This is a genomic window from Brevibacillus sp. HB2.2 (assembly GCF_013284275.1).
GTDB lineage: Bacteria > Bacillota > Bacilli > Brevibacillales > Brevibacillaceae > Brevibacillus > Brevibacillus brevis_D.
Genome location: NZ_JABSUV010000019.1, coordinates 1 through 57,671 on the forward strand (window position 1 = coordinate 1; position 57,671 = coordinate 57,671).

The 57,671-nt window shown below is 47.5% G+C and carries 53 protein-coding genes (1 of these 53 running past the window's edge); 8 read left to right on the forward strand and 45 right to left on the reverse strand.

Going from position 1 to position 57,671, the window contains the following annotated elements; translation table 11 throughout:
• Positions 1-167: 167 nt before the first annotated feature.
• The 14 genes from hisIE to uvrB form a co-directional block, all read right to left on the reverse strand.
• Positions 168-812, reverse strand: a complete 645-nt coding sequence (gene hisIE / locus HP401_RS15085) for a bifunctional phosphoribosyl-AMP cyclohydrolase/phosphoribosyl-ATP diphosphatase HisIE (protein WP_173605578.1) — start codon at positions 810-812, stop codon at positions 168-170.
• Entirely contained in the window at positions 809-1,567 is a 759-nt protein-coding gene (gene hisF / locus HP401_RS15090) for an imidazole glycerol phosphate synthase subunit HisF (RefSeq protein WP_173605579.1), read from the reverse strand. The genes hisIE and hisF overlap by 4 nt, the downstream gene beginning before the upstream one ends.
• Complete coding sequence (gene hisA, locus HP401_RS15095; RefSeq protein ID WP_173605580.1) at positions 1,557-2,306, reverse strand: 1-(5-phosphoribosyl)-5-[(5-phosphoribosylamino)methylideneamino]imidazole-4-carboxamide isomerase; 750 nt, start codon at positions 2,304-2,306, stop codon at positions 1,557-1,559. Before hisA ends, hisF begins: the two co-directional genes overlap by 11 nt.
• On the reverse strand, positions 2,303-2,917 hold the full coding sequence (gene hisH, locus HP401_RS15100; protein ID WP_173605581.1) for an imidazole glycerol phosphate synthase subunit HisH: 615 nt from the start codon (positions 2,915-2,917) through the stop codon (positions 2,303-2,305). Before hisH ends, hisA begins: the two co-directional genes overlap by 4 nt.
• A gap of 1 nt (position 2,918) precedes the next feature.
• On the reverse strand, positions 2,919-3,518 hold the full coding sequence (gene hisB / locus HP401_RS15105) for an imidazoleglycerol-phosphate dehydratase HisB (protein WP_173605582.1): 600 nt from the start codon (positions 3,516-3,518) through the stop codon (positions 2,919-2,921).
• A complete protein-coding gene (gene hisD, locus HP401_RS15110) occupies positions 3,515-4,813 on the reverse strand; it encodes a histidinol dehydrogenase (RefSeq protein WP_173605583.1) in 1,299 nt (432 codons plus the stop codon). The genes hisB and hisD overlap by 4 nt, the downstream gene beginning before the upstream one ends.
• Positions 4,814-4,832: 19 nt before the next feature.
• Positions 4,833-5,480 carry an ATP phosphoribosyltransferase gene (gene hisG / locus HP401_RS15115; protein ID WP_007718296.1) on the reverse strand — a complete coding sequence of 216 codons (648 nt, stop codon included), beginning with the start codon at positions 5,478-5,480 and terminating at the stop codon, positions 4,833-4,835.
• A 3-nt stretch (positions 5,481-5,483) separates the two neighbouring features.
• Positions 5,484-6,659 carry an ATP phosphoribosyltransferase regulatory subunit gene (locus HP401_RS15120; protein ID WP_173605584.1) on the reverse strand — a complete coding sequence of 392 codons (1,176 nt, stop codon included), beginning with the start codon at positions 6,657-6,659 and terminating at the stop codon, positions 5,484-5,486.
• A gap of 181 nt (positions 6,660-6,840) precedes the next feature.
• Positions 6,841-7,344 (reverse strand): acyltransferase, encoded by a 504-nt coding sequence (locus HP401_RS15125; protein WP_015893499.1) that lies wholly within the window; start codon positions 7,342-7,344, stop codon positions 6,841-6,843.
• Positions 7,345-7,359: 15 nt separating this feature from the next.
• On the reverse strand, positions 7,360-8,295 hold the full coding sequence (hprK, locus tag HP401_RS15130; RefSeq protein WP_015893500.1) for an HPr(Ser) kinase/phosphatase: 936 nt from the start codon (positions 8,293-8,295) through the stop codon (positions 7,360-7,362).
• Between the two features lie 155 nt (positions 8,296-8,450).
• Positions 8,451-8,819 carry a phage holin family protein gene (locus tag HP401_RS15135; protein WP_064200491.1) on the reverse strand — a complete coding sequence of 123 codons (369 nt, stop codon included), beginning with the start codon at positions 8,817-8,819 and terminating at the stop codon, positions 8,451-8,453.
• 39 nt (positions 8,820-8,858) lie between these two features.
• Entirely contained in the window at positions 8,859-9,488 is a 630-nt protein-coding gene (locus HP401_RS15140) for an HD domain-containing protein (protein WP_173605585.1), read from the reverse strand.
• Between the two features lie 65 nt (positions 9,489-9,553).
• Positions 9,554-12,421 (reverse strand): excinuclease ABC subunit UvrA, encoded by a 2,868-nt coding sequence (gene uvrA / locus HP401_RS15145; protein WP_173605586.1) that lies wholly within the window; start codon positions 12,419-12,421, stop codon positions 9,554-9,556.
• Positions 12,422-12,437: 16 nt separating this feature from the next.
• Entirely contained in the window at positions 12,438-14,414 is a 1,977-nt protein-coding gene (gene uvrB / locus HP401_RS15150; protein ID WP_173605587.1) for an excinuclease ABC subunit UvrB, read from the reverse strand.
• Between the two features lie 180 nt (positions 14,415-14,594).
• Between uvrB and HP401_RS15155 the strand changes: the two genes are divergently transcribed.
• Positions 14,595-15,527, forward strand: a complete 933-nt coding sequence (locus HP401_RS15155; RefSeq protein WP_173605588.1) for a flagellar hook assembly protein FlgD — start codon at positions 14,595-14,597, stop codon at positions 15,525-15,527.
• Between the two features lie 63 nt (positions 15,528-15,590).
• Here the strand turns inward: HP401_RS15155 and HP401_RS15160 are convergent, their stop codons facing one another.
• The 6 genes from HP401_RS15160 to ftsE form a co-directional block, all read right to left on the reverse strand.
• The gene (locus HP401_RS15160; protein WP_309145129.1) at positions 15,591-17,291 is read right to left on the reverse strand and encodes a hypothetical protein; all 1,701 of its coding nucleotides are present in this window, start codon (positions 17,289-17,291) and stop codon (positions 15,591-15,593) included.
• Positions 17,292-17,420: 129 nt separating this feature from the next.
• Complete coding sequence (locus tag HP401_RS15165; RefSeq protein WP_041749678.1) at positions 17,421-18,782, reverse strand: PDZ domain-containing protein; 1,362 nt, start codon at positions 18,780-18,782, stop codon at positions 17,421-17,423.
• A 15-nt stretch (positions 18,783-18,797) separates the two neighbouring features.
• Positions 18,798-20,267: a S41 family peptidase gene (locus HP401_RS15170; protein WP_173605590.1), complete on the reverse strand. Its 1,470-nt coding sequence runs from the start codon at positions 20,265-20,267 to the stop codon at positions 18,798-18,800.
• A 92-nt stretch (positions 20,268-20,359) separates the two neighbouring features.
• The gene (locus HP401_RS15175) at positions 20,360-21,562 is read right to left on the reverse strand and encodes a murein hydrolase activator EnvC family protein (protein WP_173605591.1); all 1,203 of its coding nucleotides are present in this window, start codon (positions 21,560-21,562) and stop codon (positions 20,360-20,362) included.
• A 27-nt stretch (positions 21,563-21,589) separates the two neighbouring features.
• On the reverse strand, positions 21,590-22,486 hold the full coding sequence (gene ftsX / locus HP401_RS15180) for a permease-like cell division protein FtsX (RefSeq protein WP_173605592.1): 897 nt from the start codon (positions 22,484-22,486) through the stop codon (positions 21,590-21,592).
• Positions 22,476-23,162 carry a cell division ATP-binding protein FtsE gene (gene ftsE / locus HP401_RS15185; protein ID WP_015893511.1) on the reverse strand — a complete coding sequence of 229 codons (687 nt, stop codon included), beginning with the start codon at positions 23,160-23,162 and terminating at the stop codon, positions 22,476-22,478. Before ftsE ends, ftsX begins: the two co-directional genes overlap by 11 nt.
• A gap of 335 nt (positions 23,163-23,497) precedes the next feature.
• Here ftsE and HP401_RS15190 point away from each other — a divergent pair, with 335 nt between their 5' ends.
• The gene (locus HP401_RS15190; protein WP_173605593.1) at positions 23,498-24,655 is read left to right on the forward strand and encodes an iron-containing alcohol dehydrogenase; all 1,158 of its coding nucleotides are present in this window, start codon (positions 23,498-23,500) and stop codon (positions 24,653-24,655) included.
• A gap of 43 nt (positions 24,656-24,698) precedes the next feature.
• On the opposite strand, the gene HP401_RS15195 is transcribed toward HP401_RS15190, so the two are convergent.
• The gene (locus tag HP401_RS15195) at positions 24,699-25,787 is read right to left on the reverse strand and encodes a GerAB/ArcD/ProY family transporter (protein WP_173605594.1); all 1,089 of its coding nucleotides are present in this window, start codon (positions 25,785-25,787) and stop codon (positions 24,699-24,701) included.
• Between the two features lie 132 nt (positions 25,788-25,919).
• On the opposite strand from HP401_RS15195, the gene HP401_RS15200 reads away from it, so the two are divergent.
• On the forward strand, positions 25,920-26,831 hold the full coding sequence (locus HP401_RS15200) for an acetamidase/formamidase family protein (protein WP_173605595.1): 912 nt from the start codon (positions 25,920-25,922) through the stop codon (positions 26,829-26,831).
• 60 nt (positions 26,832-26,891) lie between these two features.
• Here the strand turns inward: HP401_RS15200 and argH are convergent, their stop codons facing one another.
• Both argH and HP401_RS15210 read right to left on the reverse strand, forming a co-directional pair.
• Complete coding sequence (gene argH, locus HP401_RS15205; RefSeq protein ID WP_173605596.1) at positions 26,892-28,337, reverse strand: argininosuccinate lyase; 1,446 nt, start codon at positions 28,335-28,337, stop codon at positions 26,892-26,894.
• Complete coding sequence (locus HP401_RS15210) at positions 28,334-29,593, reverse strand: argininosuccinate synthase (protein WP_087341596.1); 1,260 nt, start codon at positions 29,591-29,593, stop codon at positions 28,334-28,336. The genes argH and HP401_RS15210 overlap by 4 nt, the downstream gene beginning before the upstream one ends.
• Positions 29,594-29,870: 277 nt before the next feature.
• On the opposite strand from HP401_RS15210, the gene HP401_RS15215 reads away from it, so the two are divergent.
• Positions 29,871-30,410, forward strand: a complete 540-nt coding sequence (locus tag HP401_RS15215; protein WP_173605597.1) for a histidine phosphatase family protein — start codon at positions 29,871-29,873, stop codon at positions 30,408-30,410.
• A 28-nt stretch (positions 30,411-30,438) separates the two neighbouring features.
• Here the strand turns inward: HP401_RS15215 and HP401_RS15220 are convergent, their stop codons facing one another.
• The 11 genes from HP401_RS15220 to HP401_RS15270 all read right to left on the reverse strand — a co-directional run bounded on the left by HP401_RS15220 (position 30,439) and on the right by HP401_RS15270 (position 42,116).
• Positions 30,439-31,776: an HD-GYP domain-containing protein gene (locus HP401_RS15220; RefSeq protein ID WP_015893521.1), complete on the reverse strand. Its 1,338-nt coding sequence runs from the start codon at positions 31,774-31,776 to the stop codon at positions 30,439-30,441.
• A complete protein-coding gene (locus HP401_RS15225) occupies positions 31,760-32,311 on the reverse strand; it encodes a DUF5317 domain-containing protein (protein WP_015893522.1) in 552 nt (183 codons plus the stop codon). Before HP401_RS15225 ends, HP401_RS15220 begins: the two co-directional genes overlap by 17 nt.
• A 70-nt stretch (positions 32,312-32,381) precedes the next feature.
• Positions 32,382-32,600: a hypothetical protein gene (locus HP401_RS15230; protein ID WP_173605598.1), complete on the reverse strand. Its 219-nt coding sequence runs from the start codon at positions 32,598-32,600 to the stop codon at positions 32,382-32,384.
• 143 nt (positions 32,601-32,743) lie between these two features.
• Positions 32,744-33,715 carry an ornithine carbamoyltransferase gene (argF, locus tag HP401_RS15235; protein WP_041749681.1) on the reverse strand — a complete coding sequence of 324 codons (972 nt, stop codon included), beginning with the start codon at positions 33,713-33,715 and terminating at the stop codon, positions 32,744-32,746.
• Positions 33,660-36,902 carry a carbamoyl-phosphate synthase (glutamine-hydrolyzing) large subunit gene (gene carB, locus HP401_RS15240; RefSeq protein WP_173605599.1) on the reverse strand — a complete coding sequence of 1,081 codons (3,243 nt, stop codon included), beginning with the start codon at positions 36,900-36,902 and terminating at the stop codon, positions 33,660-33,662. Before carB ends, argF begins: the two co-directional genes overlap by 56 nt.
• Entirely contained in the window at positions 36,895-38,001 is a 1,107-nt protein-coding gene (locus HP401_RS15245; RefSeq protein ID WP_064200472.1) for a carbamoyl phosphate synthase small subunit, read from the reverse strand. Before HP401_RS15245 ends, carB begins: the two co-directional genes overlap by 8 nt.
• 148 nt (positions 38,002-38,149) lie before the next feature.
• Positions 38,150-39,331, reverse strand: coding sequence for an aspartate aminotransferase family protein (locus tag HP401_RS15250; RefSeq protein WP_173605600.1), 1,182 nt, complete (start codon positions 39,329-39,331; stop codon positions 38,150-38,152).
• Between the two features lie 19 nt (positions 39,332-39,350).
• A complete protein-coding gene (gene argB, locus HP401_RS15255; RefSeq protein WP_173605601.1) occupies positions 39,351-40,148 on the reverse strand; it encodes an acetylglutamate kinase in 798 nt (265 codons plus the stop codon).
• Positions 40,149-40,161: 13 nt separating this feature from the next.
• Positions 40,162-41,202 (reverse strand): N-acetyl-gamma-glutamyl-phosphate reductase, encoded by a 1,041-nt coding sequence (argC, locus tag HP401_RS15260; protein WP_173605602.1) that lies wholly within the window; start codon positions 41,200-41,202, stop codon positions 40,162-40,164.
• A gap of 136 nt (positions 41,203-41,338) precedes the next feature.
• Complete coding sequence (locus HP401_RS15265; protein ID WP_173605603.1) at positions 41,339-41,770, reverse strand: c-type cytochrome; 432 nt, start codon at positions 41,768-41,770, stop codon at positions 41,339-41,341.
• A 76-nt stretch (positions 41,771-41,846) separates the two neighbouring features.
• Complete coding sequence (locus tag HP401_RS15270; RefSeq protein WP_173605604.1) at positions 41,847-42,116, reverse strand: YciI family protein; 270 nt, start codon at positions 42,114-42,116, stop codon at positions 41,847-41,849.
• A 142-nt stretch (positions 42,117-42,258) separates the two neighbouring features.
• Here HP401_RS15270 and HP401_RS15275 point away from each other — a divergent pair, with 142 nt between their 5' ends.
• Positions 42,259-43,695 (forward strand): PAS domain-containing sensor histidine kinase, encoded by a 1,437-nt coding sequence (locus tag HP401_RS15275; protein ID WP_173605605.1) that lies wholly within the window; start codon positions 42,259-42,261, stop codon positions 43,693-43,695.
• On the opposite strand, the gene prfB is transcribed toward HP401_RS15275, so the two are convergent.
• The 4 genes from prfB to hpf all read right to left on the reverse strand — a co-directional run bounded on the left by prfB (position 43,685) and on the right by hpf (position 48,900).
• Positions 43,685-44,798 (reverse strand): peptide chain release factor 2 gene (gene prfB / locus HP401_RS15280; RefSeq protein ID WP_015893533.1). Its coding sequence is split into 2 segments (ribosomal slippage): positions 43,685-44,716 and positions 44,718-44,798, totalling 1,113 coding nucleotides; the frame shifts between segments, so codons are not numbered across the junction. The two genes, HP401_RS15275 and prfB, sit on opposite strands and share 11 nt — an antisense overlap.
• A 113-nt stretch (positions 44,799-44,911) precedes the next feature.
• The gene (locus tag HP401_RS15285) at positions 44,912-45,373 is read right to left on the reverse strand and encodes a hypothetical protein (RefSeq protein ID WP_173605606.1); all 462 of its coding nucleotides are present in this window, start codon (positions 45,371-45,373) and stop codon (positions 44,912-44,914) included.
• A 245-nt stretch (positions 45,374-45,618) separates the two neighbouring features.
• A complete protein-coding gene (secA, locus tag HP401_RS15290) occupies positions 45,619-48,138 on the reverse strand; it encodes a preprotein translocase subunit SecA (protein WP_015893535.1) in 2,520 nt (839 codons plus the stop codon).
• Positions 48,139-48,336: 198 nt separating this feature from the next.
• Entirely contained in the window at positions 48,337-48,900 is a 564-nt protein-coding gene (hpf, locus tag HP401_RS15295; RefSeq protein WP_007718201.1) for a ribosome hibernation-promoting factor, HPF/YfiA family, read from the reverse strand.
• 209 nt (positions 48,901-49,109) lie between these two features.
• On the opposite strand from hpf, the gene HP401_RS15300 reads away from it, so the two are divergent.
• Positions 49,110-50,162, forward strand: a complete 1,053-nt coding sequence (locus HP401_RS15300) for an HD-GYP domain-containing protein (RefSeq protein WP_173605607.1) — start codon at positions 49,110-49,112, stop codon at positions 50,160-50,162.
• A gap of 82 nt (positions 50,163-50,244) precedes the next feature.
• On the opposite strand, the gene HP401_RS15305 is transcribed toward HP401_RS15300, so the two are convergent.
• The 4 genes from HP401_RS15305 to HP401_RS15320 form a co-directional block, all read right to left on the reverse strand.
• Positions 50,245-50,919, reverse strand: a complete 675-nt coding sequence (locus tag HP401_RS15305; RefSeq protein ID WP_064200463.1) for an amino acid ABC transporter permease — start codon at positions 50,917-50,919, stop codon at positions 50,245-50,247.
• 87 nt (positions 50,920-51,006) lie between these two features.
• The gene (locus HP401_RS15310) at positions 51,007-51,810 is read right to left on the reverse strand and encodes a basic amino acid ABC transporter substrate-binding protein (protein ID WP_173605608.1); all 804 of its coding nucleotides are present in this window, start codon (positions 51,808-51,810) and stop codon (positions 51,007-51,009) included.
• 289 nt (positions 51,811-52,099) lie between these two features.
• Complete coding sequence (locus HP401_RS15315; RefSeq protein WP_173605609.1) at positions 52,100-52,885, reverse strand: OmpA/MotB family protein; 786 nt, start codon at positions 52,883-52,885, stop codon at positions 52,100-52,102.
• Positions 52,878-53,687, reverse strand: coding sequence for a motility protein A (locus HP401_RS15320; protein WP_015893541.1), 810 nt, complete (start codon positions 53,685-53,687; stop codon positions 52,878-52,880). The genes HP401_RS15315 and HP401_RS15320 overlap by 8 nt, the downstream gene beginning before the upstream one ends.
• Before the next feature lie 158 nt (positions 53,688-53,845).
• On the opposite strand from HP401_RS15320, the gene HP401_RS15325 reads away from it, so the two are divergent.
• Positions 53,846-54,022, forward strand: coding sequence for a putative motility protein (locus HP401_RS15325; RefSeq protein ID WP_143276643.1), 177 nt, complete (start codon positions 53,846-53,848; stop codon positions 54,020-54,022).
• Positions 54,023-54,070: 48 nt separating this feature from the next.
• Positions 54,071-55,168: a DUF2920 family protein gene (locus HP401_RS15330; RefSeq protein WP_309145130.1), complete on the forward strand. Its 1,098-nt coding sequence runs from the start codon at positions 54,071-54,073 to the stop codon at positions 55,166-55,168.
• Positions 55,169-55,346: 178 nt separating this feature from the next.
• On the opposite strand, the gene HP401_RS15335 is transcribed toward HP401_RS15330, so the two are convergent.
• The 3 genes in view from HP401_RS15335 to HP401_RS15345 are tightly spaced (at most 16 nt apart) and all read right to left on the reverse strand, a layout consistent with a single transcriptional unit that may run on beyond the window.
• Positions 55,347-56,099 carry a TylF/MycF/NovP-related O-methyltransferase gene (locus tag HP401_RS15335; protein ID WP_173605611.1) on the reverse strand — a complete coding sequence of 251 codons (753 nt, stop codon included), beginning with the start codon at positions 56,097-56,099 and terminating at the stop codon, positions 55,347-55,349.
• A 15-nt stretch (positions 56,100-56,114) separates the two neighbouring features.
• Positions 56,115-57,041, reverse strand: coding sequence for a polysaccharide deacetylase family protein (locus HP401_RS15340; RefSeq protein ID WP_173605612.1), 927 nt, complete (start codon positions 57,039-57,041; stop codon positions 56,115-56,117).
• Between the two features lie 16 nt (positions 57,042-57,057).
• Positions 57,058-57,671, reverse strand: partial view of a GNAT family N-acetyltransferase gene (locus HP401_RS15345; RefSeq protein WP_173605613.1) — the 3' portion only. Its footprint extends 541 nt past the window's final position; the window shows 614 of its 1,155 coding nt (coding positions 542-1,155); its start codon lies beyond the right edge, outside the window; it ends in the stop codon at positions 57,058-57,060.

Sequence of the window (57,671 nt, forward strand, 5' to 3'; positions counted from 1 at the left end):
GAATAATCTATCACATATAAAATCCTAAATCAAGAGTATTTTTAAAAGTTTTTTTATCAAAAAACGAGAAATAGCTAAAATATCGCGATACGAAAGGAAAAAGAGCGAGAAAAACATCCCGCTCTTTCTATCAAATATCTCTACTATATTCATGCTTGGGCTATCTTTTAACGACGCCTCTGAAGCTCCGTCAGTACTTCATCCAGTGGCAGCTTTTGCTCGCGTAACAAAACCATCAAGTGGAAGATCAGATCAGATGCCTCGTACCGCAGTTCCTCACGACTTCGATTTTTTGCTGCAATAATGACCTCGGCAGCCTCTTCCCCGACCTTTTTCAGGATTTTATCTACGCCTTTCTCGAACAAGTAGGTGGTGTAAGAGCCTTCCGGGCGCTCTGCCTCCCGCGCAGCAATTAGTTCCTCCAGCTCACTTAAGATGGCAAACCGATCTACTTGTACTGGCTCGTCATCTGTATCGGTGAGAACCTCCTGCGAGAAACAGCTATACGCTCCCGTATGACATGCGGGCCCATTCGGTTCGACCATCACAACCAGTGCATCTCCGTCGCAATCATACCGCATAGAGACGATCCGCTGTGTATGACCCGAGGTCTCGCCCTTGTGCCACAATTGTTGTCGGGAACGGCTCCAAAACCATGTTTCTTTGGTCGCCAATGACTTTTGTAACGATTCTTCATTCATATAGGCAAGCGTCAAGACCGTCTTGCTTCCGGCATCCTGCACGATGACAGGGATCAAACCCTTTTCGTCAAAACGCAATTTTTCCACGGCAAACGCTTCTGCTCCTGTCATGGTCGTACGACAACTCCTTTGGTTTGCAAATACTCTTTGACTGATTGAATCGACGTCTCGTCATAGTGAAAAATAGAAGCGGCGAGGGCGGCGTCTGCCTTTCCTTGCGTCAGCACATCGTAAAAATGCTCCCTCAAGCCCGCTCCACCAGAAGCAATGACCGGAATTCCAACCTCCTCTGATACCCGCTTGGTCAATTCGAGGCCAAAGCCTTTCTTTTCCCCATCGTCGTCCATGCTGGTCAAAAGAATTTCACCCGCTCCCAGCGCTTCTGCCTCCTGTGCCCAGCGGATGACGTCCGTACCCGTCGCATTCCGTCCACCGTGGGTATACACTTCCCAGCGATCTTCCCCGACACGTCTCGCATCGATCGCCACGACGATACATTGTGAGCCAAAGACTGTCGCTCCCTCGCGGATCAATTCCGGGCGCAAAACAGCCGCTGTATTCAACGAGATTTTATCCGCACCCGCACGCAAAATCCTTTTCATATCGTCGACACTATTAATGCCACCGCCAACCGTGAAAGGAATCGTAATGTTTGCGGCCGTTTTTTCGATGACATCCACCATTGTCTTGCGTCCTTCATGGGACGCAGAAATATCGAGAAAGATCAGCTCGTCTGCTCTCTCGTCGCTATACTTTTTTGCCAGTTCAACCGGGTCTCCTGCATCGCGAAGTCCGACGAACTGCACGCCTTTTACCACCCGTCCGTCTTTTACATCGAGACACGGGATGATTCGTTTAGCCAGCATAGGATTCACGCCCCTCCATACGCTGGAGCGCTTCTTCCAATGTAAAAGCGTCCGTGTAGAGTGCTTTGCCAACAATGGCGCCAGAGACTCCGTCCGAAGCATGGGTAGCCAGCGTCAACAAGTCGTCCAGTTGGCTGACACCTCCCGAAGCTATCACCGATTTTCCTGTAGCCATCGCCAAGGCTGCAATTTCTTCTACATTCGGTCCTGTCATCGTGCCATCACGGGCGATATCGGTATAAATAAACGTCTCCGCGCCATACGTAACCAACCGCTTGGCAAGCTCTGTCGCTTGCACATCTGTCGTGGTCAACCAACCTCTGGTAGCCACCAGTCCATTCCGGCAGTCCAGACCAATCGCAATCTTGTCTCCATCGTTTTGAAGAATTCGCTTCGTAAAAGGCTCGTCTTCGATAGCAGCAGTACCGACTATCACTCGGGCGACGCCCGCCTCCAAATAGTCCGCGATCTGCTCTTCTGTCCGAATGCCGCCCCCAACCTGCACGGGTACAGGGATCGAGCGCGCTATCTCCTTGATGATCGCTGCATTTACAGGCTTGCCTTCCTTTGCTCCGTCCAAATCTACGAGATGAACCCAGGACGCACCTTGCTCTACCCAGCGTTTCGCCATCGCGAGCGGTGAATCAGCGTACACTGTCTCTTGCCCGTAATCTCCTTGGAAAAGTCGAACACACTTGCCCCCGCGAATATCGATCGCCGGATAAACAATAAAGCTCATGTCAAAACCCCCTCGCATTGAACGGCAAAGTTGCGCAGCAGCAGCATTCCTGTCTCTCCGCTCTTTTCCGGATGAAACTGCATACCGTATACGTTGTCACGATTTACAATGGCTGTGACCTCCTGGTGATAGTCACTCGTCGCAAGCAAGACATCAGGCTCGCACAAGACATGATACGAGTGGACAAAATAGACGTAATCGCCATCCTGCACACCGTTTAGTAACGGTTGCTTTTGCTTGATCATCAGTTGGTTCCAGCCCATGTGCGGTACCTTGTAATCCCCGCGAAAACGAACAACCTCACCACCGAGCAACCCCAAGCCCGTATGCTCGCCATGCTCCGCACTTTGCTCAAATAAAAGCTGCATGCCGAGACAAATGCCCAAGATCGGACGACCTATTGCTGCGTATCCTTTGATTGCTTGCTCTAATCCAAGCTCACGTATATTGGCGATAGCATCTCCGAACGCCCCAACCCCCGGCAAAATCAACCCGCTATATTCTTGCAGACGCTCTGCTTGAGAGACGAATTCATACGAATAGCCCAATCTTTCCAGCGCCTTGCTCAAGCTGTACAGATTCCCCATGCCGTAATCGATGATACCGATCATGTTACAAAACCCCTTTTGTTGACGGGACCCCTTTTACACGCGGATCGATCGTCGTCGCTTCATCCAATGCACGGCCCAGCGCTTTGAAAATCGCCTCGATCATGTGGTGCGTATTGTGACCGTAGTGCAGGACCACATGAAGATTGATCCGCGCCTCCAGTGCGAGTTTCCATAAAAATTCGTGCACCAGCTCCGTCGGAAACTGACCAACCATATTCGTCGGGTACGTAGCCCGATATTCCAGATGAGGACGGTTACTGATATCAATGACGACCTGTGCGAGCGCGTCATCCATCGGGACAAACGCATTTCCATAGCGCTTGATGCCTCTTTTGTCTCCCAACGCTTCCCGCAGAGCTTGCCCAAGACAAATCCCGATATCCTCTACCGTGTGGTGATAATCGATTTCGATATCTCCCTTTGCCTTTACAGTCAGGTCGAAATGTCCATGTCGGGTAAACAGGTCTAGCATATGATCCAAAAATGGTACACCTGAGTTTTGCTTGCTCTCACCCGCACCGTCTACAGCAAAGGAAAGCGCGATCTGCGTCTCATTCGTATTGCGTTCGATCTGTGCTGCACGTTGTTTCCCTTCACTCATCTCTTTTCACTCTCCTGCTCTTCGGTCTCAAAATCTCGCAAACGCGCAAGGATCGCTCGACCGTGCCCAGACAATCCTTCCTGCTCTGCCAGCGCCACAATTTTATGTCCATTTTCCCGCAAATCTCGCTTGCTGTAGGAAACAACACTCGACTTCTTGATAAAATCATCGACGGATAATGGCGAGGAAAATCGCGCCGTTCCATTCGTAGGAATCACATGATTGGTACCAGCAAAATAATCGCCGACTGGCTCTGAACTGTATGGGCCGAGGAAAATCGCACCTGCATTTTCCACTTTTCCGAGATGCTCAAACGGCTCCGCCACCATGATTTCCAAATGCTCGGGTGCGATACGATTAATGACAGCAAAACCTTCTTCTAAATCGGCGACGAGTAAAATAGCCCCGTAGTCGCGTATTGCCGCTTCTGCAATCGATTTGCGTGGAAGATCGGCAAGCTGTCGCTCTACTTCCTGTGACACCTGCTCCGCCAACGTTTGCGATGTCGTAACCAATACAGCGGCTGACATCGGATCATGCTCGGCTTGAGACAGCAGGTCTGCCGCGACGTAACGCGGGTTGGCTGTCTCATCTGCGATCACCGCAATTTCGCTAGGCCCTGCCACCATGTCGATACTGACCAATCCGAATACTTCTCGCTTTGCCAGTGCTACGAAAATATTACCGGGGCCAACGATTTTATCGACTGACTTGATTTGTTCCGTCCCGTAGGTCAATGCTGCAATCGCCTGAGCCCCGCCTACCTTGTATATCTCAGTCACACCTGCAATTTGAGCTGCAACGAGTATCGCCGGATTGATTTTCCCATCCGCTCCTGGAGGTGTTGTAATGACGACTTCAGGAACACCTGCAATTTTGACAGGGATGGCATTCATCAATACGCTGGATGGATAAGCTGCCGTTCCGCCTGGAACATACAACCCTACGCGCTGCAATGGACGTATTAGTTGGCCCAGCAATGTGCCGCTTTCTTTGGTAGTAAACCAGGACTGGCGCACTTGTCGCTCATGGAACGTCCGAATGTTTTCGGCTGCTTCTTCCAATGCCGCTTTGACTTGTGAAGAAACGAGCTCACTTGCTTCTGCAAATTCTCCTTCGCTCACACGGAAGTTTTGTAGAAGCACACGATCAAATCGCTCTGTGTAATAGCGCAACGCCTCGTCACCTTGCTGGCGAACCGAGGTGAGGATTGCCTTCACCGCTTCTTGCTGTTCTCTCGTTCCAGCGTCTACCGATCGTTTCCCTTCATACTGGCTGGCTGACATGATACGCATAGCTGTCTCCCCTTCTTCTCTAGTTCCCGCGAGGAATGACCTCTAAAAACTTTCCGGCGATCTCATCCACCGCTTCACTTTTCATCCGATAGCTGGCTCGATTGGCAATGAGCCTCGTCGTAATTTCACAGATGCTCTCCAGTTCGACCAAGCCATTTTCCCGCAATGTCCTCCCTGTCGAAACAATATCCACTATACGGTCAGCCAGGCCAATCATCGGCGCAAGCTCCACTGAACCATTTAGCTTGATTACCTCAACCTGCTGTCCCTGCTCACGAAAATAACGTGACGCAATCTTCGGATATTTCGTCGCAACACGCAGGGCTTCCGTCGGTTTCCAATCTGGCAGACCCGCTACCATCATGCGACAATAGCCGATATGCAAATCCAACAGCTCGTAAACATCTCGTTCTTCTTCCAATAACACATCCTTGCCGACCACGCCAACGTCAGCCACCCCATACTCGACATAAGTAGGAACATCGGTAGGCTTCGCCATAATGAATTCGAGCTTGGCATTTTCCACAGGGATAATCAGTTTGCGCGAATCTTGTAGATCCGCAGTGACCTGCAAGCCAGCCTGCTGGAGAAAGTGAACGGCCTCTTCAAAAATCCGCCCTTTTGGCATGGCGATCGTCAGTTTTTGGTCGTTTTTCGTGAGTGCCATCTCCTACTCCTCCTGTTGTGTCATGCAAATGACCTTGGTAAATCCCGCTTCTTGTCCAACCTGTTTCTCATCTATCTTGGAGACGAGACGTGTCACTACTATGATCCCGTCTTTACGTAATAGCTGTGCCTCTGCCAAAGCGGTGCCTCGGCAATCCTCCGTGTAAACAAGCAAAACGCGCGCAGGTGCTTGCCTTTTTACGGAAGGAGTGACCTGAAGCAGCCGATCCATCTTGATCGCAAAGCCTGTAGCGGATGCAGCCCGCCCAAATTGGGAGAGCAATTGATCGTAGCGTCCTCCGCCCAATAGCGGGGAGCCCAAGTCAGCAGCGTATCCTTCAAAAACGACGCCTGTATAGTAGTTCAAATTAATGATCAGATTGAAATCGATCAACAAATCTTCTGTCACCCCATAGGCTTCTAACGACTCCCACAAGGATGCAATCGTCTCGACTGCCCTCCCTGCCTTTCCGTTGCCAGCCAGTTTGCGGGCGACCTCGATTTTCCCTTTTCCCCCTTGCAACCGTAACAAGGCTTCCAATCGGCTTTTTGCCTCTGTCGAAATGTCTACTGTCGCGAGTAGCTGCCGGAAGCCAACGAAGTCTCGCTCGTACAAAAACTGGCGAAATTGATTGCGAATAGGCTCATCCTCAATCTCTTCCTCCAAAAGACCGTCTACAAAATCGACATGTCCAATGGCAATCCGAAACGTTTCCACACCAGCTGCCCGCAAGCAAACCACCGCAAGCGCAATGGCTTCCGCATCCGCATCGACAGACGCATCTCCGATCAGCTCGATCCCGGTTTGAGAAAACTCCGCATTCCGTCCCGCTTCCTTTTCTTGTGCCCGAAACACATTTGCCTGATAATACAACCGAATCGGCAATGGTATATCTTTATAAAGGGAGGAAACAACCCGCGCAATTGGCGTCGTCATGTCCGGCCGCAGGACTACGGTGTGACCTTGTTTATCCAGGAGGCGAAACATCCGATCTGTCAGCGTCGCACTTGCGGCTCCTACCGTATCGAAGTATTCCAGAGAGGGTGTGGATATTTCGTCATAGCCCCATCTCTCGATACACTGCCGCAGTTCCCGCTCCAAGTGCCGTTGCTTCGCCAGTGATTCCGGCAGTATGTCCCGCATCCCGAGCGGCTTTTCAAATCCCAACGGCTTTGCCATCTTTGTTCCCTCCATCACATTCGCTTTACTATGCTAATATGGTAACAAACTAAAGTGTTATGAAGAAGATTACCACGTCGAGAATCTTAGGTCAACCAAGATAAGAATAGTCGGAAAATTTAACACAAAACAAAAAACCGCCAGGATAAGCCCCTGACGGCTGAACATAATGGAAGTGACACTACAAGACTTCTTCCTCTGAAGCTTTCATTCGAATGAGCTGCATGGGATTCCCACCTACAAAGGCACCAGGCGGGACATCTTTATGAACAACCGTTCCCGCTGCGACAATGGCCCCTTTTCCAATCGTTACCCCAGGCAAAATGGTAGTGTTGGCCCCCACCAGGACAGCATCCTCAATAATCACTTCTCCCAAACGGTATTCATCTATTAAATATTCATGGGCGAGTATGGTCGTATTGTAACCGATCACGCAATTACGACCGATCTTGATTTTCTCGGGAAACATGATATCCATCATCACCATCAACGCAACCGCACTATGCTGCCCTACTTCCATACGCAAAAATGTGCGAAACATCCAGTTCTTCCATGAAACAATCGGCGTATATCTAGAGAGTTGGATGACGATAAAATTTTTCATGACTTTCCAGAAGCTTACCGTTCGATACATGTGCCAAAGCGGGTTTACCCCATTTACGGGATAACGTGTGGTCTTCCTCATATGCGTCTCTTTCTCCTACAAGTCAGAATCGGCATCTTCTAAAATGGCATTCGACTGTTTCCGTGTGAAGTGCATCGCTGCGTTATAACCCATCCGTTTCAGACGGAAGTTCATCGCTGCAACCTCAATGATGACTGCCAAGTTTCGTCCTGGTCGAACAGGAACGGTAATAATCGGAATTTCCGTATCCATGATCTTCAATGTTTCCTCATCGAGCCCCAACCGCTCGTACATTTTATGTGGCTCCCACAACTCTAGCTGGACAACCATCTCGATGTTTTTCACATTGCGCACAGCACCTGCACCAAACATCGTCATAATGTTGATAATCCCCACACCGCGGATTTCCAAGAGATGCTGAATCAGCTCAGGAGCGCTACCGCTTAGCTGCCCCCCCTGTGTCTGCTTAATCTCCACTGCGTCATCTGCTACGAGTCGGTGCCCGCGCTTTACAAGCTCAAGTGCAGCTTCACTCTTCCCGATTCCGCTCGATCCCATAATCAAAACACCGACGCCGTAAATGTCTGTGAGTACCCCATGAATCGTCGTCGTTGGTGCAAGACGATTCTCCAGGAAGTTGGTTACTTTCCCGACCAACGTCGTAGTTGCCAGAGGGGACTGAAGTACAGGTACCCCCAACCGATTGGAAACGTCAATCATCTCTTCAGGCACCATCTGATTACGGGTCACACAGAAGCAAGGAACCTGACTTTGCATGAGAAAATTCATCCGTTCCAGCCGTTCCTCTGGAGTCAGCGTTTGAAAAAAGTTGATTTCCGTCAAACCGAACAATTGAATCCGCTCTTCCGCAAAGTACGAATAGTAACCGGCTAACTGCAGTCCCGGACGACTCAAATCCGTTACGGTAATCTCACGACCCAAGCCCTCTTCCCCGCTCAAAATCGTCATATTGAAATGATCCACTAAATGGCTCACATTCGTCTTACGCATGAAGCTTCCCCCTCACATGGGATTTTCCGTCCCTATGGTTGTGTCTCTATTGTAACGAAACCTTTGTGCTTACGACAACCTCATAAGACCGAGCATCCTGATTAGCCAAAAACCCCGCTACTCGTTTGAGAGAATACGGGGCTTTTTCAAACATACTACCTCTTTTCTTTTCTCGTCCCTACCACAACTTCAATGAGGTAGCCAAAAATACTCATCAGTGCTGCTGCCACGATGACCGTGCCAATGTTATCAGGCCATGGTCCCACTTCAAATCCATCAATAAAGTAGGCAGTCAATGCAAACGTCACGGCATTAATGACAAACCAGAACAAACCGATCGTCAATACTTGCAAGGGAAAAGTAAAAAACAGCAGAATCGGCCGAATCACTGTGTTGACCATCCCCAGAATCAATATAGCCCATAGTGCTACTGTGAAATTCGCGACATAAATGGAATGGAACCAATTGCTGATCAAAAGCAGCGCGGCCCCATTTAAAAGCATTTTGATTATCCAGCGGCTCATGGTGTATTCCCCCTATACAGTCTGGCCTTCGCGCAACAATTAGCGAATCCCTTTTACTTCCCATTCCCATTGTTCAAAAAACGTTGTCATGAATCGATGTCTGTCTTCGGCGACTTTCTGCGCAGTCTTGGTGAAAAGCATGTCTTTGATGCGCTGCAGCTTCCACGTGTATTCCTTATAAGGCGTATGCTGATTGGGGTCATCCGATTGTATGGGTTGCCTAATAACCCCAGTATAAGCAAAAACCCGCGCTACTCCAATAGCCCCAATCGAATCCAGCTTGTCGGCATCAAACAAGACCTTTTCTTCTAGGGTATGTGGAGGTCGTTCTTTGCGAAAACGATGGGCAAGAATCGCAGACTGCACACGTGAGATGAAGGCTTCCGTCATACTGCGTTCGGCGAGCCATTCCCCTGCTAGTCTTGCGCTGATTTCGGCATGGCACTCTCCTGTTTGCCGTTCTTCTGCTCTCCCGATGTCATGCAGCAAAGCAGCGAGGCGCAGCACTTCCATATCTGCCCCTTCCTCGTTGCCAATCCGCTCACACATTGCCATCACACGCAAATTATGCTGCCAATCGTGTGCAGGATCTTGTCCATCAAAGCGCTTCTGTGCTTCTGCCACCAGCTCGGCAGGTAGTGCGGCAATAGAATCCTTCACGTAATCCATCTTTTCTCCCCCTTTGCGTTCACCTAGAAAAGATGCCCCCCTGAATCAGGGAGGCAGTCTCTCGATTACTTTGAAACGAATTGCTCTAGCTTGGCATTCGTCCGTTCTTTATCGCGTTCCAAAATTGGCTTCAAATAGATACCCGTGTAGGAGCCCTCCATTTTTGCCACTTCCTCTGGTGTACCCGTTCCGACAATTTCTCCGCCACGGGTACCACCCTCTGGTCCCAAATCCACGATGTAATCCACCGTTTTGATGACATCCAGATTGTGCTCGATGACCAGCACCGTGTCTCCGTTTTCCACCAATCGCTGCAGTACTTTCAGCAAACGATCGATATCGTCTGTATGCAGACCGGTTGTCGGCTCATCCAAAATGTACAGAGTACGTCCTGTGCTGCGTCGATACAGCTCAGAGGCTAGCTTCACGCGTTGTGCTTCCCCGCCAGAGAGGGTGGTAGCAGGCTGCCCAAGCTTCATATATCCTAATCCTACGTCTACGATGGTCTGCAGCTTGCGCTCAATCTTCGGCAGATTGCGGAAAAACTCTACACCATCCTCGATCGTCATTTCCAAAACATCAGCAATGCTCTTGCCTTTGTACTTCACATCGAGCGTCTCGCGGTTGTAGCGCTTGCCATGGCAAACTTCGCAAGGCACATACACATCCGGCAAAAAGTGCATCTCAATTTTAATGATCCCGTCACCACTGCACGCTTCACAACGGCCACCCTTGACGTTAAAGCTAAAGCGACCTTTTTTATAGCCGCGCACTTTGGCTTCGTTGGTAGAAGCAAACAAGTCGCGAATATCGTCAAAGACACCTGTATATGTCGCCGGATTGGAACGTGGTGTACGTCCAATTGGAGATTGGTCGATGTCGATCACCTTGTCCAGATGCTCCAGTCCCAGGATGCGCCGATGCTCACCTGGCTTCACCTTTGCCCTATTCAAATCGCGAGCCAGTGTCTTTTGCAAGATTTCATTGATCAGCGTACTTTTTCCTGAGCCAGATACACCTGTTACGGCAACAAAAACGCCAAGAGGAAGCTTCGCAGTGACGTTTTTCAGGTTGTTTTCCTTCGCGCCCTCAATCTTGATCCATTTGTCCGAAGGCTTGCGACGCTCCATAGGAACAGGGATGAATTTGCGCCCACTCAAATAGGCACCCGTCAAGGAATTAGGGTCCTTCATGACTTCATCCGGAGTTCCTGCCGCTACGATTTGACCGCCATGTATGCCAGCGCCCGGGCCAATATCGATAATGTAATCGCAGGCCATCATCGTATCTTCGTCATGCTCGACGACGATCAATGTATTCCCCAGCTTGGTCATATGCTCCAACGTCTTGATCAGACGCGCGTTATCCCGCTGATGCAATCCAATACTCGGCTCATCCAAAATGTAGAGAACGCCCATCAGACTAGAACCGATCTGCGTAGCCAGTCGAATCCGCTGCGCTTCTCCCCCGGACAGTGTTCCCGCCGCACGGCTCAGCGTCAAGTAATCCAGTCCGACATCAATCAAGAAGTTCAGTCTTGCCTTGATTTCTTTTACGATCAGGTTCGCAATCTTTGTTTCCCGCTCTGTCAGTTCCAGGCCATCGACAAACTGATGTGCATCGAGAATCGACAGCGTAGTCAGCTCGGAAATGCTACGCTCCCCGATCTTAACCGCCAAGCTCTCCTGACGCAAACGTTGGCCTTTGCAGACAGGACACGCCTTTTGGCTCATAAATCCTTCAATTTGCTCGCGGATGTAATCCGAGCTGGTCTCCAGATGACGTCGTTGCAGATTGATGACGACACCCTCGAACGGAACGACTGCCTCGCGTACTTGCCCGAATTCGTTCTCATAGCGGAAGTGAATTTTTTCGCCTTCACTACCGTACATCAAGATTTGTCGGTGCGCTGCCGTAAGCTCCTCATATGGCACATCCATTCGAATGTTAAAGTGGCGGCAAGCTGATTCCAACAATTGTTGATAGTACGTCGAAGTCTTCGGCTCCCATGCGCCAATCGCCCCGTCATCGAGCGTCTTCGTCGCATCCGGAACGACCATATCCGGGTCGACCTCCAGTTTGACACCTAATCCGTCGCACTCTGAGCAAGCACCAAATGGGCTGTTAAAGGAGAAAATCCGCGGCTCCAGGTCTCCAATGGAGAATCCGCATACCGGACAAGCATGCTTTTCACTGAACAGCAGCTCTTCTTGCTCCATCACATCGACGATGACCTTGCCATCTGCTAAACGAAGTGCCGTTTCCAAGGAATCTGCGAGACGCGCCTGTACATCCGGCTTCACGACGATCCGGTCAACGACAACCTCAATGTTATGCTTCTTGTTCTTTTCCAGCTTGATGTCTTCGGACAAATCGGTAATTTCACCATTGACCCGCACGCGGACAAAGCCTTGCTTGCGGATGTCCTCCAGCAGCTTGACATGCTCTCCCTTGCGTCCTTGCACCATAGGAGCTAGAATCTGCATTTTCGTGCGCTCAGGATACTCCAATAGTCGATCGACCATTTGTTCAATAGTCTGGGATTGGATCTCGATGCCATGCTCCGGGCAAACCGCTCTACCGACACGCGCATACAAAAGGCGCAAATAGTCGTAGATTTCCGTAACCGTTCCTACTGTAGAGCGAGGGTTGCGGCTGGTCGTTTTCTGGTCAATCGAGATTGCAGGGGAAAGTCCCTCAATCGAATCCACGTCCGGCTTGTCCATTTGCCCGAGAAATTGGCGGGCGTATGCAGACAAAGACTCGACATAGCGTCGTTGTCCCTCTGCGTAAATTGTGTCAAAAGCAAGCGAAGACTTACCCGAGCCGGACAAACCCGTCAGAACGACGAATTTGTCCCTCGGAATGACTACATCAACATTTTTCAAATTGTGGGCACGTGCACCCTTTACGACAATATGTTCTAATGGCATGAAAAAAAACCTCTCCTTAGAGTTCCGCCTTCAGCTCAAGAATCAAATCACGCAATTCGGCCGCACGCTCGAACATGAGGTTGCGTGCCGCTTCTTTCATTTCTTCTTCCATACGTTCTATGACAGCCACGCGATCCTTCTTCGGCATTTTTTTGAAGTCTGCATGTGGTAAGTAATCCGCTTTTTCCTCCGCTACCTTGGTAGCCTCGATTACTTCGCGGACGGACTTTTTCACTGTTTGCGGCGTGATGCCGTGCTCCTCATTGTATGCCATCTGAATGGATCGACGACGTTCTGTCTCTCGAATCGCAGAGGCCATCGAATCTGTCATTTTGTCCGCGTACATGATAACGCGTCCCTCAGCGTTCCGCGCAGCCCGACCGATTGTCTGAATCAACGAGCGCTCATTGCGAAGGAAGCCTTCCTTGTCTGCATCCAAAATCGCCACGAGTGATACTTCCGGCAAGTCCAGACCTTCCCGCAAGAGGTTGATCCCGACCAGTACATCAAACTCACCTAAACGCAATGAGCGTAAAATCTGCATCCGCTCAATCGTTTTAATATCCGAGTGAAGATAGCGGACCTTGATTCCGATTTCTTTCAGATAGTCCGTCAAATCCTCAGACATTTTCTTCGTCAGAGTCGTGACGAGAACTCGCTCATTTTTCGCAATCGTGGCTTGAATTTCGCCAATCAAATCATCAATCTGTCCTTTGATCGGACGTACCGTAACCGTTGGATCAATCAAGCCTGTCGGACGAATCACCTGCTGCACCATTTCCGGACTGTGCTCCAGCTCATAAAGACCAGGTGTAGCCGAAATGTAGATCGCTTGTTTTAGCTTTGCTTCAAACTCCTCGAACTTGAGTGGGCGGTTATCGCGTGCAGAGGGCAGACGGAATCCATGTTCGACCAGTACATCCTTCCGTGCGCGGTCACCGTTATACATCCCTCGCACCTGTGGCAAGGTCATATGCGACTCATCCATCATGACGATAAAATCTTCTGGGAAGTAATCCAGCAAGGTATACGGAGCATGCCCGGCAGGCAGTCCCGTCAGATGGCGCGAGTAGTTTTCGATTCCGGAGCAAAAGCCCATCTCCATCATCATCTCAATATCGTACCGTGTGCGTTGCTCCAGTCGCTGTGCTTCTAGGAGCTTGCCCGCATCACGGAATTCTTTCAGTCTTTCTTCCAGCTCGGCCTCAATGCTTTGGACAGCCAGCTTCATTTTCTCCTCGCGTGTCACATAGTGAGATTTAGGGAAGATGGCAATGTGATCACGCTGTCCCAAAATTTCGCCGGTCAGCACGTCAATCGAAGTAATCCGCTCAATTTCATCTCCAAAAAACTCAACGCGAATCGCCTGCTCACTCTCTGAGGCAGGGAAAATCTCCACGACGTCACCCCGCACACGGAACGTACCGCGCGTGAAGTTGATGTCGTTGCGTGTGTACTGGATATCGACCAGACGATGCAATATCTCGTCCCGTCCTGTTTCCATACCAACACGCAAAGACAAGAGCAGCTCCCGATACTCCTCGGGCGAACCCAATCCGTAAATGCAGGAGACGGAGGCAACGATGATCACATCTCGGCGTTCAAACAGCGCACTGGTAGCCGAGTGACGGAGCTTGTCGATCTCCTCATTGATGCTCGAGTCTTTTTCAATAAACGTATCCGATTGGGGAATGTATGCTTCGGGTTGATAGTAATCGTAGTAGCTGACGAAGTATTCCACCGCGTTGTTCGGGAAAAACTCCTTAAACTCTGCACAAAGCTGAGCGGCCAGAGTTTTGTTGTGTGCCATCACGAGTGTTGGCCTGTTCACCTGAGCAATTACCTGGGCAGCCGTATAAGTCTTTCCCGTTCCCGTCGCACCCAGCAATGTCTGGTGTCGCTTACCAGCCTGTAACCCTGCCACCAGCTCGGCAATGGCGGTTGGCTGGTCACCGGACGGTTGAAACTCCGATACCAATTCAAAACGCTCCATTCCCTCGTTCATCTCCTCATAGCATGACTGTTTCTACTTCCATTATAACACAATTCCGGCTAGTTTAAGCCCAAAATTCGAACAAACGTTTGTCTTCATCTTTCCACCGATTTTTCCGATATAAGATGAAGGAAGTACAAACATACGCAGATAGACTCGCCACCTTCAGGGAGGATTGACATGTCAGATAACGGAACAACCGTCAAAAATAACCCTTATATACAACCGCATATGAGCTATAAAGGCAAAAAGGAATTCAGCACGGAGCTCGACCAAAATGCCTTTATGAAGCTCATGCTGGAGCAGTTAAAGCATCAGGATCCTATGTCCCCCATGGACAACTCTCAGTTCATCCAGCAAACAAGTATGCTGACCATGGTAGAAAAAATCACAAAAATGACCACGCTGATGGAACAATCGAACAACAGCATGGTCACTTTGGATAAGTATGAAAAGCTGGTAGGTCGTACTGCTTCGTATTCCCTCACTACAAAAGACGAGATGACGGGAGAAACTAAGACGGAGAAGAAAGAAGGCGTACTTGATGCCGTCTACATGGATCAAGGCAAAATCTACTTCCGTATCGCAGGCGAATCGACACCGATTCCGCTGGCAGACGTCTCCGGATTGGAATCGCAAGGTCTGGCTGGCAATACGCTCGACAACAGCGTGAAGTACATGGAAATGATCGGTCGTGAGATTTCCTATAAAGTAACAAAGGAAGTCGACCGGGACGGCAATCCAGATACCAAAAACGACATTTCCAAGGTTGATGAAATCTTGAATGGCGTCATCACTGGCTTTACCACCAAAAACGGTACCGCACAATTCCAACTGGATAATGGATCAACCGTAAAAGCCGAAGAAATCGTTGGCATGACGGTGAAACCTGAAAACAGAACAATGGGCAACTCCCTTGCCTATGCGCAAATGATCGGCTACAACATCACGTACAACCAGTCTCAGACAAACCCGGATGGCACTACTACCAATACTCCTCTTTCCGGAGTGGTCAAAGCTGTCAGCATGAAAAACGGAGTCGTTGAATTCGTCCTCAAGGATGATAAGAAAGTCGCTCTCAATCAAATCACAGGATTCGAAGCAACTGCCTAGAATCCTATCCAAAAAGCCGCACATCTTCGAAATCGGAGAAGGCGGCTTTTTCTTTTCAAGTTCCTATTCGTTTACGATCACTTTTCCGGTTATCGCATCCACATAAAATGTATCATCTACTTTAGATTCTCCCCCGCAGAAGCAATGCGAGCGAGTTTGGCGAAACGAAAGGTCATAGCCGAGCTTCCAGGCAATCGTGTTTTTCTTATAATCTGGCTGGTGGATATAGGTCAGCTCAAGTGGATAGGTTTGCAGTAATCGGGTCATGGCCACTTGTTCTTTAAGGGCTTGAGAACGGGCCGGGTATTTGACACTGGCCGGTTTGTTTATGCTCACCTGATCCCATGTACCCGTCCATGAATCGATCCGAATCGTATACATCCCGTTCTCCACACTCTGATTGACCCCATAAACTGGAATGCCGTTCACAAGGGGATCAGCTATGATCGAGGTGTACCTTTCATCTCCATCCTCCGTTATTTGGATCTGATTGTTTCCAGACGGAGTCAGTCTTTTTAAAAGCTTATCCGCTTCCATCCGATCCCGCTTTTTATCCGTTTTCACATTAGACCATTGTGGATTGTTCACCTCTGTGGAAAATGCAAGCAGTTCACCAGTCTTTGCATCCGTCACGAGGAGATGATGCTGCTCACCGTTAGTGCTTCCCTCAGGAAAGGTAGCCATTCGAGATATCTTGTCAGCATCGGAAACCCCCTCACCAAAATTCCCCCATATGAAATAGCGAAGGGCTGGACCATTATCGTAACTCGCCTCGTAGATGGACAGCGGCAGCTTTTCTGTTTCCAGTCTAAACAATATGCGTAACAAATCACGCGCTTGTGCCTCTGTTTGCGCTACCCACTTCTCACCTGTTCCAGTCACATTGATGTTCTGAGCCGGGTTGATTGTCGATCGGGAATTCGTTGTTACCAAACGTTTGCCACTGAAGGCATCCAATGCACTACCTGTATGTTGTTGCGTTATGATTCCATTTTTCAGGACATAAGCGAGCTTTGCTTCTACCTGTTCGCTTTGATTATGAATGGGCAATAAATAAACAAGCTCTAATGGTCGGCTTTCTTGCCACTTTCGTACAGCTTGTTCGGAGGAGATGACACGCTGCGGAGATGGGAGGGAAGAGGGACTTACTTTTTCGTATAGCCTGCCATCAAACGTGGAAAACCAAACGATTCTTCCCGATGCATCAAAACTGACGAGACAATCATAATCGTCATCGAGCACCACATTATTCAGGACTCGCACCAGCCGAACCGTCAATAAATCCTTATTTTTATAAACCTCTCTCGCTTGATAGGTGTTTCCTGTGCCAGTCCCCTGCAATCCAGCGACAAAAGCCAGCGCACGTGCTTTGGCTTGCTGCTCAGTCGGGTAGGCAGGCTTTGTTGCTGCTTTCGGGGTAAGATTCAGTCGGAGCAACTCCCCTGTCTGTCCGTCAAAAATCGCATCATCCATGGACGATTCAGCCTCAGCAGCAGACTGTGCAAACGTGACCACTACCCCGCTAACGCCAGGTCCATCTACATCGCCACCGTAAACGACAAAGCGCGAAGACAGCTCCGGCAAAAGCTTGACTAGCTTTTGGACACCTTTCGTCACATGCATCGGTACAGCTACAACCGATTGGGCCTGTGCTACGGTCATAGTTGTGGTTGCGCCTGCTCCTGATAAGGGTGCGGCAAAAACCGTGGCAGCAGCTAATGTACCCGACAAAAACCACGAGACCGTTCTTTTTACCTTCAACACCGAACCCACTCCCTCTTTTTTCCTCCTACATTGAGACGCAACAGCTACCAGTAAGTTTCCCATTGGACAAGCTTATCTCGAAAAAAAGAAGGTATGCACGTTTGCCTGCATACCTTCTCCCAACTATCCTTATGCTCCTACATTCAACTTCTCCAGCTTTTGCTTGATCAGCTCGACTACACTGGCGCGTTTCAAATCAACAAATGCACGGGTATTGGCATCTGGAACCACAATGATCCCCAGTTGGTGATGATTGCCCGCATAGACCGCACACTGTACGAACTTCAGCTCACCTTCATGCGTGAGTACTTCCATTTTACAAAAGGCAGGATTGGCTTGTAGTGCTGGATATAAATCTTCTTTTTCCCGCACCGAAATGCCATTTACTTTCACGATAATCTCACCGGGCGTAATGCCGATTTCCTCTGCTCTCGTTCCCGGAATGACACCCATTACTTTTACGCCGCGCGAAGACTGGATGAAATAAGGCGTACGCTTTCTTTCTTGATACTGACTCCAGAAAAACAGCGCCTCATGACCGAATAGTGCAAAGATCGCGGTCAGCATGATCAACGGATAAAACCATACAGTCAGAGCACACAATCCCAACAAAATGAGCGCATACAGCGTCAAATTTTTTGCAACCTGCGTTGCTTTTCTATACGGAGTCATCGTTTGCGTCATATCAGAGAATCCCGTCACTGTGGGCAGAAGCATTAGTCCGAATGAAGCAGCCTCGGGCGAAAAGAACGGCCACCCCGGATACAACGCACCACTGATAGCACCTGGCTCCATCTGTACGAACAGCACGGCTGGGGTCAGCCAAAAAGAATGAAGCAAATAGGCACCGACAATCCGACCACGCTGCCCTTCCACGAACAGTGGAGAAGCGTCCCGCCCGCCATTCCAGCGTACGAGCATCGCTTCAATTAGATGCATGATCGCAACTAACGCAAGCAATGGCAATGGTTTCGCCTGACGAATCATTTCCCAGATATAGCTTAATCCTGGAACATCCGTAACCGGTGGAATAACCAGTGTGATCGCGTGTAAAATCGCCAAAATCCCGGCAGCATATGCGAAACAGAGAAATCGTAAACGAATCAGCGCCAAGATGAGCGCCAATCCCCATAGTATCCACAAATCCTGTGCTTGCACGACCACGCCGAGTCCTGCACTAAGAAGAGAAATCAGCAAGCCTCCCACCAAGCCCATCCCTACAGCCCGTATCGTTGAGAGCAAGGGGGACTGAATGCGTGCAGAAAAAAGCTGTCTTTCCAGATTCATCTGTCTGCGATAATGCAAATAAATAAAAACCAGAAAGAGATAGAAGACAGGATTGATAAAAAATGCGGCAAAGCCATATGCAATGGTAAGCATATCTGCCTGTATCGCCAATTGCCTCACCTCAACTAAAGGAAAGAAAAACCACGGCATTTGATTTGCCGTGGTTATCATTTCTACGGGTAGCAGGGAATTACCTGCTTCCATTTTCTTGATTATTCATTACTTGCCCGTGACTACATCCAGAGCTTTTTGCAATTGTAGATCATTCTCTGGCTTCGTCATCGTTTTACGGAGACTTTCTTCCAGCGAAGAGCGTGTCTTCGCATCTACTTTGCCAGTTACCTCAAGCTTGCTGGAGGTTTGGAACTGCTTGATTGCTTCCTCTGTCTTTTCATCAAAATAGCCATCTTCTCGTCCTGGAGACAGATTCAAGCCTTTCAGGATGAGCTGCAGGTTTTTCACGTCAGTACCAGCCATGTCGCGCTGCAATACTTTATCTGCCGGCAGCAGAGTTGCGTTGAAATAATCAGGTTGCTTGACTTCAAAGTCTGGCTTAATACCTTTTTTATGGACCCAATCCCCACTCGGTGTGATCCACTTGGCAATCGTCAGCTTTAATTGGCTCTTGTCGTTCATTTCCATGGTACTCTGAACGGTTCCTTTACCAAAGGTCTTCTCACCGACCAGCTTGTAGTTGCCGCTATCTCGCAGAGCACCCGCGAGAATCTCCGATGCACTGGCGCTTCCGCCATTAATCAGTACTGAGATTGGATAAGGCTTGGCAGCTTCTGTAGTCGAGAAATACTCTTCTTTTTGCTGTCCGCCATTTCCATACTCGATTTGTACGATCTTGCCTTTTTTCGGTACGAGGACTTCACCGATTTCTTTCACAGCCAGCAAATACCCGCCCGGATTGCCTCGAACGTCAATTACCAGACCGCCAATCCCCTTCTGCTCAAGAGCAGCCAGCTGTTCTTTGAAGTGCTTAGCTGTGTCTGTAGAGAATTGGGTAAGGTTGATTACCCCTACTTTAACACCGTTCTTCTCGATAATCTGACTGTTTACCGTCTCAATCGGAATATCGTCACGTACACACACAATGGTGAGAGGCTCTGGTACTCCGGCTCTCACTACTTTGAGAACCGCCTTCGTTCCTTTTGGACCACGAATCTTCGTCACTGCCTGATGCAGGTCCAATCCTTCAAGGGATTCATCATTTACGCTCAAAATTTGGTCGTTTGGACGTAGCCCCGCACGCTCCGCTGGGGAGTTTTTGAATGGGGAAACAACCGTTACTCGACCATTTTGCATCGTTACCTCTGTACCAATCCCTTGGAAAGTCGAGTGTAGGGTAGATGTGAACTCCTCAGCAGAGCGAGGGTCCATGTAATCACTATACGGATCTTCAAGCGACCCGACCATTCCGCCAATTGCACCCTCTACTAACTGCTCAGTGGTGACATTTTGGATGTAATCTTTCTTGATTGCTGAAAACGCCTCGTACAGCTTCTGGAACTCTTTCGGATAATCTCCGCTTCCAGAAAACAGCGCCATGCTGGATGCTGTTAAAGCCCCACCTTGACTCGAACTGGCGCTAGCCGATGTCTTCATGATCGCCATCGTAACAAAACTACTGGCTACCATGGAGATGAGTACAAGCGCGATTACGGTACGTCCTTTCCATCTCACTGTTACGTCACCATCCTTTGTGCTACCGGAAAAAGATATGCTGCTAGTGTATGCATGTTCCGTTCACAATATTTGTCTGGTCGCACGAGGGTCTACTTCAAGTACGGCATTGGGTTAACTGCTACGTCATTTTTATAGACGGTAAAGTGTACGTGATTTCCGGTTGAGCGACCTGTTGATCCTACCTCTGCGATCTTTTGACCTCTCGATACGGATTGCCCAACAGAAACCTTGATACCTCCCTCGCGAATATGACCGTACAGAGTGGTATATTCTGCGTTATGCTTGATCATTACTGTATTCCCGAAGCCGCCGTTATATCCTGCAAAGAGAACAATTCCGTCAGCCGCAGCCAAAATTGGGGTTCCCTTCCGTGCTGCCATATCTACACCATTATGCCCAGCTGAACGGCCTGTAAACGGGTCTGACCGCACTCCGAAGCCTGAAGTGAAGCGGAATTGCCCACTTGCCACAGGCAAACCAAACTTTCCACCCTTGTAGCCTGTACTGGATGCGCTCAGTGCACGTACTCGCTCCGAATATTTGGCTGCTTCTTGTTTGGTGATAGCCAAAAGCTCCTGCCCATACTGCTCCAAATCCACTTCAAGAGCAGATTCTTTTTTATCTAGTTCAGCCTTGACCACTAAACTTTGCTTGTACTGCTTGTCCAATTCGACTTTGAGCTCCTCAGCCTCATCGAACATCCCAGCGTACACAGTCAGTTGATGATCAATTTCTTTCTTTTTGGTCTCGATGGTTTCCTTATCGCGAATGTTATCCTCTAAAATACGCGTGTCCTGCTCCAAAATAAGCTGCAAGGCCTGCATACGCGTCAAAAAGTCCCCAAAGTCAGAGGAACCGAGAAGGACATCCAAATAGGAGATCGTACCGCGTTCGTACATGGAAGTCACACGTGTTCTGAGCAAGGCATCCCTTTTCGCCACGCGATCCTTTGCCTCATCCAGCTTATCCTGCGCGTTTGCTGCTTTTTCCTTGGTATCATCCATTTGCTGCTCAAGCTTGTCCAGCTTTTTCTGTGTATCGTTGCGACGCAAATCGATTTGCATCAATTGCGTTTCCAAGCCCTTTTTCTCTTTTTGCACGACATTGATCTGTTCTTCTGTCTTCTTCATTTGCTGCTGCTGGCTTTTCTTCTTCTTTTGGATTTCTTTTAGCTCTCGATTAATCTTGTCCAAAGAAGCCTTACTAGGCGCTGCCAAGCTCACATTTGTCGGGAGCACAGTACCGACTACAAGCCCAGTGATTACGAGTGCTAGCAGGATTCTCTTTCTCATGATACTCCTCCCACGCTCTTCAAATTATTAAACTCGCAAGAATCGACGTACGGACACCAAACTTCCCCAAATCCCGATGAATGCACCAATCGCCAGCAAAGCCAACGCAACTTGATACACGAGCGGGAATAGCGGCAACAGTTTAAACAGTTGGGAAGCTTCAAAACTGGAGTGAATGGCATCTAGGAGGTAGTAATACCCAACCATTAACATAATGGTCGGAATCAATGCCCCTGCCACACCCATCATGAGCCCTTCCACAAAGAATGGCCAACGGATAAACCAGTTCGTGGCACCAACCAGCTTCATGATTTCAATCTCTCTGCGACGTGCCACAATTGTCAGCTTAATCGTGTTGGCAATCAAGAACATCGCGGTAAAACCAAGTCCAATAATAAAGGCAATCCCGACATTACGAACTGCTCCTGTCAAGGAAAACAGTTTGTCCACAGTGCCTTCCCCGTAGGTTAGGCTTTTGACATACTGGATATTTTTAATTTGAGCAGCAACAGCAGCAGTGTCTTGCGGTTGCTTCGTTTTTACGGTAAACGCATCTGGCAGAGGATTGCTTTCCTCCAATCCTTCAAACAAATACGCTTTTTCACCAAGGCTCTCTTTAAATTTCTTTAGTCCTTCGTCTTTCGGAACAAATGACACAGACTCCACTTGCGGAAGCTTCTTGATGTTGTTCTCAACCTGTGTGATGTTTTCTTTTGTCGCCAGCAAGTCCATGAAGACGCGGATTTCTACCTGCTTTTCCACGGTTTGCGCAAAGTAATTGACGTTCATCGCCAGAATGAGGAAAACTCCCAAGATAAAGAGAGTAATGGTCACGGCACTAATTGAAGCGAACGACATCCAGCCATTCCGCCCGAGGTTTTTGACCCCTTCACGGACATGGCGCCCCAGCGTCCTAATCTTCATAACCGTATTCCCCTCTCTGCTCATCACGGGCAATTTGGCCTGCTTCGATCGCAACCACCCGTTTTCTCATGGTGTTTACAATTTCTCTATTGTGGGTAGCCATAACGACTGTCGTTCCACGCTGATTAATTTCTTCAAAAAGCTTCATGATTTCCCAAGAGGTCTCTGGGTCCAGGTTCCCCGTTGGCTCGTCCGCGATAATAATTCCTGGACTATTCACCAATGCGCGCGCCAAGGCAACCCGTTGCTGCTCACCACCAGACAGCTCGCTTGGTAGCATTTTGGCTTTATGCTTGAGCTTTACGAGACCCAAAACATCCATCACGCGCGGCTTGATTTGTTTCGGATTGCTCTCGATTACTTCCATCGCAAATGCGACATTTTCGAAAACGGTTAACGTCGGCAGCAGCTTGAAGTCTTGGAACACAACACCGATACTGCGGCGGACTAATGGTATTTGGCGCTCTTTGATTCTGCTGACATTGAAGCCACCCAAAAAGATTTGTCCTTTCGTCGGCTTCTCTTCACGGTACATCAATTTGATAAACGTAGATTTACCCGCACCACTGGGGCCTACTACGTACACAAATTCACCTTTCTCAATCCGAATGTTGATACCTTTTAAAGCATTGGTTCCATTCGGGTATGTTTTCCATACATCGAACATTTCGATCAAGCCAATCACATCCTACTTCGTCAGATCCTTGTCTATGTATCTTGATCCTGATTTTTTGTTAACGGTAAATCGACAAAACCCCTCTACCCACTAGCAAGCGCTGCCATACCTTGCTGAAAAACAGCGGGATTTCCCATCTTATCTATTATACCACCACGATTCACGGATGGTATCCACTAAATCTCTCATTTCTTGTCGAAACAGCTTCGATTGTTAACAACTGTCACGAATTAGGGAGATAATAAAATTGCACATTCCCGCCTAGCATCATAGAAAACAGTTGGCTACAATGAGTGTGATAAGAGGTCATCATAAAAAAGGAGCTGGTTATCAACGTGGAAAATTTTGTTTACCATAACCCGACACAGCTGATTTTTGGACGGGGTCAATTGGCCCAGCTCGAGGAAAAAGCAAGACTGCTAGGTCCCACCGTTCTTTTGGTATATGGTGGTGGCAGTATAAAGCGAACTGGTCTCTACGACAAAGTGATTTTTCTTCTCCAGTCTGCGGGCTGCCGCGTGCATGAGTTGCCCGGAGTGGAGCCAAATCCACGTCTGAGTACCGTGAACAAAGGAATTGAGTTATGCCGCCAAGAGGGTGTCAATTGGATACTCGCTGTAGGTGGTGGTAGTGTAATCGACGCGGCCAAAGCAGTCGCGATTGGTGTGCCTTACGAGGGAGATGTTTGGGATTTTTATACGCGCAAAGCGGTCGCACAAGGGGCTCTGCCCCTCGGTACCGTACTGACACTTGCCGCTACTGGTTCTGAAATGAATCGGGGAAGTGTCATCACCAACTGGGAGACACAAGAAAAGCATGGAGCTGGCACAACGTTTCCGGCGTTTTCGATTCTGGATCCTGAGCATACGTTTAGCGTACCTCGCGACCAAACGATCTACGGAATCAGCGACATTTTGTCCCATGTATTCGAGCAGTATTTCACGCATACAGCCGAAATTCCACTGCAAACACGTTTTGCCGAGTCGATCTTGAAGACCGTCATCGAAAATGCAGAACGCGTCCTCACTAATCCGGAAGACTACGATGCCCGCGCCAACATCCTGTACTGCGGAACAATGGCATTGAACGGCACTCTCCCGGTTGGCGTCACAACAGACTGGGCAACCCACTCCATTGAGCATGCTGTCAGTGCTGTTTACGACATCCCGCACGGTGGCGGTCTGGCAATCATCTTCCCAAAATGGATGCGCTATGTGTACCGTGAAAACGTCGCTCGCTTTGTGCGGTTCGCGACAGAGGTATGGAATATCGATCCTTCCGGTAAGTCAGACGATGAGATCGCCTTGGAAGGGATCGCCGCTACGGAAGCTTTCTTTGCGCGTATCGGTGCCCCTACCCGATTGGCTGATTACGACATCACCGACGAGCACTTGCAGCTCATGGCCGAAAAAGCTACTCCGTTTGGACCGATCGGCCAGTTTAAAACATTGACGAGTGACGATGTGGCACAGATTCTTCGCATGTCTTTGTAAACACAAACAAACGCCGTATTCCAGAATGGGAGTACGACGTTTGTTACCTTTTTTTCCGAATAACATTTCCGCATAACAGCACCAACGGTACACCGATGCTATAGGTAACATCATAGAATGGCCAGTACTTCGCAATGATGTCGCCATAGACAACCATATTGGGCGAGAAAATCGTAGACATTACCATGAGCAAAACGATGTACGGAAGGATGAGAACCCTGAAGTTGTCGATTCGAAAGACGTGACGGATCCCCAAATGAAAAAACAGGCAATACAATGTAATTTTGACGCTCACCGCGATAAACCAGATCACCGCGATAATCGCCTCTAGCCGCTGAATGAAATCCCCGAGCTTTAGCTGTTTGATGAGAACATAGGTTGGATAAAAATGCCGCGAAGTCTGTTCTGCCCCCAAAACAAGGATGCACATCAGCATGATGATGAACAACACAATGCCTCCAAGCAACGTCCCCAGAAAAAAGGATCTCATTCGTTTTTGGATGGGCGAGACAAATGGAAGAACCGCCATAAAAACGACCAGCTCTGAAAAAGGAAAGGCAATTGCCGCTGTAGAACCCTGCAAAATTGGCTTCCACCCATTTTCAAATACAGGTTGAATTCTCGACATGTCCGCTTGCGGCAGAAGAGTAATCATGAGTAAACCAAAAAAGAAAAAGAACCAGACAAAATAGATTTCTGCCGATTCTGCGACTGTTTGCAGTCCCAAACTCACACCAAACATAATTACAATGACAAACAATAGCTGTATCGCGAATCTTGGAGTCGAGACTAATAGATGCGTGCCAACAAAGTCGCCGATTTCCATCACATGCGCCCCTGCTGAAAACAGCGTATAACAAATAAACGAGAGGGTAATGATCGTTCCTAATACTCTCCCCACGGTTTGATCAACGAAGGTAAAGAAGCTCTGATTCCGATAAAGCTTCCCCACGGCTATAAGTAAGACAATATTGAGCAGTCCCACCACAAGCCCGATCAGGACGGATATCCACGCATCCTGTTTAGCGAGTGTAGCCGTCATGCCAGGCAGGACGAGAACGGAATCCCCAATGGTAACAAGGGTGACGAGCATCAATAGTTGCCGGGGACTGATCTTGTAGCTCTCTTGCATGATTGCTCCCTGCTCTCTTTAGGCCTTCGATCCCTTTATACAATTATTTCCTCCACGAATCGGCGCTAAACACGTAGGCATTTCATGCTATGATAAAGAAATATATGTAAAATGGATGGGAGGACTGCAACCATGTACAAAGTAAAAAAGCAGGACGTAATTTATGCCATGTCTCCTGAAAATCGGCCGGTCTTGAAGGTAGAAGCAGGCAGTATCGTAACGTTTGAAACCTGCGATTGCTTCGAGGACCAAATCCAATCGGCTGACACAATGTTTCAAGAGCTTGATTGGAATCGGATCAACCCTGCTTCCGGCCCTATTTATATAGAAGGAACAGAACCAGGCGATATTTTGGTTGTTCATATTCAGAAAATTAAGATTAAAAATCAAGGCGTAATGGTTACAGGGCCGGAACTGGGTGTAATGGGTTTCGATCTGCAAGAAAATGTGATCAAAATGATTCCGATACAAGATGGAAAAGCTGTCTTGTCGGACAAGCTTCAGGTTCCGATCAGTCCTATGATTGGCGTAATTGGAACAGCTCCTGCCAAAGAAGCCATTTCATGCGGTACGCCAGGCGATCACGGCGGTAACATGGACTGCAAGCAAATGCGCGAAGGTACTACATTGCTTTTACCCGTAAATGTTCCCGGCGCATTGTTTGCCCTAGGTGACCTTCATGCTGCAATGGCTGACGGTGAAGTTGCTGTATGTGGTGTGGAAATCGCAGGGGAAGTAACCGTAAAGCTCGATGTGATAAAAGGAAAACAGTGGCCGTTACCGATGGCAGTCAACCAGGAGCATTTGATCACGATTGCGTCGGAAAAAGAGCTGGACAAGGCTGCGGATCGAGCGGTCATCAACATGGTACAATTTCTACACGAAGAGCTCGGCGTAGAAAAGGCCGAAGCCACCTTCCTGCTCTCCGCTGCGGGAGATTTGCGCATCTGTCAGGTAGTCGATCCTTTAAAGACAGCCCGTATGGAGTTGCCTCTCGCGTACGCAACCGCAGTTGGCTTTGATTCGAAAATAGTCGGTAGATAAGGATAGAACGCAAAAAAACCCCAAAGCTATGGGGTTTTTCCTTTTTATACATGTACGTTTTTATGCAGGTGAACCAACATCGATCAGGGATTCAATCATAACCTTTTGACTGTTTTTGTCCACCCAAGCATGTGTTTCTACTAGTTGCTTGCGGTACCAATCGATTTGGACTTCTACCTGATTACGAGCGGTCCCACCCAGCACGTTGCGCGCATTGACGACGGTCTCAACAGCTAGAGCTTCATACACATCTGCTCCAATAGCCTCTGAGAAGCTCTGGAATTCCTCCAAGGTCAGATCGAGAAGATATTTTTGCTGCTCGATGCAGTACAAAACGGTTCTCCCTACTACTTCATGCGCCTGACGGAACGGCATGTCTTTGCGAACCAAGTAATCAGCCAAGTCTGTCGCATTGGAAAAATCGTTGGTAACTGCTTGACGCATACGATCTGCTTTGACTTGCATCGTTTTAATCATCGGCGTGAGCAACGCTAGCGCACCATGAATGGTAGCTACCGTATCAAACATGCCCTCTTTATCTTCTTGCATGTCCTTGTTGTACGCCAGCGGCAAGCCTTTCAATACGGTTAACAATCCAAACAGATTGCCGTAAACACGCCCTGTTTTTCCGCGAACTAGCTCTGCCACATCAGGATTTTTCTTTTGCGGCATAATACTAGACCCCGTGCAAAAAGCATCGTCTAGCTCCACAAAGGAAAATTCCTGACTGCTCCAGATGACGAGCTCTTCGCACAGACGGGAAAGATGAGTCATGACCAAAGAAGCGTCTGCCAAAAATTCGACAATGAAATCACGATCACTCACGGCATCCATGCTGTTTTGATAGATACCGTCAAATTGCAGCAATTCCGCTACAAATGTGCGGTCGATCGGGAATGTCGTACCTGCGAGAGCACCTGCTCCAAGCGGCAACACATTCACACGCTTCCACGTCTCGGTCATCCGTTCGATATCGCGTTGCAGCATGGACACATACGCCATCAGGTGATAGCCAAACAATACCGGTTGCGCACGTTGCAAATGTGTATAGCCTGGCATGACGGTATCGAGATGCTGGCCTGCTTGTTCTAACAATGCCTCTTGCAAATACATCGCCAATTGGATAATCTCCATCAGCTTTTCTCTGAGGTACAGGTGCATATCCAAAGCAACCTGATCATTGCGGCTGCGTCCAGTATGGAGTTTGCCCCCCACCGGACCGATCTCTTCAATCAGCATCTTTTCAATATTCATGTGCACATCTTCGTGCGCAACGAGAAACTCCGCTTGCCCGCGCTCAATTTTCTCTTTTACTTTTTTCAAGCCAGCAATGATCTGTCTTACTTCCTCCATCGGCAGGATGCCACACTTGCCCAACATGGCAACATGAGCCAGGCTTCCAACGATGTCCTGTCGCCACATTTTCTGGTCGAAAGAAATAGAAGCGGTATACTCTTCTACGAGTTGATTTGTCGGCTTCGTGAAGCGTCCTCCCCAGAGTTTCATTGCTTGATCGCATCCTTTTCATCCAAAATCTTAATGGCCGTGTTTTTATTCTCGTGCAGTACACCCTCGTTTACCTGTGCGTATACCTTTGTTGGCAGACCCCACAGCTTGATGAAACCGAGTGCTGCTTTGTGGTCGAATTGGTCACCTGCATTGTAAGTCGCCAGCTCATGGCTGTAGAGAGACGATGCAGAGGTACGGCCTACAACGATCGCATGTCCTTTGTGCAGCTTCACGCGTACGACACCCGTTACGTGTTTTTGTGTTTCTTCAATGAATGCCTGGACAGCATTGCGAATTGGCGAAAACCAAAGACCCTCGTAAATCACTTGCGCCAGTTTTTGCTCGACAATCGGTTTGAATTGAGCGACCTCACGTGGTTGGGTCAAGAATTCCAGCTCACGGTGCGCCAAAATCAAAGTAGTCGCAGCTGGTGTCTCGTAAACTTCGCGAGATTTGATGCCGACTAAACGGTTTTCCACATGGTCGATACGGCCTACACCATGGTTTCCAGCAATCTTGTTCAGCTTCAGAATCAGCTCAGCCAGTGGGAGCTCTTCGCCGTTCAATGCAGTTGGCTTCCCTTGCACGAAGGTGATTTCGATTTCTTCTGCTTCGTCTGGAGCATCCATGATCGACTTCGTCAGATCGTATGCACCTTCTGGAGGAGCAGCCCATGGATCCTCCAGAACACCGCACTCGCAGCTTCTGCCCCACAGGTTTTGGTCAATGCTGTATGGATTGTCCAGATCGATTGGGATCGGAATATTGTTCTTTTTCGCATATTCGATCTCTTCGTCACGCGTCCAGCCCCATTCACGAACCGGCGCCACGATTTTGATATCCGGGTTCAGTGCTGTAAAGGAAACATCGAAACGTACCTGGTCGTTTCCTTTTCCTGTGCAACCGTGTGCGACAGCTACCGCGCCTTCTTTTTCCGCGATTTCAACCAGCACGCGCGAAATCAGGTAACGCGACAGTGCAGACACTAGCGGATATTTCCCTTCGTACATCGCGTTTGCCTTCAGAGCTGGCAACACGAATTCCTCTGCGAATGCATCTTTTGCATCCACTACGATTGATTTCAATGCGCCTACCTGCAATGCTTTTTTCTGTACGAAATCGAGGTCTTTCCCTTCCCCTACATCCAATGCAACTGCAATGACATCGTAGTTATACGTATCTTGCAGCCATTTAATTGCTACCGATGTATCTAAACCGCCTGAATAGGCTAACACAATTTTTTCTTTTGCCATCATTCTCTCTCCCCGTTTCGAAGTTTCTCTTATGCGAGTAATTATACAAACGAACTAATAAAAATACAACTATTTTTCTTGTGAATTTCTTGTTAATTCGCATTCAAAGACGAATACGCAATGAAAATATACACTTCTCGTATAAAGAGTGTCTTGTTTTTATGCATACTCATCATCTGTTTATGCATAAACGTTTTCGTGATCAAAAGGGAAACTTATCCTGGGCAACGAATGAGTGAATGGAGGAATTCCATAGGAGAAGTCTGTTGGAGGGATTATGAAAACAATTTATTTGGTACGTCATTGTCAGGCTGCTGGCCAAGAACCCGAAGCCTTGCTCACGGAAAAGGGAGAAGTACAAGCTCGGGAGCTTGCCACCTTCTTCGCTGGTTCCCCCATTGATCGAATCATTTCGAGTCCGTATCATCGGGCGGTTGCTACCATCCAGCCACTTGCACGGGAACGCGGAATCGTGGTTGAAGAAGACACGCGCTTGGTCGAGCGTGTCCTTAGCGGAGTACCACGTGAGGATTGGTTCGAGCGACTCCGCGATACGTTCGATGACTTGACTCTTAAGCTTGAAGGAGGCGAATCCAGTCTTACTGCTATCAACCGGGCAAATTCGCTGCTCACTGAGATTTTGGCAGACGAGCATAAAAACATTGTGCTTGTTAGTCACGGATGCCTACTGGCCTTGCTCATGAAAACAATAGATAATCGCTTTGGCTTTCACGATTGGGAGAAATTAAGCAATCCAGATGTCTTCAAGCTTACCTGCCATTTAGAAACCAGAGAGCTCGTCCGCATATGGTCGTAAACGAATAAAAACAGTTACAAGGGGCAGCTCATCTGATTGCCTCCTGTAACTGTTTTTGTGGGATGGACTCTATTCCGATAATGCTCTGTAATTCATCGCACGGCAGTCGCTGAACGATTCTGATAAAATGCTCCGCCAATATCGGATCAAATTGGGTACCGGAGCCCCTTTTGATTTCTTGAAGCGCTTCCTCCACAGGCAAGCCTTTTCGATAAGGCCTGTCCGCAACCATCGCATCGAAAGCGTCTGAAATCGCTAAAATTCTCGCCATCAGCGGAATCTCATCCCCGGCTAAACCATCCGGATAGCCCCTTCCATCTATACGCTCATGATGCGAGCGGATCGCCGGAAGCAATTCATTGAACATCCCTGCTTGCAAAATGATTTCGTAGCCAATGACCGTGTGCTGCTTGATCTTGTCATACTCTTCTGGAGTGAGCTTTCCTTTTTTATTGAGAATTTCGTCTTCGATGCCAATTTTTCCAATGTCGTGCAGGATTCCCCCGATATAAACATCCTCCACTTTTCGTTCGGCCAAACCAATATCTCTCGCAATTTCTCTTCCCCAGTAAGCTACACGCTGAGAATGTCCACTTGTGTATCGATCTCGTGCGTCAATGGAAGCAGCCATCGTCGTTAAGAAGTTGTGATTGAATGATTTGACCTCTTCCACTTTTTGTTGAAGCCTTTGAAGATTGTCATAGTAATGATGAAAAACGTAGCTGATCGTAATAAACGCAATCATCATAGGAATTAGTGTTAACGGACCATATAACTCTACTAATCGTGAACCTACCCCGGCAAGAATTAAAAGCAACAAGTAAGTCGAAGTAAAGCCTTTTGCCATCATCTTTACGGTTCGCGCCCAGGTCATTTGATGAAAATAGGAGATACCCAATCCACATAAAGTCAGGTTCACAAACCAATACACAACAGCCAAAAACAAATCACTAATAATGGGAGAAACAGTTCCGAAGCCCTCGATCCAATCCTTCAAAAACGCTACTGTCCATATAGTCATTAACAACTGCCCAATGTTAATAATAGCTTTTAGCGGATTAAACCTTACCAGGAAAGCAATGATTAAAGATTCAATAACAGCAGCCCATACTCCGACCCAGACTCCGTACAACAAGATACCCGAAAAGATTACAGCATTGTTCACTGTTAAAATCGTATTAGATATACGCACGGGAGCAAAACAAGAAAAAATGGTCAGGAGGGTGTAGGTAGATAATACCCCCCAATGCTCACGAGCAGCCCATTCAGATGAAGATGTGTAAAAAATATAGATTGCTGCAATGACAAATCCAACCTGGACAACAATCCCTTTTATCCAAACCGCAAAATCAGTTTTTTGTCGCATAACTTTTACCTTCGCGAAGTTGTAGTAATGAAATCGGTTTATTCATCAATCGCTGAACAAGTAAAAAGGCACCTAACATAATAAAAATATCGCCGATGCTAATAATCCGCGGAATGAAAGATGGCATGTAAATGACATCCGTCAAAAACGGAAAATTCGAACTTTCCGTCAATACACTATGCTTGAAATTCGTTCCGTTTATAACAGGCTCTAAATCATAAGGAAGCTTTGCTGCTTGAACTAAATCGATTGGCATTTTTCCATTGTTAGACCAAATTGCAATCGCATTCAGAAACCAGCCGATTAAAAAAATCCGCATATCTTCAAATTCTCGATTAAAAACGAGGAAGGCCAAAATAAACACATACGCGATCGATATGAAAATGCCACCGATCGTAGGGAAGAAAACTGCACAAGACTGCAGCAATATGGTAACGATAAGAAGTTTCATTTGGTTGAACTTAGGTAATTCTTTGATTCTTCCCCCTCGCAGCAATGCTACGAGAAAAGATAGGGCAATTACATCCAATAGCATGTTGTTTCCTCCAAGCTTGAAGAAAAAACACCACTCAGCCAAGCGGTGTTTGTTTCTCCGATACGCTTATTTATCCAATATGGAAGTTTGCAGAAGTAGCTGCTACGATTGCTACCACCATCATAATTGCCGCGAACCATTTTTTCATTTTCTTTTCCCCTCCTTCAAGCATAGTGGAGAAAGCTGGCTTCGCTACTGTCCGTGATGCAGAGGCCAAGCGACCAAGTACAGCCCCTGCTCCCCTTTCCTTTTCCATTACGGAAAAGGTTGGATTCGCTACTGGCTCCATACGGACCAAGCGACCAGATACAGTCCGTACTTCTTCGCTTCTTTCCTACCTTTATTTTACACATAAGTGACAAAATTCGGCAATCATAGATTCATAGTCTATTCGATTTAATTGCAGATAGTTCTATTTAACTAGAACTATGTTCACACCAGCGCCGCCAAGATCGCTTTTTGTGCGTGCAATCTATTTTCAGCCTGATCAAAAATGACAGAGCGCGATCCGTCGATGACCCCGGTTGTCACTTCCTCCCCACGATGTGCTGGCAAGCAGTGCAAGAAGAGATAATCACGGTCTGCCGCTGCTACCAATTTTTCGTTCACTTGATAGTCGGCAAATGCTTTCAATCGCACCTCATTTTCTTCTTCAAAACCCATACTAGTCCAAACGTCCGTGTATACAGCATCTGCCCCCATGACAGCCTCTATCGGATCAGTGGTCACCATCATTTTTCCACCGCTTTGTTTCGCGTACCCTGTAGCTTTTGCGACAATGGTTGTATCCATTTCGTAGCCTACCGGAGTCGCCACCCGCACATCGAGGCCTAGCAGAGCTGCGCCCAGCACCAGTGAGTTCGCCACGTTATTGCCGTCTCCTACATAGGCGAGCTTGATTCCTTTCAGCTTGCCCTTATGCTCCCAGATCGTCAGCAGATCGGCCAAAGCCTGACAAGGATGGTACAGATCGGTCAAACCATTGATAATGGGGATCGACGCGTGCAGAGCAAGCTCTTCTACATAGGAGTGGGAAAAGGTACGAATCATGATGGCATCCACGTACCGAGAGAGAACTTTTGCTGTGTCGCTGATCGGCTCCCCGCGTCCGAGCTGTAGCTCTTTTCCGCTCATGAACATCCCCAGGCCGCCCAACTGGTGCATCCCTACTTCAAAGGAGACGCGCGTGCGGGTCGAAGCCTTGTCAAAGATCATTCCCAATGTCTTGCCTTGCAAAGGCTGAAATGGCTGACCCAGCTTTTGCAATTGCTTGACGTGAGCAGACAGATGGAGCAGCTCCATCAGTTCTTCCCCGTTGAATTCATCGACGCGCAGGAAGTCCTTTCCTTTATGCTTTTGTAACGGCAAGTTTTGAAAGTGTTCCAATATCTTCACTGGCTGCATGCGAGCCACCTCTTTTCTTCAAAATAGACTTCACGTATAACTCGAACGTATCGACAGCGGAGAACAATGGCACACCCTGTTGTACCATCCTGCTTCGCAGGGCAAATCCTGTCCGGCCCTGACGATTGCCTTTCGTCGCAGTAACGAGAGCGAAGGCCGCTTCTTCCTTTTGCAACAGCTCGATCCACGCCGCTTCATCTGCCACGATATGCTTCACGACAATTTCTTTGGCTGCCAGCCACTCGGCCGTTCCCGGAGTAGCCGCCAGTTTCGCTCCGTCATCGTGGAGTCGCCCCAGCAGCTCTCTTACAGCTTCCTGCTTATCTCCATCTGCCAGAGAAATCATGACCAACTGACCTTTTTGCCAGTCACCGTACAAATTGTCCTTGAAAGCAAAGGCTTTGCCTGCTGCCTCTTCGAAAGAATGCCCCAAGCCAAGAACTTCGCCCGTCGATTTCATCTCTGGACCAAGTACCGGGTCTACACCGTTTAGCTTGATCGTGGAGAAAACCGGCGCCTTGACGACTGCAAACGGAATCTCTGGCAATAGCCCTGTACCGTAACCCATCTCCGACAGCTTTTCACCCAATTGTGCGCGAACCGCCAGTTGAACCATCGGGATGCCAGTCACTTTGCTTGTAATCGGTACGGTCCGTGATGCCCGTGGATTTACCTCCAGTACATAAACCGTTTCCCCATCAATGACGAACTGGATATTGATTAATCCGACCGCTTCCATTTCCTTCGCGATTGCTTCGGTATAGCTCGCGATTTTGTGCTTGATGTCATCCGTCAGATGAGGAGCTGGGAACAAGGCTACACTGTCGCCTGAGTGGATGCCCGCTCTCTCCACATGCTGGAAAATTCCTGGGATGATAACAGATTGTCCGTCGCATACCGCGTCTACTTCTGCTTCCTTGCCTGGAACGTATTTATCCACAAGGAGCGGGAAAAACATGCTCATTTCCGGATGGTTCAACCAGTCGTAAAAGGTAGCTTGCAGCTCGTCGATATTGTGGACAACTACCATACCTTGCCCGCCGATGACGTACGAAGGTCGCATCAAAACAGGGAAACCGATCTCCTCCGCTATCGCGGTTGCATCCTCCAAGGACGATACTCCTTTACCGGGGATATGCGGAATGTCCAGCTTGCGCAGCATGGCGTAGAACAGCTCGCGGTCCTCCGCGCGTTCGATTGCGGTAAGCGACGTACCCATTACTTTCAGCCCCGCGTTCTCCAGCTTGGCTGCCAAATTGATCGCAGTTTGACCACCGAACTGAACCATGACGCCCTCAACCTGTTCGCGTTCTGCAATATGCAGCACGTCTTCTACGTGAAGCGGTTCAAAATAAAGATGGTCGGCTGTTTCATAGTCAGTGCTGACCGTCTCTGGGTTGTTGTTTACAACGACTGCTGCAATACCGCTTGCCTGAAGTGCTTTGGCAGCATGCACAGAGCAATAGTCAAATTCGATTCCCTGACCAATGCGTATAGGACCTGAGCCAAGTACCAGAACTTTGCGGCCAGACAGTGACTCGACCTCATCTATTCCTTGCCAATCCGAATAGTAGTAAGGGGTTTGGGCATCAAATTCTGCCGCACAAGTGTCCACGATTTTATAAGTAGGCGTAATGCCTGATTCTTGACGAAGTGATTTGATTTCAGCAGGTGTAGCACCAACCAGTGTAGCGATGGTTTCATCGGCAAACCCGCGACGCTTTGCTTCCAACAACAGCTCTGGGTTTAGTGTTTTGCTGTCGTGGCAAGACAGCTCTACTTCCAAGTCCACGATTTTACGCAAGCTCCGCAAGAAAAACGGATCGACACCAGTCAGATTGTGTAGCTCACTTTCTGTAAAGCCTTTGCGAATCGCCTCGGCAAAAACAAATAGTCTGATATCCGTCGCGTCCTGCAAGGATTGGGCAAGCTCCTCACGCGTCCATGCTGCCAGCTCTGGTCGAGTCAAATGAGTGCAGCCCTGTTCCAAAGAACGAACTGCCTTCAAAAGTCCTGCTTCCAGATTGCGGGCGATCGACATGACCTCGCCAGTCGCTTTCATTTGCGTCCCCAGCTTGCGGTCTGCCAGTGGAAATTTGTCAAACGGGAAGCGCGGGATTTTGACAACGATGTAGTCCAACGCTGGTTCAAAGCTAGCGTACGTGTAGCCCGTGATTGGATTGAGTACTTCGTCCAGCCCGTAGCCCAATGCGAGCTTGGCTGCGATCCGTGCGATTGGATAGCCTGTTGCTTTGGACGCCAACGCACTGGACCGACTGACACGAGGATTTACTTCGATCAGCACATACCGATCAGAATGCGGATCGAGCGCAAATTGAATATTGCAACCGCCAACTACCCCAAGCGAACGAATCACTTTCGTTGATACGCTGCGCAGCATTTGGTACTGACGATCTGTCAGCGTCTGAGAAGGCGCAACGACAATACTGTCTCCCGTATGAATACCTACCGGGTCCAAATTTTCCATATTGCACACGATTATGCAGGTATCATTTGCGTCCCTCATGACCTCGTATTCGATTTCCTTCCAGCCTTTTACGCTGCGCTCAATCAGTACCTGACCGATTGGGCTAGCTGCAATCCCACCGGCTGCAACCTTTCGCAAGGATGCTTCATCCCCCGCGATCCCGCCACCTGCTCCTCCGAGTGTATAAGCAGGACGGACAATCACTGGATAGCCGATAGCGTTCGCAAACTCGATTGCTGCCTCTACAGATTCGACTGTATCGCTCTCTGGAACAGGCTCTCCGATTTGTTGCATCAATTGCTTGAACAGCTCACGGTCTTCCCCGTTTTGAATGGCAGCCAGCGGCGTACCCAGCAGCTCCACGCTATACTTTTCCAGCACGCCCGCTTCTGCCAGCGAAACAGCAAGATTAAGTCCCGTTTGGCCGCCTAATGTAGGCAAGAGACCATCGGGACGCTCTTTTGCGATAATAGCTGTCACAGATTCCACCGTGAGCGGCTCCAGATATACTTTGTCCGCTACTTGTTCATCTGTCATGATCGTTGCCGGATTGTTATTTACCAGCACGACCTGCACGCCAGCTTCTTTTAGTGAAAGGCAAGCCTGAGCACCTGCATAATCAAACTCCGCTGCCTGCCCAATGACGATCGGGCCAGAACCGATGACCAATACTTTATGAATGTGTGGCAATTTAGGCATATCTCTTCGCTCCTACTACGCGCATCGACTGCAAGAATTGGTGGAAAATGTGGGATGTATCACTCGGACCCGGATGTGCCTCCGGATGAAACTGCACACTGAAAACAGGCAGACTGATGTGACGCAATCCTTCGACTGAACCGTCATTGACATTACGGTAGGAAACCGTTAACTGGCGTTTATCCAGAGACTCTTCCTTGACCACGTACCCGTGATTTTGTGAACTCATATATACTTTGCCAGTCATCAGATCCTTGACCGGATGGTTGCTACCGCGGTGACCGTATGCGAGCTTCTCTGTCTTGCCGCCGTACATTAGCGCCAATACTTGATGCCCCAAACAAATACCCAATGTCGGGTACTGCTCCACAGCTTTGCGCCATTCGCTGCAATACGCAAGTAAGTGCTCCGGATCGCCAGGCCCATTGGAAAACAACAAGCCGTCTGGTGCGAGAGCATTGATTTGAGCAAAACTCGTATCAAAAGGAACGACCGTAACACGGCAGCCTTGCTGGAGAAGGGCATCCAAAATCGATTGCTTCATGCCAAGGTCAATCAAGACGACATGCTCCCCTGTTCCGGGATAACGCTCCACCTGTTGTCTGGATACGTTGGCAACTAATGATTTCTTGGCGTGCTTGTAGCGCAGGGACACCACTTCCTCTACCTGCATAGGCTGATCGGAAATAACACCGAATACGGTACCGTCTTGACGGACGCGCTTGGTAATCGTTCGCGTATCAATCCCCGCAAGGATCGGGAATCCAAATGCTTCTGCGGCTTGGGCCAAAGTCATGTTTGATTCGTAATGACTTGGCTCCGTGCATAGCTCGCTGACAATCATCCCTGTCAATGCTGGCTTGGCTGCTTCATAATCCTTTTCGTTGATCCCGTAGTTTCCGATCAAGGGATACGTGAAGGTAACGATTTGCCCTGCAAAGGAAGGGTCGGTCATCACCTCTTGGTATCCCGTCATTCCTGTATGAAAAACCACTTCTCCGAATCCGTTAATGGGTGCGCCATACAGCTTTCCTGTAAAAACCTCGCCGCTCTCCAGCGTTAAATACCCTGTTCCTAACGATTGTTTCTCTCTATCCATCTATGAAGCCACTCCTCTCCAATGGGCGCCGGCCTGATTGCTCTTACCGAAAATTTATGCAACCTTTTGTATTAATATACATTTGGGATTATAAAAATGCAACGAGTTTTTTGACCACTTCCACTCGTTGCATTCTTTGCTTTTTCATCTAAACCTGCGACAGTGCCTCGCTTAATACTGTAATGGCCTGCTTTACTTCCTCGTCGGTCGTTACAAACGAAGGCAAGAGTCTCACTACTTGTGGGCCAGCCATCAGCAGAATGACTCCTTTTTCCCGTGCATACGCAACCGGCTCACCAGCAGGAATCGTTAGCTCCACACCGAGAAGCAACCCTTTTCCCCGAACCGTAACCACTTTGTCTGGATGCTCCGCCTTGAGCCTCTCCAGCTCTTTGATCAATACGTCATGGATATGAGCTACCCGCTCCAAGATCTGCTCCTCTTCCATCGTCGTAAGCGTCGCGATCCCAGCAGTTGCTGCCAATGGATTCCCGCCAAAAGTGGTACCATGTGTACCCGGAGCAAATGCTTCTGCTACTTCCTTGGTCGCGACGACCGCTCCAATCGGGAAACCACTTCCCAAGCCTTTTGCCAATGAAATCGCATCTGGCTTCACGTCATAGTGCTGGAAGGCAAACCATGTACCCGTGCGACCAATCCCAGTCTGAATCTCATCGATTAACAGGAGCAATCCGTGCGCATCGCACAATTCACGCAGCGCCTTCACCCACGCCTCTTCTGCCGGATGCACGCCGCCCTCTCCCTGTACCAGCTCCAGCATGATCGCGCATGTCTTGTCTGTAATGGCTGACTTGACCGCATCAAGGTCGTTGTAAGGAACCGTGACAAATCCTTGCGGCAGTGGTGCGAAGCCGTCCTTCACCTTTTCCTGCCCAGTAGCCGTCAGGGTGGCCAATGTCCGCCCATGAAAAGACTGTTCAAAGCTGATGATTTCGTAACGATCGGTCCCTTTTATTTTTTGTGCATAGCGACGGGCGAGCTTGATCAAGCCCTCATTCGCCTCTGCTCCACTGTTGCAGAAAAAAGCCTGATCCAGTCCAGACAGACGACTCAGCTTTTCCGCCAAAATCTCTTGCTGAGGAACATGCACTAGATTCGAGCAATGCCACAACGTATCGAGCTGCTCGTGCAGCTTTGCCGTTACTTTTGGCGGGACATGCCCTAACGAGGTCACGGCAATTCCCGAGGTAAAATCGAGATATTGCCTGCCTTGATTATCCCACACCTGGTTTCCTTGTCCTTTTACCAAACTGATTGGCCATCTCGCATAGTTATTCATGAGATGCACAGGCGCTGTTGTTGTATGCATATTCATTTCCCTCCTCATCCTAAGCGTAATTGACATTCATACGGACTGTTGTCCCAACTGCCTGCCCCGCACAAACACCGAGCAGATCTTCAGCGGTTCCCCGGCAGATGACAACCTGCTCCACGCCTTGTCCGAGAGCGTCGAGAGCTGCCTGAACCTTCGGAATCATTCCGCCAGTAATAATTTCTTCCCGAATCATTTCCTGTATCTCTTCTGCACTTGTGGCTGACACTACTGCCTTGGTTCCGTCTGGCTGTGGCTGCATAATGCCCGGAACGTCTGTCACCATGATCAGTTTTTCGGCGCTAAGTGCTGCTGCAATCGCCCCTGCGGCTACATCCGCATTGACGTTATATGTCTCTGTGCCATCTTCACTAACAGAAAGGGGAGCAATCACCGGGACGAAGCCCTGCTCAAGAATCGCTTTCGGAATAGTCGTATCCGCCTTCTTGATTTCTCCTACCCACCCGAGTGGCTTCGGCGTTTTTGTTGCCAAAAGGGTCTGACCATCGATTCCACTAACTCCCCAAGCCTTGGCTCCTGCCTGCGTCAGTCTTTTTACCAGCGCCTTGTTGATACTGCCGCATAAGACCATCTCTACAACACGCAGCGTGTCCTCGCAGGTAACACGCAGCCCATCCACAAATTGCGGAGTGATCTGAACTCGATCGAGCATACTGTTAATGGCAGGTCCGCCCCCATGGACGATGACGATCTCTTGTCCTTGCACCTGCAGTCCGGCAATCGCCTGAAAGAAGGAGTCAGGCAGCTGATCCATGGTGCTTCCGCCACATTTGATCACGACAATTCCTTGCATCTGCTCTCCTCCTCTACGGGTACACAGGTACGAGCGGCAAGCCCGTTTTCTCAGGCAAATCAAACATGACATTCATGTTTTGTACAGCTTGACCGGCTGCGCCCTTCATCATGTTATCGATTACCGACAGCAAGATCACACGCTTCGTACGCTGATCAACATGAATTGCGATATCGCAGTAATTGGAGCCATAAACTTCTTTCGTATGTGGGTGACTGCCTGCGGGACGTACACGCACAAAAGGCTTATCCGCATAAGTAGCTTCATATAGCTCCTGGATTTGCGCTTGAGTGACATCAGCCGTTAGCTGTCCGTAAGCCGTGACTAAAATCCCGCGCGTCATCGGCACCAGATGCGGCGTAAATTGAACCAGCGTCTCTTCCCCGCTCTGTTTTTGCAGCTCCTGTTCAATCTCTGGTGTATGCTGATGACTCGCAACTTTATAAGCATGGATGCTTTCATTAATCTCGCTGTAATGAACCCCTAGCGATACTCCACGTCCAGCGCCGGACACACCTGATTTGGCATCGACGATCCAACTGTTAGACTGTACCCAACCTGTCTTCATCAGCGGAAGCAAGGCGAGGAGCGTAGCAGTGGGATAGCAGCCAGGATTCGCGATAAGACTCGCACCCGCCACTTGCTCTTGATTCCACTCGGTTAAACCATAAACCGCCGCTTCTACCCATTGGGACGGGGCCGGCTCATGTTTGTACCACGTTTTGTAGACCGCACCGTTTACCAGACGAAAATCCCCGGATAAATCAATAACCTTCACGCCTTTTTCGACCAACTTGGGGGACAGCGTGCTACTTACTCCCGCAGGTGTAGCAAGGAAGATCAAATCGTTCACACCGCTCATGCTGTCTGCATCAATTGGTGACAATGTGGGCAACCCGAGCCCAGCTACATGTGGAAACGATTTTTCCAAGCCATCTCCTTCAGATGAACTTGAATATAAACTGGCAATCTCAACATGCGGATGCCCAGCCAAAAGACGGATCAACTCCGCGCCACCATACCCCGTTGCTCCAACAATCCCGACCCGAACCATGCTCTCTCCCCTTTATTCCTATCTGTATTTTTATACATGAATAATAATAAAAATCCATATAGAATACAACAGAAAAACTTTTTTACGTCCAAAGAAAAAAGCACCCGATTGCTCGAGCGCTGGTTTGTTGCCCTGTTTACTTTTTGTCCGCTAACCATGCAGCGATGTTTTCTGCATCTTTTCCTTTGACGAGACCCGGAGGCATTGCTCCTTTTCCTTTTTCCAAAATGGCCAGGATCTGTTCCTTGTTCAACTCACTACCGATCTTTTGCAAGTTCGGTCCAACTGCCCCTTCCAACGTCTGTCCGTGGCAGCCTGAACAAGTATTTTTGAACGTGGATTCTGCAGTTGCTGCATCATAGCTGCCGGATGGCGTTGTCGAAGGTGTTTCTGTTGCTGGTGTTTCTGTTGCTGGTGTTTCTGTCGCTGGTTTTTCACCTGCCGGCGTTTCTGTCGCAGGTTGTTGTGCTGGTTGTTGTGCTGGCGGCTGTGTTTGCTTACTGGTACCACAGGCACTTAGCGAGAATGCGAGTACAGCCGCTGTCAAAACGAGTGGAATACGTTTCAAGGCTGTTCCCTCCTTTATTCGGATTTCTTCGCTAAGTATGCCTCCAACTACCACTTCTCATTCTTACTACAGCCATTTAGGACAAAGGAAATTCCAACGGACTCCATTCACGTAACTCCAACATCCGCGCGCCTTCCACGACAACTGGATCAGCCTCAGCTAATTTGCGGGCTTCTTCCAGAGAATCCGCTTTGTAAATGACCAATCCGCCAAGCTTATCTGTAAAGGGTCCTGCCATGACCACTTTTCCCTGCTTGTACAAATCATTGATATACGAAAGATGCGCAGGTCTTACTTGAGCATTTAACTCTTGATTCACGATTGGCAAAAATGCGACATACAACATGACAGTTTCTCTCCTTTTTCATGACCTTGTTCTTTTCAGAAGTATAACATAATTATGAATACGGACTTTGGTCTAGTAGGATTTTTCCTTTCTACAGCGAACGATTCAAAGGTAGCAAGTAGCAACAGAGAGGCGGATAGGTATGGACACGCAGATACAGTTATATACATCTCTCTTCCACAACAATCCTGACGCTGTTTTCATGTTCGACATGCAGGGCAGATTCACAGGCGTAAACGCTGCTGGTGAAGCATTGGTAGGATTCACCTCTCAAGAATTGCTGCGTATGCAAATTTGGGAAATCCTCGCTTCTACTGAGGGTCTTGATAGTAAGAAACAACAACAAATCCTCTCCACAGGAATCAGAAAAAATAAGCATTATCAATTGCTCCATAAAAACGGGCAGGTTGTGGATATTATCGCTTCCAGCTTTCCCATTTTTCAAAACGGCGAAATCATCAGCCGTTATTCCATTGCCAGAAACATCACGCAGCAGAAGAAAATGGAAGAGGTTCTTCATCAGATGCAAGAGAACTTTCGGTTAATATCCGAAAACATTATGGATTTGATTTTTATTGTAAATGTGGACGGAATGATTACCTACGCTTCCCCTTCTGTTCAGGCGGTAACTGGTCTCACGATTGATCAAGTGATCAACCAGCATTTTTCGATCTTGATTCATCCTGAACAAGTAACCAACGCCAAGAGCGATTTTGCTCAAATGTTGAAGCAGAAGACCACGCTCGACGCCGAGTACCATTACCTGCACCCAGACGGTAGAATGTTGCTTTTCGATGTGAAGGGGACACCTGACGTTTGTTCAAACGGTCATATTCTCAGCACGGTTTTTGTGGCACGTGATATTACAGAACGTCGGCAATCAGAAGAATTGCTTCGTTACTCTGACAAGCTTTCCGTTTTAGGAGAGCTTGCCGCAGGTATCGCCCATGAAATTCGCAATCCGCTTACGGCCTTGAAAGGGTTTATTCAACTCATGGAAGGGGACGAGTTCGCCAATCAGCAATACCTGCAAATTATGCGATCCGAAATCGACCGGATTACTTCGATTACCAGTGAGCTTTTAATAATGGCCAAGCCGCAAACGTTGCGATTTGCTCCCAACGGCCTTTTGCCATTGCTTTCGTCTGTCATTAAGCTTTTGGAGCCGCAGGCACTTCTTAAAAATGTATCCATTCTCACTGATTTTCCGCAGGTCACGTCCCTCATATTGTGTGAGGAATATCAAATCAAGCAAGTCTTCATAAACATCATAAAAAACGGCATGGAAGCCATGCCGTTAGGTGGAAATCTCACAATCAGGGTTGTAGAGCGCCCTTCTGATGTGATCATCCGAATCAGCGATCAAGGACAGGGCATCCCTGCCGAGCTTCTTCCCCGATTAGGAGAGCTTTTTTATAGTACAAAAGAAACAGGAACTGGCCTGGGGTTAATGGTAAGCACAAAAATTATTCGCGATCACGGCGGTACCATCAACATCGCCAGCGATGTCGGCAAAGGAACCACCGTATCGATCTCCATACCAAAAGCCTTGAAGCCTACTGTTTCGTTTAACGATTAATCTGCGCGCGCAGATAGGCATCGATAAACGAATCAATTTCACCATCCATGACTGCTTGAACGTTCCCTACCTCCATATTCGTCCGGTGGTCTTTTACCAGACTGTATGGGTGGAAGACATAGGAACGTATTTGGCTGCCCCATGCAATATCTTTTTGTTCACCTTGAATCGCGGCCAACGTTTTCTCTTGTTCTTCCCGTTTCTTCTCAAACAGTCGTGCCGTCAACATCTTCATCGCACGCTCTCGGTTTTTAATCTGGGAGCGTTCTGTTTGACACGTCACCACAATTCCAGAAGGCAAGTGAGTAATCCTTACAGCGGAGTCAGTCGTGTTGATATGCTGACCACCCGCACCACTGGAACGATACGTATCGACTTTCAGGTCCTCAGTACGTATGTCTACCACGTTATCGTCTTCGATCTCCGGCAGGACGTTGCAAGACACAAACGATGTGTGTCGACGTCCAGAGGCATCAAACGGAGATATCCGCACAAGACGATGAACCCCTTTTTCTGATTTGAGGTAGCCATACGCATTGTAGCCCTTAATCAGGAGAGTGACACTTTTTACACCGGCTTCATCGCCAGGCAAATAGTCCAATGTTTCGACCTTGAAGCCCTTGGCATCCCCCCAACGTGTATACATACGTAGAAGCATGGACGCCCAATCCTGGGACTCCGTACCACCCGCTCCCGGATGCAGCTCCAGAATGGCGTTGTTTTTGTCGTATTCATCACTCAAAAGCAATTCCAGCTCAAAGCTCTCAAATGACTTCCGCAGCTCCTGCGTACTGTCATACAGATCTGGAATGAGGGAGGAATCCCCTTCTTCGATGACGAGTTCCAACATTACCTGGAGATCCTCGTACTGGGAATCCAGCTTGGCCATCGTCTCCACGAGGCTTTTGATTGCATTCAGTTCACTGATTGTCTTCTGCGCTGCATCGTTGTCATCCCAAAAATCGGGTGCCAGCATGCGCTCTTCCAGTTCACCGATTCGTTCCTGTTTTACTGGGAGGTCAAAGAGACCCCCTGATATCCGCTAAACGCTTAGCCATGCTAGACATCTCTTGTTTGATGTCCGCAATATCGATTAATGCCATGTTGCGAATCACCTTCTCTTTACGTAAGCTATGTTTTATTGTAACGTAATTTGCCGGATGCGCAAATACGGCAGCTTGTCACGTTTAGAAAAGGGACTTCGCCGCTACTTTTTTTACGTTACCACCGGTGGTGATGGCGAGGATCTCAGGTCTCGGATTTCATGTAGTTGTTTATTTTCCGCCTGTGGGGCAGCAACCAGATTGAGATGGGTACGCCGAGCTTCACTTGCTTTTTGCTGGTATGCTTGCTTGATGATAGCTTGTCGCTTCCAGTTGTGTGTTTTTCGATAGGTTTTGGCTAGCGGACTTTCACGCGTTCGATCCACCATTCCACTCGGCGGTGCGATCAAGACCTCATTCCAATTCGGCTCCGGAATTTCCTCCATCAATCGCTTGTCCTCAAAGACTGGGTCTTGCGCTGAGATGACTCTCGGTAATTCGATTCCCTCCTCCTTTTCAATGAGCTGTACTTTTTTATTTTCTTTTCCTGTCTTTAGGACTGCTTTTAAAGTAACGGAAATGCGCTCCATCGTATTCTTCGTTTGTATCCCCATCACGTTCACTGACGTTCTCATTTGTTCATTCCCCCGTCTTCGTGAATTTTTGGTAAAAGTGTTGTACTTACGATTCTATTTATTTTTCAGATAATTACCACCTGAATCGTTCGATCACATTTACCAGTGTTAGACAAATAGATCGTTAATATCAGACGAGGAAGAATAGATGAGGACGAATACTGTCAAGGCATTAGGAATGGGCAAGAAAAAAACATTCCCCTCGTACCGAATTTGCCGATACGAGAAGAATGTTCTGTTATTGCTTATTGTTTCTTATTTTGGCGTTTGCGTTCCTGCTCCTGAGCGCGACGCTGTGCACGGTTTTTCGGATCAGCATCACCGGAGGTCTCCGGATCTGGACGATCAGATGGTCCGGAGGTTTGCAAGTTGTCCATATCGATTCCTTGACCGCGAATGACATCTTGACGCTCCAGGTTTTGGCTGACTTCGGCCTTCATGATATACATAGCGACTTCTTCCTGAACAGCAGCCAGCATTCCTTGATACATTTCGTATCCTTCGAACTGGTACTCACGAAGCGGATCGTTTTGTGCGTAGGCGCGCAGGTGAATCCCTTGACGCAACTGATCCATTGCATCGATGTGATCCATCCACTTGCTGTCGACAGCACGCAGAATAACGACTTTTTCAAACTCGCGAATCGATTCGCCGATTTCTTCTTCACGCTGTTTGTACTGCTTATCGACTTCTGCTTTCAACAGCTCGAGAATTTCCTCTGCTTCCATGCCTTTCAGCATTTTAGCCGTAATCGTTTCTTCATAGAGGAATCCATTGTTGGCAGCATCGGCCAATGCTTGCAGATCCCAATCCTCTGGTACCTCTTCTTTTGGGCAATGCAGGGACACTGCACGCTCCATTACTGCGTAGATCATATTCAAAGCAACATCGCTGAGGTTTTCGTGTTCCAGGATGTCTTTACGCTGTTTGTAGACAACCAGACGCTGCTGATTCATCACGTCGTCGTACTGGAGAACGCCTTTACGTGCATCGAAGTTCGATCCCTCTACACGCTTCTGCGCGGATTCTACCGCACGAGTAACCAGGCGGCTCTCGATCGGCATATCCTCTTCCATACCCAAACGATCCATCATATTCATGATATTGTCCGCACCGAAACGACGCATGAGCTCATCTTGCATCGAGAGGAAGAACTGGGATGAACCCGGGTCCCCCTGACGACCGGCACGACCGCGCAGCTGATTGTCAATCCGACGGCTCTCGTGGCGTTCTGTACCGATAATATGAAGACCGCCCAGCTCCGCAACACCTTCGCCAAGCTGAATGTCCGTACCACGACCCGCCATGTTTGTGGCAATGGTAACCGCTCCGTACACACCTGCACGTGCGACAATTTCTGCCTCGCGCTCATGCTGCTTCGCGTTCAATACGTTATGCGGTACGCCTTTTTGCTTCAGCATTTGGGACAAGCGCTCCGAGTTTTCGATGGAAATGGTACCTACCAGGATCGGTTGGCCCTTTTTGTGACGCTCCACAATGTCGTTTACAACCGCACGATATTTAGCCGCCTCTGTTTTAAAAACAAGGTCAGGTGAATCGACACGCTGTACTGGCTTATTCGTTGGAATAACCACAACATCGAGACCGTAAATCTTTTTGAACTCTTCTTCTTCCGTCTTCGCTGTACCTGTCATACCCGCCAGCTTCTCATACATACGGAAGTAGTTTTGCAAGGTAATGGTCGCCAGTGTCATGCTCTCGCTCTGAACACGCAGACCTTCTTTGGCTTCAATCGCTTGATGCAAGCCATCGCTGTAACGACGTCCAACCATCAGACGGCCGGTGAACTCATCGACGATCACAACTTCGCCTTCCTGCACCACATAATCAACATCGCGCTTGAACAGCACTTGTGCTTTCAACGCCGCCGTAATGTGGTGGTTCAACGTGATATGTGCCGTATCGTACAGGTTGTCGATGTTGAATGCCTGTTCGACTTTGCTTACACCATCATCTGTGAGGTTGACGATTTTCAGCTTCTCATCGATTGTGAAATCTTTTTCTTCTTCCAAGCGCTTCACAAAATGCGAGCAGATGTAATACAGCTCTGTCGATTTGTTAGCAGAACCGGAGATGATCAACGGCGTACGTGCTTCGTCAATCAAAATGCTGTCCACCTCGTCGATGATAGCGAAGAAGAGTGGACGTTGCACCATTTGTTCCTTGTACAGAACCATATTGTCACGCAAGTAATCGAAGCCAAACTCATTGTTCGTACCATACGTAATATCACATGCGTATGCTTCCCGCTTTTCTTCTGGGTTCAGTCCATTCTTGTTCAAACCGACTGTCAGCCCGAGGAAGTTATACAGTTTACCCATGATGCTCGAGTCACGCTCAGCCAAGTATTCGTTCACGGTAACGACGTGGACGCCTTTTCCCATCAGGGCATTCAGGTATGTCGCCAGTGTCGCAACCAGCGTTTTACCTTCCCCCGTCTTCATCTCGGAGATACGACCTTCCTGAAGCACCATACCACCAATCATCTGGACGTCGAAGTGACGCATGCCCAGTACACGGATCGACGCTTCACGTACGACGGCAAACGCTTCATTCAAAATTTTGTCCAGCTCTTCACCATTTGCCAAGCGAGCCTTAAACTCAGCTGTCTTCTCCCGCAATTGGTCATCCGAGAGTGCCTTAATCGTTGGTTCCAGTGCGTTGATACTTTCTACACGCTTAAACATTTTCTTTACTTCGCGTTCATTGCTATCGCCGAATATCTTTTTAACGAGTCCTAGCATGAGGACACCCCTTCCATATACTGCCAAACAAAAATGCACAAGCCGGCATGAGTCCAATAATAAAAAAGGATACCGATTCTACGAAAATAATACTTTCTAAAAAGATATTTTATCAAATAGAGCATCCTCTACACAAGTAAAGGGAGTTGCCAATAGCAACTCCCTAGTCTTATACGAATGAGAATGTGTAAAGTTTCGTTATTTTGGTTCAATCAATCCATAACGCCCATCATTGCGGCGATACACCACACTGACGTCATTGGTGTCACTGTTTTGGAAAACGAAGAAGCTGTGTCCCAGCATATCCATCTGCATGACCGCTTCCTGTGCATCCATCGGCTTCAGATCGAAGCGTTTGGTTCGAACGATATCGATGTCTATGTCGATATCATCCTCATCCACATCCGGGATCATGACTGCTACTGGCTGACTTTCACGCTGTGCGATTCTTCCAGTCGAATCCACTCGAAGTTTCCTCATCAGCTTCGTTTTGTGTTTGCGAATCTGGCGTTCCAGCTTTTCTACTACCAGATCGATAGCAGCATACATATCTTCGTGCGTTTCCTCCGCTCGGATAATCACCCCACTCAACGGGATCGTTACCTCGATCGTGCCTTCTCCTCTGTGTACATGCATGGTGACTTGTACTTCTGTAGGCTGTGGAGTTTCAAAATATTTTTCCAGACGGCCGACTTTCTTTTCGACATATTCTCTAAGTGCAGCGGTGACTTGAATGTTTTCTCCACGAATGTTAAATTTCATGGTTCCAACCTCCTTCCGTCTATACATACGTATTCGCCACCTCTGTAAATAATCCTTCCACTCAGCTTAAAAAAATCTTTGCAAATCTTTTACAAACCATCAATATCCGACATTATTTTACCAATACTTACTAGATTCCCTATGCTATAATAGGACACGTAATCATCCCATCCTATATCGCGGTCGTACATCGCACTGGAGGAGTCCTCATGGCAGAGGTAAAACCTTCCCATTCACTTATCGGAACAACGCTCGCTCAAGACATCTACAATGAATACGGGCTGCTTTTACTACCCGCTGGTGCAATCCTTCATCTTAGTGATATACGACTACTAGAGGCCCACCAGGTAGAAGCCGTACACGTTACTACAGACTCGGAAGCACCCGAAATGCCCTTTCCTCTCCTTCATTGGAGTGAATCGGAGGCTGCAAAGGCCTATATGGTGGCCGTACAAAAAACCGAGTATTTATTTAACCAGCTCGCAAATGGGGGTACTCCCAAACTGCAACAATTTAGCGACGCTGTTCACCCTATGCTCGATCAAGTTCTTCATCACATGAGATTTCTGCGCTTCATTTATTTGAATGAAGGAACAGAAAGCTATACGTATCGCCACTCCCTGCATGTAGGTATCGTGGCAGCTTTAATCGGAAAAATCTTAGGATTGCCGCAACGTGATGTTCATTTTTTGGGCCTTGCAGGTCTTCTTCATGACATCGGCAAGATGAAAATTCCCGATGAGCTACTGTCCAAGCCAGAACGTTTGACAGACGAAGAATATACGATAATGAAAAAGCATACCGTATACGGCTACGAGCTTCTGCGCACCATGGACGATGCCGACAACTTGCTGGCACAGTGCGCCCTGATGCACCACGAACGTTGGGATGGAAGTGGATATCCTCTCGGACAAAAAAAAGATGGCATCCCTTTTGAATGCCAAATCATCAGTGTCGCAGACACATTTGATGCGATATGCACAGATCGCGTGTATCGGAAGGGAACCTCTCCCTTTGAAGCCGCGAATGTGCTGTGGGAGTCAGCTTGTACAGGCCAATTAAACCCGACGATTGTGTCTCGTTTTATCCACTACATTATCTTACTTTACGTCGGCTCCCATGCGCTTTTGAACAATGGCGACCACGTCGAAATCATTATGATTCATACTGATGAGCCGATGCGCCCTCTCGTTCGTAGAGGGGATGAATTTATAGACCTGAGACTCCAGCGTTCGCTACGCATTCAAAGAATGATCAGTTAAACACGCGGAAAAAACGAATCCCCCTGTCCGATTAAGGAATCAGGGGGATTTTGCTATTGTTTCGTTTTCACAGGCTCACTCACTACCGTGTGGAATATTTTTTCTCTAGTCCTCGCACGACTACACGGGACAAGAACAACGTAAGCACCAGGTAAACCGCCGCCTCCGTTAGATACGGAGGGTAGCGCTCAAATGTACTTTTCGCCACGTTCATGGCTGCGTAGTTTAATTCCGGTGTCGCGATTACTGCCAGAAGAGATGAATCTTTCAAAAGAGCAATAAACTCATTTCCGATCGCAGGCAGCATTCGTGTAAACGCTTGTGGAAGTATAATTTGGCGCATCGCAAGGCCCTTGTTCATGCCAAGTGATCGTGCCGCTTCCATTTGCCCCGGATCAATTGATTGGATGCCGGCCCGAAAGATTTCCGCCATATAGGCAGCCGCATTGAGTGAAAGCGCAACGAAGCCTGAATAAATCGCTTCCGGGCTACTCGCTCCCGGATACAGAATACCCCAAATCGACGGAATCACTGCAAAATGAATTAGCAAAATTTGAACCAGCATCGGAGTTCCCCGAAATAGCTCTACGTAAATCGAACAGGTCCAACGTAAGATTCGCTTGGAGGACATTTTGCCCAAGCTGATGAATAACCCCAAAAATGTTCCGCAAACCGTAGCCACTGCCGTTAGTAAAATCGTATTCATAATGCCTCTGATAAACAGTTCACGGTAGTCGTAGATGACACTCCAGTCCAATGGCTCATCCTCCCTTCTTCCTGTCAGCAAGCCAAGCTGCGAACAAACGCCGGCTACGTCGAAAGACGCACCCGGCCATTTTGCTGCCTACTTATTGCCAAAGTACTGGGTGTAAATTTCCTGCAGCTTTCCATTTTCTTTTATCTTTTTCAATCCGTCGTTGATTTTGTTAATCGCATCGGTATTGCCCTTTTTCACGATAATTCCGTAAAATTCCTTTTCAAAGGAATCATCTTTTATCAGCTTAAACTTCTTATCTTTTACTTTATTCACGTAGTATGACAAAACGCCATTGTCGCCAATCACTGCATCGACTCGACCATTAAAGAAGTCATCGACGGAAGATGGCATATCATCATAGCCCTTCAAGCCTTCATACGTATCTCCAAACGCTTTTTTGACCACTTCTTCACCCGTGGTCGCAGCTTGAACCCCGATCTTCTTCCCTTTCAAATCTGCCAGCTTCGTCACTGGAGAATCTTCCGCTACCAGAATGAGTTGATTCGCTTCAAAGTAAGAGTCCGAAAAATCGTATTTCTCCTTGCGCTTCTCTGTAATCGTGATAGACGAGATCCCAATATCAACCGTCCCTTTGTCTAGTCCATCAAAAAGCGGGTCCCACCCGGTGTTTTTCCACTCGATCTTGAATCCGCCAGCTTCCGCGATCGCGTTCATCACATCGATGTCATGGCCACTAATCTTGTCAGCCTCAAGCATTTGGAACGGTGGATATGCCGCATCTGTACCGACTACGTACACCTTATCACCCGAACCACCACTCGATCCGCCACTACCAGACGTTTGCTGACCACCCGATCCACAGCCTGCGAGGAGTACCCCCACACCGACGACCAACGCGAGCGATTTGAACCAATTTGTCCCGATACGCATCTCGAAATCCCCCTTGTGTCTCTCTATCTGCCCGTTTTGTCCCCAGCAATGTCCACATGGAAATTACGGATTTTTTGCGTTCTCCACAGAGTTATCCACATTATCCACATACCCTTGTGCACAAGCTGGGCATAACTATTTTCCTGTATATTCTGCCACTTTAGTACGAAAGTAAGGGGAACGAAATGGGAAAATAAGTATATCTAGCAGCAAAAAAACAGGATTCATATATACGGGATATAGTTCTATCCTGCATATAAAAATCCTGCTTTTATCTGAAAATAATGAATTATTCTTTTTCCCCCAAAATCACGATCTCTACCCGGCGATTCTTCGCACGGTTCTCCGCGTTGGAGTTATCCACAAGCGGTTTGTACTCGCCCAAGCCAGCCACTGTAAAGCGAGACGCTGGTAAGGAGTTAGCATCCACCATTTCACGCATGACAGAGATCGCGCGCGCTGAGGATAGCTCCCAGTTGGATTGGAAGGAGCTGCGAGATATCGGCACATCATCTGTATAGCCCTCGATTCGCACCTTGTGCTCAAAGCGCTTCAAAACCCCTGCTACCGTCCCGACGACTTGCTTCCCTTGGGCCTGTAGGTCTGCCGAACCACTCGTAAACAAGATCGTTTCCGGCAAACGGATACGCAAGCCTTCTTCGGTCTCCTCGTAGTCGAGATTCAGCTCAGCCAAAGCGGAGGATAGCTGGTTGCGTACCGTCTCCATATCGCGCTCACTCGAGTCAGTCATGCCCATCGGCCGCTTCGGCACGTTTACGGTGTCTTCGGAGCCTTCTTTTCCTTTTTCGCCCTTGAGCTCCTTCTGGCGAGCCTCCAATTGGTAGACCTCTCGCTGCAGCTCCAGCTTTTGCAGGTTGAGCAGGTCAAGACTCTCATGCACCTTCTCCAAGCTCGCTTTTTCTTTTTGGACATCTTCCTTTTGTGACTGAATGCTCTTCGTCTGTGTCGCCGCAATAATAATCACGATTACGAACAACAGTGTAATCAGGTCACTGTAGCTAAGCAGCCAGCTTTTTTCTAGCTCTTTTTCGTCGTATAACCGGTCGTCATGCATAGCGGTCCTGCCTTTCAATCGTGCCCTTCATGCTGCCTGCTTCTTTAATCAGCACCAGCTTTTGGTCACCTGGCAAGAAGGAGTTCAGCTTTTCAAACAACAAGCGTGGTGTCTCCATGCGCTGGAGACCGACACAACCTTCGATGAAAAGACGCTTTTCAAACATTTCCCGGTCGTACAGATCCATCAGGCGATAGTAGCATGGCAGCGCGAACAAGTTCGCCAAGAGCGCGCCATACAACGTCGCCACGACCGCTGCACTCAGGCTGTGTCCGGTCAAGGCCATGTCTTCGAGCGACTTCAGTACACCCGTCATCCCCAAGAGCGTACCGACCAGCCCCATCCCCGGTGCCAGCAAGCTGATCAGACGGAAGAATCCTGCTGATTGTTGGTAGCGATACTGCTCTCCCTTGAGTTCGTTCTCCAGGATCAGCCGCAGCTCTTCTTCGGGAACACCCTCGACCGCCAGTAAGCATCCTCGCTGGATAAACGAATCGGGTTCTTGTTGCAGCTCTTTTTCGAGCGCGATATAGCCCTGTTCCTTCTGGACGAGCGCGTAGTAGTAGAAGCGCTTGATCGTTTCTTCGACGTTGCTTTGTCGGCCATGGATGAGCAGGCGCCAGATTTTTTTCAAGTCGAGATGCTTACGTTTGACTGCGTAGGACATGACTACGGAGAGCGCAACTAGCTCGACGGCGGTTACGTTGAGGAGATCCGATAAGGTTCCGTTTAGGTAGACCGCGTGTATGAAGATGAGGAGGACGGCTCCGATTAAGACGAGTGAGCGGCGTTTTGTGGACAAAAGTGATTCACCTTCCTAGTTTTTCAGCAAGTTGTTCTTAAAGTATAGCAGATGGTGGAAAAAAGATGAGAGAATAGAGTCATGGTTATAGTGAAGCTTGGTATAAAAAATGTCGATAATGATAAAGAAAGTAATTCTAGCAAAAGAGGTGATCATCTGTGAATGCCGTACAATTAAAGCAAGCTGTTACTATTAGCTTGACGAAGCAAGTGCAGGAGACTTCGCAAGCGCAAGCTTCCATCATGTTGGAGGGTTTTGCTAAGACACAGCAAAATATTCAAGCGGCTCAGGCAAGTCATCCAACGTTGGGTAAGGTATTGGATATTAAAGCTTAAGTCTGTAGACCGGGTTACTCCGGTCTTTCTTTATTTTTATAAATAGGAGTGTTTATTTTGGCAAAGGATTACCAGGTAAATTGGTCTGCACACCCTAACATCTACAACGATTATAGTGAAAGAACGTTTAATTTTTACTTTTCCGAACCAGAGGCTGGAGTAAATCCAGAAACTGGTTTATTGCTACTAATAGCCGGATTTGGTGGCAATGCTAATTCGAATGTCTATAAGAAAATGCGGAGAGTGTTTGCAGATCAATATAACCTTGTTACTGTACAATGCGATTATTTTGGTCAAGAGTTCATGCAGGGTTATCAATCACCACAATTTAACCTTACTCCGAAAGATATGGAACCCGTGTTTACTCCAGATGAAATTAAAATGATCTATAAGGAAGGTTTTAATCCATCGCTATTCTTAGACATAGCAAGCAAATATCATATCGGAGTGGCTGCATATGAAAAACTAAACGAAAGTATGGAAAATTTTAATGATATGGGAATAATGCAAGCCCTGGATAACATCACCGCTATTTGCTACGTCATCCAAATTCTTAAAGAAAATAACTTAAAGTTTAACCCTAAAAAAACGATTATTTATGGCCACTCTCATGGAGCTTATCTAGGTTATTTATGTAATGCATTTGCGCCTAATCTTTTTCATCTATTAATCGATAATTCATCATGGCTATTCCCCGCTTACTTAAATAGCGAGCGCCTTTTACGCCATAAAATAGGTAACATGCTATTAGACATTGCTTTCAAATACGCAGCTTCTACAATTGATTACGATCCAGAAATTCTTCACTTACCTACTCTTTATAAGAAGTTTCATAATTTCTGTGAGATACAATCTTTCCATGGTACTACTGACAATTTAATTAGTCATATTAATAAACAGCAGTTTTGCAAATCACTGAAGAATTGTACATACCATGAAATTTCTGAAGAAAAGCTTGATGGGATCACCTTTCAATCAACAAATCATGGTTTGGACGCAGATTTTCTAGCTCTATTTGATTATGTGATGAAAAATAAGTCCTTTGAAAAATCTGATGAGTTACAGTTAAATCCTATTCATTTTCAAACGAAAACTCGTAACTATCTTTTCGATTACAGTTCCGGTATTCCCTTACTATACAAGTAACTCAATAAACGTTTAAATGGGGCTGTCAAGATTTTGGTGTAATATAATCAAGCAGTATTTACAGATGCCGCTTATATATAAAACAAACGTGTATAAAGGTAATACCTGTCGCCCTCAATACACGTTTGTTTTTGTATCACGAGATACTTTACTACACCAATTATATTAATATCATTGTCTACTCAACAATAATATATGAAGGTACAGTAGCAAATTTTGATCTTCTAATTTGATACTTGTTTATACCCAATACCTCAAGTAATGCCAGAGTTTCTCCTGGGAAAGCAGGATAGTTAAGCTCATCAAAAGCGATAATACTTCCTTTTGTAACACGCTCCATAATTAGTTCCAAACACGCTTTTGTTGGCTCATATATATCAAAATCAAAGTATGCCAATGAGATAATGGTCTCCGGATGTTCCTCCAGATACTTCTTTAAAGTTTGGGTAGCATCACCTTTAACCAGTTCAAACTTGTTAATATGATTTAAGGGGCTTAATTTTTGCCTTGTGAATAATAAATTTTCTAAGTACTCCTCATACCCTTCGGTAACAGCATATGCACCTTTTTTAATGATACTGTCAGTACCATCTTTTTCGTTTACAGATGGAAAACCTTCAAATGTATCAAACCCTATAATTTTTCTAGTATAGTTATATGGTTCATATATACCCCTTAACGCCTCATAGATTGCAAGGTTGGTTCCCCAGCGAACACCAAATTCCATAATCACACCATTTACATTTAAAATCTGCTGAAAAATATCATTTAGAAATAGCATGCGTGATAACATTTGTCTATGAACATATAACCCCATATGATCGATCATTTCAGTTTTGGGGATTGGGCTATTTATAAATAAATCTAGCAATTCCAACCGAGTCTGTTTCTCATCCTCAGCATATCTTTGAAGAAACTCTATTTTATTCATCTTGTATCGTCTCCTTTATACATTGGTAGTATATTGTTCTATTACGGTATTAATACTACTAGATCTATTAGGTGGTAATTGTACACAGTCAATTCTATTGATCCAAAACTCATCATTTCCGTTCATCAATCCTGGATTAACAGTAAATCCTCTTTTAAAACCGTTTTCTAGTAATATCGGTGTTAATTCATTTCTCATTCTCTCGCGCATATTCCCACCTCCAAAGGCGGGTGTATACCATTGTGAATTAATACCCAATGTTTCCTTTAAAAAAACTTTGCAAGGCATAATTTCATTCTTATAAAATTCATGTGGATTTCCATCGTAAGGTGCATGATGGTGGCAATGTACTCCTATCGCCATCCCTGATTGAGACATTTCCTTCAAATCTGCTATATTCAAGTAAAAATTATTAATGAATGATAAGCTATCCGGGAAAATAGTCTTAAAAATAGATTCTAATACTTCCCGTGATTCTGACTGCGATAACATAAAATTCAAGACATACTTATTGAACCTTCTTAACCTATTTGTCTCATAATGATATATGCTGCTCTCTTCTTCCACATTAGAAACATCATATCGAGAAGAAAGTAACTCCCAAACTTCTTCGTCAGTCTTAAAGGAAAGAATCACATGAACTAGATGAAAAATAGGGATAATGCCAGTTAACATAGGGCCCGACATAACTGTAAAGTACGCAGGTATACCCTTTCTTTTCAAAATATCGTAAGCATAAACATATTGATCTCTTGTTCCATCATCAAAAGTAAGAACGCACCGGGGTTTCACTGACTTTTTATTTAATTCGTCAAGGTGAACTATGTTGTGTGTTTTACTGATTAGATCAATCTGTTTTTCAAATTCCTCTGGTAGTAATGGAAAAATACCGTTCCATCCACTCCTTGGACGTACATAGTGATACATTACTGCGAAATCCATATTTCACCCCAGATAATCATTCTTCACTCCATTCACTAGGTAAGGGCCATATATTTGGTCTATCCATGTCACAATCTGATTTAACAAAATAAGTATCGTTAATGTCGAAATTAAGGGTTTCCCCCAATTCGTTCCTCACTTTCCAAGTGAAGTTTATTGGGTTGACCTTATATCGAAATGGTTGAAACAGACCTGCCAAACCGTTTAATGCGGGAGTATAGTCATAGTTCTGTTTTCTAAAACCAACCTTTAGCAGTAAATGTTCCAACCGATTCGTACTAATTTGAAAATCAGCTGCTACACATCCCATATCTCTTGCCCAGTTCAATATTCCTCCTATAATTTTTATGAAATCTGGATCTATAAAGCCACTCCAAACCTCTTTATTGGCCGGAATTAATTCAATGATACGTAAAATTTTTGTACCATGTATTTCTGGGTCATTCGGAGAATATGCTCGATCCACCCGAATTACTGCAACACCCTGAAATTCATTTCCGAAATATAAATATTTATATCCATTACTGTTCTTATAACGCCAATCCCAAAAAGAAGCATTTCTATGTTGAGAAAAACGAAACTCTCCAATAATACTTCTTTTATACAGTGCCTCTAAGTCTTCAGCCCTTA

What these genes read in the sequence shown, in the direction of transcription:
- hpf (WP_007718201.1), bottom strand. Translation starts at nt 48,900, where the DNA reads ATGAAATTTAACATTCGTGGAGAAAACATTCAAGTCACCGCTGCACTT.
- HP401_RS15120 (WP_173605584.1), bottom strand. Translation starts at nt 6,659, where the DNA reads ATGGCAAAGCCGTTGGGATTTGAAAAGCCGCTCGGGATGCGGGACATA.
- hisIE (WP_173605578.1), bottom strand. Translation starts at nt 812, where the DNA reads ATGACAGGAGCAGAAGCGTTTGCCGTGGAAAAATTGCGTTTTGACGAA.
- HP401_RS15125 (WP_015893499.1), bottom strand. Translation starts at nt 7,344, where the DNA reads ATGAGGAAGACCACACGTTATCCCGTAAATGGGGTAAACCCGCTTTGG.
- HP401_RS15210 (WP_087341596.1), bottom strand. Translation starts at nt 29,593, where the DNA reads ATGGCAAAAGAAAAAATTGTGTTAGCCTATTCAGGCGGTTTAGATACA.
- HP401_RS15275 (WP_173605605.1), top strand. Translation starts at nt 42,259, where the DNA reads ATGGACACGCAGATACAGTTATATACATCTCTCTTCCACAACAATCCT.
- HP401_RS15335 (WP_173605611.1), bottom strand. Translation starts at nt 56,099, where the DNA reads ATGAATAAAATAGAGTTTCTTCAAAGATATGCTGAGGATGAGAAACAG.
- HP401_RS15195 (WP_173605594.1), bottom strand. Translation starts at nt 25,787, where the DNA reads ATGCAAGAGAGCTACAAGATCAGTCCCCGGCAACTATTGATGCTCGTC.
- hisD (WP_173605583.1), bottom strand. Translation starts at nt 4,813, where the DNA reads ATGCGTATCATGTCAGCCAGCCAGTATGAAGGGAAACGATCGGTAGAC.
- HP401_RS15315 (WP_173605609.1), bottom strand. Translation starts at nt 52,885, where the DNA reads ATGCATGACGACCGGTTATACGACGAAAAAGAGCTAGAAAAAAGCTGG.
- argB (WP_173605601.1), bottom strand. Translation starts at nt 40,148, where the DNA reads ATGCAAGGAATTGTCGTGATCAAATGTGGCGGAAGCACCATGGATCAG.
- hisF (WP_173605579.1), bottom strand. Translation starts at nt 1,567, where the DNA reads ATGCTGGCTAAACGAATCATCCCGTGTCTCGATGTAAAAGACGGACGG.
- argF (WP_041749681.1), bottom strand. Translation starts at nt 33,715, where the DNA reads ATGCAGCCAGTGAAGATATTGGAACACTTTCAAAACTTGCCGTTACAA.
- HP401_RS15135 (WP_064200491.1), bottom strand. Translation starts at nt 8,819, where the DNA reads ATGAGCCGCTGGATAATCAAAATGCTTTTAAATGGGGCCGCGCTGCTT.
- HP401_RS15140 (WP_173605585.1), bottom strand. Translation starts at nt 9,488, where the DNA reads ATGGATTACGTGAAGGATTCTATTGCCGCACTACCTGCCGAGCTGGTG.
- HP401_RS15245 (WP_064200472.1), bottom strand. Translation starts at nt 38,001, where the DNA reads ATGGATAGAGAGAAACAATCGTTAGGAACAGGGTATTTAACGCTGGAG.
- hprK (WP_015893500.1), bottom strand. Translation starts at nt 8,295, where the DNA reads ATGCGTAAGACGAATGTGAGCCATTTAGTGGATCATTTCAATATGACG.
- hisB (WP_173605582.1), bottom strand. Translation starts at nt 3,518, where the DNA reads ATGAGTGAAGGGAAACAACGTGCAGCACAGATCGAACGCAATACGAAT.
- hisG (WP_007718296.1), bottom strand. Translation starts at nt 5,480, where the DNA reads ATGGCACTCACGAAAAACGACCAAAAACTGACGATCGCCATGCCAAAA.
- HP401_RS15155 (WP_173605588.1), top strand. Translation starts at nt 14,595, where the DNA reads ATGTCAGATAACGGAACAACCGTCAAAAATAACCCTTATATACAACCG.
- hisH (WP_173605581.1), bottom strand. Translation starts at nt 2,917, where the DNA reads ATGATCGGTATCATCGATTACGGCATGGGGAATCTGTACAGCTTGAGC.
- carB (WP_173605599.1), bottom strand. Translation starts at nt 36,902, where the DNA reads ATGCCTAAATTGCCACACATTCATAAAGTATTGGTCATCGGTTCTGGC.
- HP401_RS15200 (WP_173605595.1), top strand. Translation starts at nt 25,920, where the DNA reads ATGTACAAAGTAAAAAAGCAGGACGTAATTTATGCCATGTCTCCTGAA.
- HP401_RS15165 (WP_041749678.1), bottom strand. Translation starts at nt 18,782, where the DNA reads ATGGAAGCAGGTAATTCCCTGCTACCCGTAGAAATGATAACCACGGCA.
- hisA (WP_173605580.1), bottom strand. Translation starts at nt 2,306, where the DNA reads ATGAGCTTTATTGTTTATCCGGCGATCGATATTCGCGGGGGCAAGTGT.
- HP401_RS15215 (WP_173605597.1), top strand. Translation starts at nt 29,871, where the DNA reads ATGAAAACAATTTATTTGGTACGTCATTGTCAGGCTGCTGGCCAAGAA.
- HP401_RS15310 (WP_173605608.1), bottom strand. Translation starts at nt 51,810, where the DNA reads ATGCGTATCGGGACAAATTGGTTCAAATCGCTCGCGTTGGTCGTCGGT.
- HP401_RS15340 (WP_173605612.1), bottom strand. Translation starts at nt 57,041, where the DNA reads ATGGATTTCGCAGTAATGTATCACTATGTACGTCCAAGGAGTGGATGG.
- HP401_RS15285 (WP_173605606.1), bottom strand. Translation starts at nt 45,373, where the DNA reads ATGAGAACGTCAGTGAACGTGATGGGGATACAAACGAAGAATACGATG.
- HP401_RS15250 (WP_173605600.1), bottom strand. Translation starts at nt 39,331, where the DNA reads ATGCATACAACAACAGCGCCTGTGCATCTCATGAATAACTATGCGAGA.
- uvrB (WP_173605587.1), bottom strand. Translation starts at nt 14,414, where the DNA reads ATGGAGCGTTTTGAATTGGTATCGGAGTTTCAACCGTCCGGTGACCAG.
- secA (WP_015893535.1), bottom strand. Translation starts at nt 48,138, where the DNA reads ATGCTAGGACTCGTTAAAAAGATATTCGGCGATAGCAATGAACGCGAA.
- uvrA (WP_173605586.1), bottom strand. Translation starts at nt 12,421, where the DNA reads ATGCCATTAGAACATATTGTCGTAAAGGGTGCACGTGCCCACAATTTG.
- argC (WP_173605602.1), bottom strand. Translation starts at nt 41,202, where the DNA reads ATGGTTCGGGTCGGGATTGTTGGAGCAACGGGGTATGGTGGCGCGGAG.
- HP401_RS15225 (WP_015893522.1), bottom strand. Translation starts at nt 32,311, where the DNA reads ATGCTATTGGATGTAATTGCCCTATCTTTTCTCGTAGCATTGCTGCGA.
- HP401_RS15230 (WP_173605598.1), bottom strand. Translation starts at nt 32,600, where the DNA reads ATGGAGCCAGTAGCGAATCCAACCTTTTCCGTAATGGAAAAGGAAAGG.
- HP401_RS15175 (WP_173605591.1), bottom strand. Translation starts at nt 21,562, where the DNA reads ATGAGAAAGAGAATCCTGCTAGCACTCGTAATCACTGGGCTTGTAGTC.
- HP401_RS15220 (WP_015893521.1), bottom strand. Translation starts at nt 31,776, where the DNA reads ATGCGACAAAAAACTGATTTTGCGGTTTGGATAAAAGGGATTGTTGTC.
- HP401_RS15300 (WP_173605607.1), top strand. Translation starts at nt 49,110, where the DNA reads ATGGCAGAGGTAAAACCTTCCCATTCACTTATCGGAACAACGCTCGCT.
- HP401_RS15270 (WP_173605604.1), bottom strand. Translation starts at nt 42,116, where the DNA reads ATGTTGTATGTCGCATTTTTGCCAATCGTGAATCAAGAGTTAAATGCT.
- ftsX (WP_173605592.1), bottom strand. Translation starts at nt 22,486, where the DNA reads ATGAAGATTAGGACGCTGGGGCGCCATGTCCGTGAAGGGGTCAAAAAC.
- argH (WP_173605596.1), bottom strand. Translation starts at nt 28,337, where the DNA reads ATGAAACTCTGGGGAGGACGCTTCACGAAGCCGACAAATCAACTCGTA.